Source organism: Shewanella sp. ULN5 (assembly GCF_030731885.1).
Classification (GTDB): Bacteria; Pseudomonadota; Gammaproteobacteria; order Enterobacterales; family Shewanellaceae; genus Shewanella; species Shewanella holmiensis.
On record NZ_JAPJEE010000012.1, the window covers coordinates 77,588 to 135,258 of the forward strand.

General features: G+C 41.7%; 57 protein-coding genes (1 of these 57 cut by a window edge). 36 read left to right on the forward strand and 21 right to left on the reverse strand.

The window, feature by feature from the left end:
* Nucleotides 1-224: 224 nt before the first annotated feature.
* The 11 genes from ORI98_RS12520 to ORI98_RS12570 form a co-directional block, all read right to left on the reverse strand.
* Nucleotides 225-500 (reverse strand): HPr family phosphocarrier protein, encoded by a 276-nt coding sequence (locus ORI98_RS12520; RefSeq protein WP_261298446.1) that lies wholly within the window; start codon nucleotides 498-500, stop codon nucleotides 225-227.
* Between the two features lie 31 nt (nucleotides 501-531).
* Complete coding sequence (gene rapZ, locus ORI98_RS12525; RefSeq protein WP_306135433.1) at nucleotides 532-1,389, reverse strand: RNase adapter RapZ; 858 nt, start codon at nucleotides 1,387-1,389, stop codon at nucleotides 532-534.
* Nucleotides 1,386-1,829 carry a PTS IIA-like nitrogen regulatory protein PtsN gene (gene ptsN, locus ORI98_RS12530; RefSeq protein ID WP_261298448.1) on the reverse strand — a complete coding sequence of 148 codons (444 nt, stop codon included), beginning with the start codon at nucleotides 1,827-1,829 and terminating at the stop codon, nucleotides 1,386-1,388. Before ptsN ends, rapZ begins: the two co-directional genes overlap by 4 nt.
* A 2-nt stretch (nucleotides 1,830-1,831) precedes the next feature.
* Nucleotides 1,832-2,119: a ribosome hibernation promoting factor gene (gene hpf / locus ORI98_RS12535; RefSeq protein WP_306135434.1), complete on the reverse strand. Its 288-nt coding sequence runs from the start codon at nucleotides 2,117-2,119 to the stop codon at nucleotides 1,832-1,834.
* Between the two features lie 26 nt (nucleotides 2,120-2,145).
* Nucleotides 2,146-3,633: an RNA polymerase factor sigma-54 gene (locus ORI98_RS12540; protein ID WP_261298450.1), complete on the reverse strand. Its 1,488-nt coding sequence runs from the start codon at nucleotides 3,631-3,633 to the stop codon at nucleotides 2,146-2,148.
* A 151-nt stretch (nucleotides 3,634-3,784) separates the two neighbouring features.
* Nucleotides 3,785-4,516, reverse strand: a complete 732-nt coding sequence (gene lptB / locus ORI98_RS12545; protein WP_261298451.1) for an LPS export ABC transporter ATP-binding protein — start codon at nucleotides 4,514-4,516, stop codon at nucleotides 3,785-3,787.
* Entirely contained in the window at nucleotides 4,513-5,013 is a 501-nt protein-coding gene (lptA, locus tag ORI98_RS12550) for a lipopolysaccharide transport periplasmic protein LptA (protein WP_261298498.1), read from the reverse strand. The genes lptB and lptA overlap by 4 nt, the downstream gene beginning before the upstream one ends.
* A 73-nt stretch (nucleotides 5,014-5,086) precedes the next feature.
* On the reverse strand, nucleotides 5,087-5,647 hold the full coding sequence (gene lptC / locus ORI98_RS12555; RefSeq protein WP_306135435.1) for an LPS export ABC transporter periplasmic protein LptC: 561 nt from the start codon (nucleotides 5,645-5,647) through the stop codon (nucleotides 5,087-5,089).
* The gene (gene kdsC, locus ORI98_RS12560; protein ID WP_306135436.1) at nucleotides 5,644-6,210 is read right to left on the reverse strand and encodes a 3-deoxy-manno-octulosonate-8-phosphatase KdsC; all 567 of its coding nucleotides are present in this window, start codon (nucleotides 6,208-6,210) and stop codon (nucleotides 5,644-5,646) included. The genes lptC and kdsC overlap by 4 nt, the downstream gene beginning before the upstream one ends.
* A 2-nt stretch (nucleotides 6,211-6,212) precedes the next feature.
* Nucleotides 6,213-7,190 carry a KpsF/GutQ family sugar-phosphate isomerase gene (locus tag ORI98_RS12565; RefSeq protein WP_306135437.1) on the reverse strand — a complete coding sequence of 326 codons (978 nt, stop codon included), beginning with the start codon at nucleotides 7,188-7,190 and terminating at the stop codon, nucleotides 6,213-6,215.
* Between the two features lie 34 nt (nucleotides 7,191-7,224).
* Nucleotides 7,225-8,187 (reverse strand): calcium/sodium antiporter, encoded by a 963-nt coding sequence (locus ORI98_RS12570; RefSeq protein WP_261298455.1) that lies wholly within the window; start codon nucleotides 8,185-8,187, stop codon nucleotides 7,225-7,227.
* A 228-nt stretch (nucleotides 8,188-8,415) separates the two neighbouring features.
* Here ORI98_RS12570 and ORI98_RS12575 point away from each other — a divergent pair, with 228 nt between their 5' ends.
* The 7 genes from ORI98_RS12575 to murA all read left to right on the forward strand — a co-directional run bounded on the left by ORI98_RS12575 (nucleotide 8,416) and on the right by murA (nucleotide 13,088).
* Entirely contained in the window at nucleotides 8,416-9,240 is an 825-nt protein-coding gene (locus ORI98_RS12575; protein ID WP_306135438.1) for an ATP-binding cassette domain-containing protein, read from the forward strand.
* A complete protein-coding gene (gene mlaE, locus ORI98_RS12580; protein ID WP_261298456.1) occupies nucleotides 9,227-10,012 on the forward strand; it encodes a lipid asymmetry maintenance ABC transporter permease subunit MlaE in 786 nt (261 codons plus the stop codon). Before ORI98_RS12575 ends, mlaE begins: the two co-directional genes overlap by 14 nt.
* A gap of 35 nt (nucleotides 10,013-10,047) precedes the next feature.
* The gene (gene mlaD, locus ORI98_RS12585) at nucleotides 10,048-10,521 is read left to right on the forward strand and encodes an outer membrane lipid asymmetry maintenance protein MlaD (RefSeq protein WP_261298457.1); all 474 of its coding nucleotides are present in this window, start codon (nucleotides 10,048-10,050) and stop codon (nucleotides 10,519-10,521) included.
* 10 nt (nucleotides 10,522-10,531) lie between these two features.
* Nucleotides 10,532-11,185: a phospholipid-binding protein MlaC gene (locus tag ORI98_RS12590; protein WP_306135439.1), complete on the forward strand. Its 654-nt coding sequence runs from the start codon at nucleotides 10,532-10,534 to the stop codon at nucleotides 11,183-11,185.
* Entirely contained in the window at nucleotides 11,182-11,493 is a 312-nt protein-coding gene (locus ORI98_RS12595) for a lipid asymmetry maintenance protein MlaB (RefSeq protein WP_261298459.1), read from the forward strand. Before ORI98_RS12590 ends, ORI98_RS12595 begins: the two co-directional genes overlap by 4 nt.
* Nucleotides 11,494-11,564: 71 nt before the next feature.
* Nucleotides 11,565-11,816 carry a BolA family protein gene (locus tag ORI98_RS12600; protein WP_261298460.1) on the forward strand — a complete coding sequence of 84 codons (252 nt, stop codon included), beginning with the start codon at nucleotides 11,565-11,567 and terminating at the stop codon, nucleotides 11,814-11,816.
* Nucleotides 11,817-11,828: 12 nt separating this feature from the next.
* Nucleotides 11,829-13,088 (forward strand): UDP-N-acetylglucosamine 1-carboxyvinyltransferase, encoded by a 1,260-nt coding sequence (gene murA / locus ORI98_RS12605; protein ID WP_306135440.1) that lies wholly within the window; start codon nucleotides 11,829-11,831, stop codon nucleotides 13,086-13,088.
* A gap of 79 nt (nucleotides 13,089-13,167) precedes the next feature.
* On the opposite strand, the gene degS is transcribed toward murA, so the two are convergent.
* Complete coding sequence (gene degS / locus ORI98_RS12610) at nucleotides 13,168-14,244, reverse strand: outer membrane-stress sensor serine endopeptidase DegS (protein ID WP_261298462.1); 1,077 nt, start codon at nucleotides 14,242-14,244, stop codon at nucleotides 13,168-13,170.
* 138 nt (nucleotides 14,245-14,382) lie between these two features.
* Nucleotides 14,383-15,732: a Do family serine endopeptidase DegQ gene (degQ, locus tag ORI98_RS12615; RefSeq protein WP_306135441.1), complete on the reverse strand. Its 1,350-nt coding sequence runs from the start codon at nucleotides 15,730-15,732 to the stop codon at nucleotides 14,383-14,385.
* A gap of 289 nt (nucleotides 15,733-16,021) precedes the next feature.
* On the opposite strand from degQ, the gene zapE reads away from it, so the two are divergent.
* The 8 genes from zapE (at nucleotide 16,022) to rlmB (ending at nucleotide 24,071) form a co-directional block, all read left to right on the forward strand.
* Nucleotides 16,022-17,131, forward strand: coding sequence for a cell division protein ZapE (gene zapE / locus ORI98_RS12620; protein ID WP_261298464.1), 1,110 nt, complete (start codon nucleotides 16,022-16,024; stop codon nucleotides 17,129-17,131).
* Nucleotides 17,132-17,409: 278 nt separating this feature from the next.
* Nucleotides 17,410-17,841 carry a 50S ribosomal protein L13 gene (rplM, locus tag ORI98_RS12625; RefSeq protein WP_188840149.1) on the forward strand — a complete coding sequence of 144 codons (432 nt, stop codon included), beginning with the start codon at nucleotides 17,410-17,412 and terminating at the stop codon, nucleotides 17,839-17,841.
* Nucleotides 17,842-17,856: 15 nt separating this feature from the next.
* Nucleotides 17,857-18,249 (forward strand): 30S ribosomal protein S9, encoded by a 393-nt coding sequence (gene rpsI, locus ORI98_RS12630; protein ID WP_261298465.1) that lies wholly within the window; start codon nucleotides 17,857-17,859, stop codon nucleotides 18,247-18,249.
* 230 nt (nucleotides 18,250-18,479) lie between these two features.
* Entirely contained in the window at nucleotides 18,480-18,668 is a 189-nt protein-coding gene (locus ORI98_RS12635; RefSeq protein WP_306135442.1) for a DUF2065 domain-containing protein, read from the forward strand.
* A gap of 67 nt (nucleotides 18,669-18,735) precedes the next feature.
* Nucleotides 18,736-20,031 (forward strand): adenylosuccinate synthase, encoded by a 1,296-nt coding sequence (locus tag ORI98_RS12640; protein WP_261298467.1) that lies wholly within the window; start codon nucleotides 18,736-18,738, stop codon nucleotides 20,029-20,031.
* Between the two features lie 130 nt (nucleotides 20,032-20,161).
* On the forward strand, nucleotides 20,162-20,794 hold the full coding sequence (locus ORI98_RS12645; RefSeq protein ID WP_306135443.1) for a tetratricopeptide repeat protein: 633 nt from the start codon (nucleotides 20,162-20,164) through the stop codon (nucleotides 20,792-20,794).
* 31 nt (nucleotides 20,795-20,825) lie between these two features.
* Entirely contained in the window at nucleotides 20,826-23,315 is a 2,490-nt protein-coding gene (gene rnr, locus ORI98_RS12650) for a ribonuclease R (RefSeq protein ID WP_306135444.1), read from the forward strand.
* Nucleotides 23,316-24,071 (forward strand): 23S rRNA (guanosine(2251)-2'-O)-methyltransferase RlmB, encoded by a 756-nt coding sequence (gene rlmB / locus ORI98_RS12655; protein WP_306135445.1) that lies wholly within the window; start codon nucleotides 23,316-23,318, stop codon nucleotides 24,069-24,071. It abuts the gene before it with no gap.
* 75 nt (nucleotides 24,072-24,146) lie between these two features.
* On the opposite strand, the gene ORI98_RS12660 is transcribed toward rlmB, so the two are convergent.
* Both ORI98_RS12660 and ORI98_RS12665 read right to left on the reverse strand, forming a co-directional pair.
* Nucleotides 24,147-25,544 (reverse strand): MFS transporter, encoded by a 1,398-nt coding sequence (locus tag ORI98_RS12660; RefSeq protein WP_306135446.1) that lies wholly within the window; start codon nucleotides 25,542-25,544, stop codon nucleotides 24,147-24,149.
* Nucleotides 25,545-25,591: 47 nt separating this feature from the next.
* Nucleotides 25,592-26,335 (reverse strand): YdiY family protein, encoded by a 744-nt coding sequence (locus ORI98_RS12665; RefSeq protein WP_261298472.1) that lies wholly within the window; start codon nucleotides 26,333-26,335, stop codon nucleotides 25,592-25,594.
* A gap of 217 nt (nucleotides 26,336-26,552) precedes the next feature.
* On the opposite strand from ORI98_RS12665, the gene rpsF reads away from it, so the two are divergent.
* The 9 genes from rpsF to ORI98_RS12710 all read left to right on the forward strand — a co-directional run bounded on the left by rpsF (nucleotide 26,553) and on the right by ORI98_RS12710 (nucleotide 36,316).
* Nucleotides 26,553-26,945, forward strand: a complete 393-nt coding sequence (gene rpsF, locus ORI98_RS12670) for a 30S ribosomal protein S6 (RefSeq protein WP_261298473.1) — start codon at nucleotides 26,553-26,555, stop codon at nucleotides 26,943-26,945.
* Nucleotides 26,946-26,954: 9 nt separating this feature from the next.
* On the forward strand, nucleotides 26,955-27,257 hold the full coding sequence (priB, locus tag ORI98_RS12675) for a primosomal replication protein N (RefSeq protein ID WP_261298474.1): 303 nt from the start codon (nucleotides 26,955-26,957) through the stop codon (nucleotides 27,255-27,257).
* Nucleotides 27,258-27,269: 12 nt separating this feature from the next.
* The gene (gene rpsR, locus ORI98_RS12680) at nucleotides 27,270-27,497 is read left to right on the forward strand and encodes a 30S ribosomal protein S18 (protein WP_130598554.1); all 228 of its coding nucleotides are present in this window, start codon (nucleotides 27,270-27,272) and stop codon (nucleotides 27,495-27,497) included.
* 40 nt (nucleotides 27,498-27,537) lie between these two features.
* Nucleotides 27,538-27,990 (forward strand): 50S ribosomal protein L9, encoded by a 453-nt coding sequence (rplI, locus tag ORI98_RS12685; protein ID WP_261298475.1) that lies wholly within the window; start codon nucleotides 27,538-27,540, stop codon nucleotides 27,988-27,990.
* A gap of 370 nt (nucleotides 27,991-28,360) precedes the next feature.
* Nucleotides 28,361-32,041, forward strand: a complete 3,681-nt coding sequence (locus tag ORI98_RS12690) for an ATP-binding protein (protein WP_306135448.1) — start codon at nucleotides 28,361-28,363, stop codon at nucleotides 32,039-32,041.
* Complete coding sequence (locus ORI98_RS12695) at nucleotides 32,041-32,703, forward strand: hypothetical protein (RefSeq protein WP_261298477.1); 663 nt, start codon at nucleotides 32,041-32,043, stop codon at nucleotides 32,701-32,703. Before ORI98_RS12690 ends, ORI98_RS12695 begins: the two co-directional genes overlap by 1 nt.
* Entirely contained in the window at nucleotides 32,700-33,920 is a 1,221-nt protein-coding gene (locus ORI98_RS12700; RefSeq protein ID WP_306135449.1) for a phosphoenolpyruvate carboxylase, read from the forward strand. Before ORI98_RS12695 ends, ORI98_RS12700 begins: the two co-directional genes overlap by 4 nt.
* 3 nt (nucleotides 33,921-33,923) lie before the next feature.
* Nucleotides 33,924-34,820 (forward strand): hypothetical protein, encoded by an 897-nt coding sequence (locus ORI98_RS12705; RefSeq protein ID WP_306135450.1) that lies wholly within the window; start codon nucleotides 33,924-33,926, stop codon nucleotides 34,818-34,820.
* 254 nt (nucleotides 34,821-35,074) lie between these two features.
* Entirely contained in the window at nucleotides 35,075-36,316 is a 1,242-nt protein-coding gene (locus ORI98_RS12710; RefSeq protein WP_261298480.1) for a dicarboxylate/amino acid:cation symporter, read from the forward strand.
* 94 nt (nucleotides 36,317-36,410) lie between these two features.
* Here ORI98_RS12710 and ORI98_RS12715 read toward each other — a convergent pair whose 3' ends face one another.
* On the reverse strand, nucleotides 36,411-37,403 hold the full coding sequence (locus tag ORI98_RS12715; protein ID WP_306135451.1) for a class 1 fructose-bisphosphatase: 993 nt from the start codon (nucleotides 37,401-37,403) through the stop codon (nucleotides 36,411-36,413).
* A 243-nt stretch (nucleotides 37,404-37,646) separates the two neighbouring features.
* Between ORI98_RS12715 and ORI98_RS12720 the strand changes: the two genes are divergently transcribed.
* Both ORI98_RS12720 and ORI98_RS12725 read left to right on the forward strand, forming a co-directional pair.
* Nucleotides 37,647-39,893 carry an alpha/beta fold hydrolase gene (locus tag ORI98_RS12720; protein ID WP_371931162.1) on the forward strand — a complete coding sequence of 749 codons (2,247 nt, stop codon included), beginning with the start codon at nucleotides 37,647-37,649 and terminating at the stop codon, nucleotides 39,891-39,893.
* Nucleotides 39,894-40,163: 270 nt separating this feature from the next.
* Nucleotides 40,164-40,613, forward strand: coding sequence for a hypothetical protein (locus ORI98_RS12725; protein ID WP_306135453.1), 450 nt, complete (start codon nucleotides 40,164-40,166; stop codon nucleotides 40,611-40,613).
* Nucleotides 40,614-41,084: 471 nt separating this feature from the next.
* Here the strand turns inward: ORI98_RS12725 and ygfZ are convergent, their stop codons facing one another.
* Nucleotides 41,085-42,038: a tRNA-modifying protein YgfZ gene (gene ygfZ / locus ORI98_RS12730; RefSeq protein WP_306135454.1), complete on the reverse strand. Its 954-nt coding sequence runs from the start codon at nucleotides 42,036-42,038 to the stop codon at nucleotides 41,085-41,087.
* A 130-nt stretch (nucleotides 42,039-42,168) separates the two neighbouring features.
* Nucleotides 42,169-43,398, reverse strand: a complete 1,230-nt coding sequence (serA, locus tag ORI98_RS12735; protein WP_306135455.1) for a phosphoglycerate dehydrogenase — start codon at nucleotides 43,396-43,398, stop codon at nucleotides 42,169-42,171.
* 269 nt (nucleotides 43,399-43,667) lie between these two features.
* Here serA and ORI98_RS12740 point away from each other — a divergent pair, with 269 nt between their 5' ends.
* Both ORI98_RS12740 and ORI98_RS12745 read left to right on the forward strand, forming a co-directional pair.
* Nucleotides 43,668-44,267: a DUF2238 domain-containing protein gene (locus ORI98_RS12740; protein WP_261298486.1), complete on the forward strand. Its 600-nt coding sequence runs from the start codon at nucleotides 43,668-43,670 to the stop codon at nucleotides 44,265-44,267.
* Nucleotides 44,268-44,572: 305 nt separating this feature from the next.
* Nucleotides 44,573-45,241 carry a response regulator transcription factor gene (locus tag ORI98_RS12745; RefSeq protein ID WP_261298487.1) on the forward strand — a complete coding sequence of 223 codons (669 nt, stop codon included), beginning with the start codon at nucleotides 44,573-44,575 and terminating at the stop codon, nucleotides 45,239-45,241.
* Between the two features lie 65 nt (nucleotides 45,242-45,306).
* Here ORI98_RS12745 and ORI98_RS12750 read toward each other — a convergent pair whose 3' ends face one another.
* Both ORI98_RS12750 and ORI98_RS12755 read right to left on the reverse strand, forming a co-directional pair.
* Nucleotides 45,307-46,794, reverse strand: coding sequence for a curlin (locus tag ORI98_RS12750; RefSeq protein WP_306135456.1), 1,488 nt, complete (start codon nucleotides 46,792-46,794; stop codon nucleotides 45,307-45,309).
* Between the two features lie 14 nt (nucleotides 46,795-46,808).
* Nucleotides 46,809-47,237, reverse strand: a complete 429-nt coding sequence (locus ORI98_RS12755; RefSeq protein WP_306135457.1) for a curlin — start codon at nucleotides 47,235-47,237, stop codon at nucleotides 46,809-46,811.
* A 419-nt stretch (nucleotides 47,238-47,656) separates the two neighbouring features.
* Here ORI98_RS12755 and ORI98_RS12760 point away from each other — a divergent pair, with 419 nt between their 5' ends.
* From ORI98_RS12760 to katB, 4 genes are all read left to right on the forward strand, one after another.
* Entirely contained in the window at nucleotides 47,657-50,167 is a 2,511-nt protein-coding gene (locus ORI98_RS12760) for a S8 family serine peptidase (RefSeq protein WP_261298490.1), read from the forward strand.
* A 309-nt stretch (nucleotides 50,168-50,476) separates the two neighbouring features.
* The gene (locus ORI98_RS12765) at nucleotides 50,477-50,914 is read left to right on the forward strand and encodes a PaaI family thioesterase (RefSeq protein WP_261298491.1); all 438 of its coding nucleotides are present in this window, start codon (nucleotides 50,477-50,479) and stop codon (nucleotides 50,912-50,914) included.
* 56 nt (nucleotides 50,915-50,970) lie between these two features.
* Entirely contained in the window at nucleotides 50,971-51,219 is a 249-nt protein-coding gene (locus ORI98_RS12770) for a YgjV family protein (RefSeq protein ID WP_261298492.1), read from the forward strand.
* Between the two features lie 248 nt (nucleotides 51,220-51,467).
* A complete protein-coding gene (gene katB / locus ORI98_RS12775) occupies nucleotides 51,468-52,931 on the forward strand; it encodes a catalase KatB (RefSeq protein ID WP_306135458.1) in 1,464 nt (487 codons plus the stop codon).
* A gap of 171 nt (nucleotides 52,932-53,102) precedes the next feature.
* Here katB and ORI98_RS12780 read toward each other — a convergent pair whose 3' ends face one another.
* On the reverse strand, nucleotides 53,103-54,164 hold the full coding sequence (locus tag ORI98_RS12780) for an inorganic triphosphatase (RefSeq protein WP_306135459.1): 1,062 nt from the start codon (nucleotides 54,162-54,164) through the stop codon (nucleotides 53,103-53,105).
* 236 nt (nucleotides 54,165-54,400) lie between these two features.
* Here ORI98_RS12780 and ORI98_RS12785 point away from each other — a divergent pair, with 236 nt between their 5' ends.
* From ORI98_RS12785 to putA, 4 genes are all read left to right on the forward strand, one after another.
* Nucleotides 54,401-55,081 carry a TIGR00153 family protein gene (locus ORI98_RS12785; protein WP_188840181.1) on the forward strand — a complete coding sequence of 227 codons (681 nt, stop codon included), beginning with the start codon at nucleotides 54,401-54,403 and terminating at the stop codon, nucleotides 55,079-55,081.
* 24 nt (nucleotides 55,082-55,105) lie between these two features.
* On the forward strand, nucleotides 55,106-56,374 hold the full coding sequence (locus ORI98_RS12790; RefSeq protein WP_306135460.1) for an inorganic phosphate transporter: 1,269 nt from the start codon (nucleotides 55,106-55,108) through the stop codon (nucleotides 56,372-56,374).
* 109 nt (nucleotides 56,375-56,483) lie between these two features.
* A complete protein-coding gene (locus ORI98_RS12795) occupies nucleotides 56,484-57,062 on the forward strand; it encodes a TIGR04211 family SH3 domain-containing protein (RefSeq protein ID WP_306135461.1) in 579 nt (192 codons plus the stop codon).
* A 321-nt stretch (nucleotides 57,063-57,383) separates the two neighbouring features.
* Nucleotides 57,384-57,671: the beginning of a bifunctional proline dehydrogenase/L-glutamate gamma-semialdehyde dehydrogenase PutA gene (gene putA, locus ORI98_RS12800; RefSeq protein ID WP_306135464.1), read on the forward strand. It continues 2,907 nt past the right edge of the window; the window shows 288 of its 3,195 coding nt (coding positions 1-288); its start codon is at nucleotides 57,384-57,386; its stop codon lies beyond the right edge, outside the window.

Sequence of the window (57,671 nt, forward strand, 5' to 3'; positions counted from 1 at the left end):
ACTGTTGGGATTGTTAGTACTGTTGGGATTGTTAGTACTGTTGGGATTGTTAGTACTGTTGGGATTGTGGCAATTGGTATGTCGGTCTGATTGACACCACTAATGATGACAATAGTCGGTTGATTAATTGTTTAAAATAGTCTGAAGATCTAGCAATGTGGCAGCATAGCAGAAGAGAAATCAATAAATGATGATTGTGGATGAGTTAACACCTACCTTTAGGGTTAACAGCCTTCATCGAACTTAGCATTAATTAGCGCACATATTGCATCAAGCGCAGCTTGAGCATCTGGTCCATCAGCGGTGATATCAATTGTTTTACCTAGCCCACTTTCTAACATCAGTAAGCCTAAGACACTGGCTGCACTGGCCGTTTTGCTACCCTGAATCAAGGTGATATTGGCATCAAACTCATTGGCCAGTATCACCAGCTTTGTAGCGGCTCTAGCGTGTAACCCCAATTTATTTGAAATGGTGACTTGTCGTTGTAAAAGGCTCATAACACTGACTCCAATAATCTGCTAAATAACGTTATTTAACCTTATTTGCTAGTTCTCGGTGCCTTGCATGAACCGTATGCTTTTTATCATTCGAGAAACGTTTTGCCAGCTGATCTGCAATATACACAGAACGATGTTGTCCACCGGTACAGCCAATCGCGATGGTTAAGTAGCTGCGATTATTACGCTCAAGATGCGGCATCCAAGTTTCAAATAGATTTTCAATTTGCCAAATAAACTTATTGACTAAAGGCTGGTTGCCAAGGAATTCTTGTACTGGTTTATCGAGCCCTGTATAAGGGCGCAGTTCTACTTCCCAATGAGGATTAGGTAAAAAACGTACATCAAACATGAAGTCTGCTTCGGTTGGCATGCCATGTTTGAAGCCGAATGATTCAAAGTTAATGACTAACTCTTTATCAACACTGCCCATCAATATTTCACGCACTTGATCGCTCAATTCGTAAATGTTTAATGCTGAAGTATCAATATAATGGTCTACCACATTCGCGATAGGTTCTAATAACACCCCTTCTAATTTAATTGCTTCTAGAAGTGATATTTGATTCTTAGATAAAGGGTGTAACCGGCGGGTTTCGCTATAACGTTTAAGTAATACTTTGTCTGAAGAGTTTAAGAAAAAGCTACAGATTTCAGTATCGCTACCTAACTTAGCAAGTTGTTCTTGTAGTACTTTTCCTTGGTCGGCAATATTACGTACGTCGACACTAATCGCTATTTGATCGCGGCTGCCAGTAAGCTGGTCCAATAATGTTCCAATCAATGCCACAGGTAAATTATCGACACAGTAGTAACCAAGGTCTTCTAATACCCTTAGTGCGACAGACTTACCTGAACCAGAGCGGCCCGATACAATAACTAATTTCATGCAGTGATAACCTGATAGAGTTCAGTGGAGTTACTACTTTTACGTAACTGCTTGAGAATAAGTTTATCTGATAGCTTTTCTGCCATCGAAGATAAAGTGCTGAGGTGTTGTTGGCATTGTTCCGCTGGAACTAATAAGGCAAATAACAAATCAACGGGTTGTTTATCTATGGCATCAAATGGAATGGGTTCTTCACATTTAATAAAAATCGCAATGGGGTGTTCGATGGTCGTCAATCGACCATGAGGGATTGCAATGCCAGAGCCTATTCCTGTGCTACCCATTTTTTCTCTGGCCACTAGGCTTTCGAAAATCTCTTGCGAAGAAAGGGATGGGTACTGGGCAGCGACTAAATCGCTGATAAGTTCCAGTACCTTTTTCTTACTGCCCGGTGAGGCACAGGAGGTGCATTCCGGCTGCAGGATGGTACTAAGTTCCATCATTAATGCTTAGATAGTTTCTCTTTGTGTTTAATAACCTGACGATCGAGTTTGTCGATCAGGGCGTCTATTGCATGATACATGTCGGCATGATCAGCAGCTGCAAATACTTCAGCGCCATTTAAGCTGACTTTTGCTTCTGCCTTTTGCTGTTGTTTTTCGACATTTAACACGACATGCACATTATGGATCTGATCGAAATGTCGTTCAAGCTTTGAAAATTTTATCGTGACATATTCGCGTAATGATTCAGTAATTTCAACATGGTGACCTGTTAAATTTATTTGCATATTTATCCTCCAATTGCCTAGGTAGATTATAAACTCTTACGCTGGTTTGAGGGGGGGATCATCATCGCCTCACGGTATTTCGCGATAGTACGACGTGCAACATTAATCCCTTGTTCAGCCAAAAGATCCGCCATTTTACTGTCGCTTAATGGTTTCTTTTGGTTTTCGGCAGCAACCAGTTTTTTTATAAAGGCTCTAATTGCTGTTGATGAGCACTCGCCGCCGTCGTCGGTACTGACGTGGCTAGAGAAAAAGTATTTTAATTCGAATAATCCGCGCGGAGTATGCATGTATTTTTGAGTTGTGACCCTCGAAATAGTTGATTCATGCATCTCTACCGCTTCAGCTATGTCATTCAGTACCATAGGTTTCATGGCTTCTTCACCATACTCAAAAAAACCTTGTTGGAACTGGACAATGCAATTGGACACTTTTAATAAGGTGTCGTTGCGGCTTTCTAAACTTTTAATAAACCATTTAGCTTCTTGCAAGTGACCGCGAATAAATTGGCTGTCAGACTGACTTTTACTGCTTTTTGCCATCGCCGCATATTGCTGGTTTATACCAATTTTGGGCATATTGTCAGGATTTAATTCAACAACCCAACGACCATTCTTTTTCATCACCGAAACATCGGGGATAACATATTCATCATCCTGCGGGGTGATCATCGAACCAGGGCGTGGATTCAAAGATTGAATTAACTCAATAGCCTCACGAAGTTCATCTTCTTTTAACTTGGTTTTACGCATCAATGTGCGAAAGTCTCTGCCTGCAATTAAATCTAAATAATCTTTGATAAGCACTTTTGCGTTATCAATGTGAGGTGTATTGGGATCATATTGCATTAACTGGATCAGCAAACATTCACGGAGATCGCGAGAGGCAACGCCAATAGGATCAAAATGTTGGATACGTTTCAGTACCGCTTCAACTTCATCAAGCTCAACCGATTCGTCTCCCATTGCTTCTAAGATGTCTTCGGTGCTTTGGGTTAAATAACCTGTGTCGTCAATGGCATCGATGATGGCGGTGGCAATGGCTAGGTCGGTATCAGAAAAAGGAGTGAGATTCTTCTGCCATTCAAGGTGTTCGTACAAACCTTCTGAGGTTTCACCTTGAAAAGGCATGTCATCGCTTGGCATGCTGCCCGATCCAGAACTGGCCATCGGAGATGCGGTGTACACTTCATCCCAGGTCGTATCCATAGGCAAATCATCAGACATTTGCTCTTTTGTCATCGATTCTGCTGTATCAACGCTTGAGGTGTCTTTTTCTATTGTTGGCGCGACTAGTTCACTAAAATCAGTTTCTGATTGGTTTTTTTGTTGGTCATTTTTGTTGTTAAATTCTGCAAATTCATCTTCCATTTCAAGCAAAGGGTTTGAGTCTAATGCTTGTTGAATTTCTTGCTGTAACTCCAAAGACGATAACTGCAGCAAACGAATCGCCTGTTGCAGTTGTGGGGTCATAGTCAGATGTTGACCCATTTTAAGTTGGAGTGACGCTTTCATTACTGCTGATCCCTAGAAGATTTCCGTTTGCTACACCGTTTCACACGAGTGTATTTCGCAAATGTTGTTTAAATACATTGTGAAACACCACAATAAAAGCTTACTGAAGTGTTGGTATTTTCAAAGCATCTATCTGTTGTGCTTACATTAACTATAGCTTGAATTGTTCGCCCAAGTATACTGCTCGTACTTGTTGATTGTTGAGTATTTCATCAGGTGTTCCCTCGGCAATGAGATTGCCTTGGCTGACAATATAAGCGCGCTCACAAACATCAAGGGTTTCGCGAACATTGTGGTCAGTAATGAGCACTCCAAGGCCACGACTTTTCAGTTGTTGAATAATTTTTTTAATATCAATAACTGAAATGGGGTCAACACCGGCAAAAGGTTCATCGAGTAAGATAAACTTAGGATTTGCGGCCAATGCACGTGCAATTTCAACTCGACGTCTTTCACCACCAGAAAGGGACATGCCTAAACTGTCTCGAATATGGGTGATATGAAATTCCTCTAAAAGACTTTCCAGCTCTTGAATTCGTTCATCCTGGCTTAATGATTTGCGCGTTTGCAGAACGGCCATAATGTTGTCATGAACGGTTAGCTTTCTAAAAATACTCGCTTCTTGTGGTAAATAGCCGATTCCTTTGCGAGCACGTAAATGCATTGGATCTGCAGTCAAATCATCATTATCAATTAAAATACGACCGTTATCACTTTTGACTAAACCTACCACCATATAAAAGGTGGTGGTTTTTCCGGCGCCATTAGGACCTAACAAGCCGACAATTTGACCGGTTTTTACCGTTAAACTGACACTTTTTACAACTTGACGACTTTTATAGCTTTTAGCTAAATTTTCAGCGGTTAAGGTAATTTGGCTCATTGGTTACCTTGCTTTTTTAACGGAATTTCAGGAAGTTTTTGTTTCGGTACATCTTCGGTTTGGAAGTTTTCAGGCTGAATGATGGTAATAACACGGTCTTCTCCCTTACCGGTACTTTCTGCAATCAGCTCTTGGGCGGTGATATTGTAGCGAATAACATTGCCCGTCACTTTGCTACCGGCCTGATCTAACTTGGCATTGCCAGTTAATAATAAACCTGTCGTGGCTAGGTCGTAGCGGATCTCATTGGCACTGGCGGTGCCTATTCGACCATCATCTAATTCCTGCGAAAACGTTGCGGGATTACCAATAGCAATCAACGTTTTAGTTTGGCCATTTTCAGCTGAAAATGCGCGTAATTCATCGGCATTAATATTAATACTACCTTGGGTGATTTTTACTGGGCCATTAAAAATAATCTGGTTATTTTTAATGTCCGCACGTTGGCTTACCGCGGCAATTTTCAGCTCTTGTTGCAGATCGCCTTCTTTGGCCATGACGTTGTTCGCCAGTGCCGCGATAGCAAATGTTGCAAGAACACTGACCTTACAGAGTGATTTGGATAAAAACTTAATGTGGTTCATATGTTCCTTCTACCTCACTGAGCAAGGTAATTTCTTCTGCATTGAGATCGGCAAATAATCCTAAGCCATTAATTAAAAAACCATTACCTTTAATGATAACCGGATCTTCAGAGCGGCCAATCATGGTTTCTAAATCAAAGGTGACTTGCTGTGTTTCGAGCGATTGTAGCGGCTCTTCAATGTCAATGGCATTGATTATTACATCATTTTGTAAACTGACTTTATTTGTCTGTTGTTCAAGCGTGGCGTTTTTTGCGGTTATTTGCCATTGCGCTTTACCGTTTTGTGGATAAAGTAGCAATACGGGGTCAGTAAATAAAGTCGTATTAGTCATGGAGTAATGCTCCATGTGTGTAGCGCTCATTTTACTGTCGACTAAACCTAGCGTATTAAATTCTGTAGTATGCAGGTCATCAGCGACAAAATCAGGCCGCTCAATACGTGTGTCTACTACCAGTGCCATTTTGTTGCGTTTATCCTGTACCTGCCAGTACAAAGTTAACGCTAAGCCAAAGAATGCACAGATGGCGAGTGTGGTACGATTCATATACTCATACCGTGGGCATTTTCAAATTTGCCTTGGCTTAACAATAGTAAATCTGTGAGTTCACGCAATGCGCCATGACCGCCCTTGATGTGTGTTGTCATGTGGCAATGCATACGAACAAAGGGATGGCCATCAGCAACACAAACCGCTAAACCAACCACTTTCATAACTGGCAAATCAACCATGTCATCACCGATATAAGCGACTTCATCTGCAGCTACGTTATATTGCTTGATTAATGCTTCATACGGGACAAACTTATTATCAACACCTTGATAAATATCTTTTATACCCAGAGCGCTCATGCGGTTTTCGACGATTTGAGATTTACGTCCGGTAATAACGGCTACATTTATTCCACTTGTTAGTGCTGAACGAACACCGTAACCATCGCGGGTGTGAAAAGCTTTGGTTTCTTCACCACTGTTATTCAAATAAATGCGGCCATCAGAAAATACGCCGTCAACATCACAAATCAGCAGTTTAATTTTTTTCGCTCGCTGCCAAATATCATCGCTAATTGGGCCGTAAAAACCTTGATGGCTTGGCGTTTGAATTGTCATGTTTATATTACCCCTGCTTTAACCATATCGAGCATATTTAATGCGCCAATTGGTTGATGTTGTTCATTTACGACAATCAAACCATTGATGTTTTTCTCATCCATAATTTGCAGTGCTTGTGCAGCCAAGATGTTAGCCGGGCTTGTCACGCAGTGTTTGGTCATAACATGTGAAATAGGTGTGGTACGCAAGTTCACTTCAGCGTCAATCACACGACGTAAATCACCATCGGTAAAAATACCGACTAATATATTGTTATCGTCGACAACGGCTGTCATGCCTAAGCCTTTATTGGATATTTCATACAGCGCTTCAGTAATACAGATATCCTGTTTAACCAAGGGTAAGTCGTTGCCCTGATGCATCACATCATTTACTTTAAGCAGTAATTTTCGGCCCAAAGAGCCACCCGGATGGGATAAGGCAAAATCATCACGGGTAAAACCTTTTGCTTGTAATAAGGCTACCGCGAGCGCATCACCCATGACTAAAGTTGCTGTGGTACTTGATGTTGGTGCTAGCCCTAACGGACAAGCTTCTTCTGGCACTTCAATACACAAATGTAATTTGGCTAATTTTGCCATATTGGAGTCAGGTTTACCGGTAACGGCAATAACAGGTACTCCCATACGTTGTATTACTGGCATCAGTGTGAGTATTTCGCTTGATTCACCTGAGTTAGATATGGCCAGAATAATGTCATTTTTTGCCAAAGCCCCTAAATCACCGTGACTGGCTTCCCCAGGATGAACAAAAAATGCGGGTGTGCCAGTACTGGCAAAGGTTGCCGATATTTTATTGCCAATATGACCTGATTTTCCCATGCCCATGACAATGACTTTTCCTTTGCACTGCATGATTAATTCACATGCTTGTTCAAATGCTTCTGAATCAACAAATTGATAAAGATGTTCCAATGCTGCTTTTTCAATATCAATGACCTTGCGGCCCCATTGACGAAATTGAGTTTGGTTTGCCATGTTTGTCTCTCTTGGTAAAGTCCTTTACGCCCCTTTAATGAGCGGTGAAGACAACGTACTGGTACGCAATAAAGGTCAATAATAATAAAATGCCATGCCAACGAGTGAGTTGCTGCTTTGCGCCACTAGATAACACTAATACTGCTAATGCGATACTGGTGGCCAATACCATATAAAAATCTCTGTCGATTGCCGTTGCATCAACTTCACCTGGTGAGATTAGCCCTGGAATAGCGAGTACCGCAAGAATATTAAATAAATTCGAGCCAACTATGTTACCAATAGCTAAATCGTCTTCTTTTTTTAACACTCCGGCAATACATGCGGCAAGTTCAGGTAAACTGGTGCCAACAGCAATAATGGTTAATCCAATCACTAAATCAGATAATCCATAAATCTTTGCAATACCTACCGCACCATCTACCATCCAACCTGCTGATAACGGTAATAAAACCATACCGACGAGTATCCACATGATAGCACGAATTGTAGGGACATCCTTAGGGATCTCGGCATCCATTTCTTCGCCCATAATATCGGTGTCTTTATTGGTCATTGCTTGGTAAATAAACCAGCCCATGACAGACAAAAAGGCCACTAATAATATAATGCCTTCATAGCGGGCCAGCATGCCGTCGTGGATCAGATAACCGGCAAGCACTGTTGCCGCTAGCATCAATGGAATTTCTCGCTTCAGGGTTTTAGAACTTACGCTAATCGCCCCAAGCAAAGCAGTAAGACCAAGAATTAGGGTAATGTTTGCGATGTTAGAACCCAGCACATTACCGACGGCGGTATCATTCATGCCGTCCATTGATGCCGTTGCCGCAACAAACATTTCAGGTGCCGAGCTGCCCATTGCCACAATGGTTAAACCAATCAGCATTGGGGGTAAACCTAGGTTTCTTGCAAAGGCTGATGCCCCGTAAACAAATTTATCGGCACTAAATACCAGTACAGCTAGCCCAGCGCACAGCAACAAAATATTAACTAACATGTTATCCCTTTAATTTTCTAAACCCGTGTATTTTCGCTGCAAATGAGTCAAATTGAAAGCCACAAAAGGATGGAAGTGGTTTGATCATTAGCAAGTTAATCATTTATTAAGATTAAATTCATTTCAGATTAGCGGTTTTTAATCAGAGTAGGTTGTTAGGTAAGCAACATTCACGTAAAATTTAATCTTCATTTACATGCCAGGATGGCTGCTATCTCTTCGAATATCATGTCAGAGACACCGACAGTGCTGCAAAATCCGCTTGTTGAAATCAATCACCTTGCTTTTGGTTGGGGTAAGAAAGTCATTTATGATGACATTTCATTAACGATCCCCAGAGGTAAAGTTACCGCCATAATGGGGCCTAGCGGTATAGGGAAAACCACATTACTTAAGCTAATTGGTGCTCAGTTAACACCTGATAAAGGTGAAGTGCTATTTGACGGTCTGAATATGCACACCTTATCTCGAACTGAGCTATATCAAGTTCGCAAACGTATGAGTATGTTGTTTCAAAGTGGTGCGTTATTTACCGACATGAACGTGTTCGATAACGTGGCGTTTGCTTTGCGTGAGCATTCAGGTTTACCCGAATCGATTATCCGTTCCATTGTATTAATGAAGTTGCAAGCCGTTGGCCTGCGTGGTGCTGCTTTTATGATGCCAAGTGAGTTGTCTGGCGGGATGCAACGCCGCGCGGCATTAGCAAGAGCCATCGCATTAGAGCCTGAAATGGTGTTATATGATGAGCCTTTTGCAGGGCAAGACCCAATATCTATGGGTATGTTAGTTAAATTGATCCGTGAATTATCTGATTCGCTTAAGCTTACTTCTGTGGTGGTGTCTCACGATGTAAAAGAAGTATTGGGTATTGCGGATTATGTTTATGTGATTGCGAATAAAAAAGTGATTGCTGAGGGTACGCCGGAACAATTAAGGGCGTCCGATAACCCGCAATTAATCCAGTTTATTCAAGGTGCGCCAGATGGTCCGGTACCTTTTCATTATCCCGCAGCGGATTATCAACAGGAGTTGTTGAGTGAGTCCAATTAATTTAATTGCTGCTATTGGCCGTTATGCCATTGAGTTAGTAAGCAGTTATGGTAAAGCAGGGCTGATGTTATGGCGCGCTATTGCGCACATTCCCAATCCTAAAAAAGGCGTGCCTCTCGTCATTAAACAAATGTACGTACTGGGTGTGCGTTCAATGGTGATTATTTTAGTGTCGGGCTTATTTATTGGCATGGTTCTGGCCCTTCAAGGTTATAATATTTTAGTCGACTTTGGCACCGAAGACAGTCTCGGCCCTATGGTCGCGCTAAGCTTGCTACGAGAGTTAGGGCCCGTAGTCACAGCGTTGTTGTTTGCTGGGCGTGCCGGTTCTGCTTTAACTGCTGAAATCGGCTTAATGAAATCAACGGAGCAGCTATCAAGTTTAGAGATGATGGCAATTGACCCGCTTAGGCAAATTATTGCGCCTCGTTTTTGGGCTGGTGTGATCAGTATGCCGCTACTGGCGATGATGTTCAGCTTAGTGGGTATTTTCGGTGGCCACCTAGTGGGCGTTGAATGGAAAGGGATCGATACCGGTGCGTTTTGGTCGATATTACAAGCGTCTATTGAGTGGCGTGAAGATATCGTTAATTGCCTGATTAAAAGTACAGTTTTTGGCGTGGTAGTGACCTGGATTGCGTTATATCGCGGCTATGAAGTACAACCTAATCCAGAAGGTATCAGCCGTGCAACGACATCGACGGTAGTGCAAGCCAGTTTAGCTGTCCTCGCTTTGGACTTTTTGCTGACCGCATTAATGTTCGGAAATTAAGATAAATTCATTAACTATTTAAGTGGTTTAAGCGTATGTTGACACGGAAGATTGAGTTATTAGTAGGTCTGTTTTTGTTGTCAGGGGTATTGGCATTTTGTGTATTGGTTTTCAATGTTGCCAATGTAAAGGTGGATACCAAAGATAACCACTACACCTTAGTGGCCGAGTTTAATAATATTGGCGGTTTAAAAGTACGCGCCCCAGTTAAAGTGGGCGGTGTAGTAGTCGGGCGAGTGGCTGATATCACCTTAGATGATCGCAAACTTGTACCAATCGTGACCTTAACAATGGATAAGCGTTACGACCATTTCCCTGAAACCAGTAGCCTTTCAATTTTAACTTCTGGTTTATTGGGTGAGCAGTTTATTGGTTTAACCCCTGGCTTTGTCGATGATGACATTGAAATGCTGGGTAACGGTGATCGAGTTGAAGATACCCGTGGAGCGTTAATTTTAGAGGACCTTATTGGTCAATTGTTATATAGCATGTCTTCCAAAGATAAATAGGAGCGGTTCTATGCAAGCATTTTTAGTTCGTATTGTTAGCGCTGTGATATTGCTGGCCAGTACACAAGTTTGGGCTGAAGAAATTAACAACAAAGATCCATATGAGTTAATCAAACAAGTTGCTAACCAAACTTTCGATCGATTTAAACGCGATAAAGCCATTATTGATGAAGATCTTAGCCATTTGAAAGTGATCGTGGCTGAAGAACTTATGCCTTATGTTGACTACAAATATGCTGCTTATAAAGTGATGGGGCAGTATTTGCGCGAAACCACTGATGATCAACGTGCGCGTTTTGTTGAAGCATTTAAAGGTTATTTAATTGGCACCTATGCCCAAGCCTTAACGGAGTACACTGATCAAACAGTTGCCTTCGATCCCGCTCAAGATTTTAGCCAAGAAAAAATGGTAGATATCAGTGTGCAAATCATCGAACAAGGCCGCCCACCCATTAAAATTCAATTTAAAGCCCGTCGTCTTAAAGATGATTCTTGGAAAGCCTTTGATTTAGTCGCCGAGGGCGTAAGTTTGTTAGCCTCGAAGCAATCAGAAATATCCAATCTTATCCGCCAAGAAGGTATTGAAGCTGTCATCACCATGCTACATGATAAAACTAAGCAGAAGATTGATCGCAAGGTTGAGCAAGAGGCAAAAGCAGCGTGATTGAATTCGAGCAACAAGGTAACACTTGCTTGGTCAAAGGTCGGTTAACCCAAGATGAGGTTATTGAATTATGGCCAAATCGACATCAACTGTTTACTGAATCTACTCAAGTGGTAGACTTGTCCGCTTTGACTTATGTTGATAGTGCAGGTGTTGCTATGCTGCTTGCACTTAAAGGGTTGAATATATCCGAGACTAACACAGCATCAACGCAGTATTCTCGCACGCTTATTCACCCTGCATCTCAATTACAAAAAATGATTGAGTTGTACGATTTAGACACTTTTTTTGCTGAGAATTCTCGTTAATCGTCTTAGCATTTTGTTAACTCTTCACGGTATCCTGACCATATAGGGTATTGAAATAAAGGTATATATTCATGGATTGCAAGGTTATTGAGCAAATTCTATCGGAAGCATTAGAGCTTACTGAAGTGCATGCTACGTCGGATGGAAGTCACTATAAAGTGGTGGCCGTTGGTGAATGTTTTGAAGGCATGAGCCGAGTCAAACAACAGCAAGCCATTTATGGTCCGTTAGCAGAAAATATTGCCAGTGGCGAGTTACACGCATTAACTATTAAGACATTTACGCCGACCCAGTGGAAGCGTGAAAAACTTTTCAATATGTAATTAGAGAGCCAAGTGGATAAATTAACCATAAAAGCAAGCCAGCCATTGTCTGGCAGTGTAGTTATTTCAGGTGCTAAAAATGCCGCCCTACCCATTTTGATGGCGGGTGTATTAGCTGAAACCGATTTTGTGCTATCTAATGTGCCTCATTTACGTGATGTCAGCACCAGCTGTAAGTTATTACGTTGTTTGGGAGCGGATGTTGATGAGCTGGGCCAAGGTAAAGTGCGGATCTCAACCACTAACCTGAATGAGTTTTGCGCGCCATATGACTTGGTGAAAACCATGCGTGCATCCATATTGATTTTAGGCCCATTACTTGCCCGTTACGGTACTGCAGATGTGTCATTGCCAGGTGGATGTGCTATCGGTGCTCGTCCAGTTAACCTTCATCTTCATGGCCTTGAGTTAATGGGCGCAAAGATTGAAGTTAAAGAAGGCTATATTAAGGCGCGTGTTGACGGCCGTTTAAAAGGTGCTCATATCTTTATGGATATGGTCAGCGTTGGCGCGACTGAAAACTTGCTTATGGCTGCTGCACTAGCAGACGGCACTACTGTTATCGAAAATGCTGCGCGCGAGCCTGAAGTATCTGATCTTGCACATTGTCTAGTGGCAATGGGTGCAAAAATTAGCGGTATTGGTTCAGCAACATTAACCATTGAAGGGGTCGAACGCCTTCAAGGTTGTGAATACCGTGTTATGCCAGATCGTATTGAAACAGGATCATTTTTAGTGGCCGCTGCGGTTACCCGTGGACATATTCGTTGCGAATCAGCCGATCCCGCGTCTCTTGAAGCCGTGCTTTCAAAGCTAGAAGATGCCGGTGCTAAAGTGACAACGGGTAAAGATTGGATTGAACTGGATATGCAAGGTAAACGCCCTAAAGCCGTGAATATTAAAACGGCGCCATATCCAGCGTTTCCTACCGATATGCAAGCTCAATTTTGTGTGCTTAACGCACTTGCTGAAGGGACTGGTCGTGTGACTGAAACAATTTTTGAAAATCGTTTTATGCATGTTCCAGAGCTTATTCGTATGGGCGCTAACATGGCCCTTGAAGGTAATACTTGTATTATTGAAGGAATTGAATCGTTAAACGGTGCGCAAGTGATGGCAACTGACTTACGGGCTTCTGCCAGTCTAGTTATTGCTGGCTTAATGGCTGAAGGTACGACAACGGTTGACCGTATCTATCATCTTGATCGCGGTTATGAGCATATTGAAGCGAAGTTTAAAGGATTGGGCGGCGAAGTTATCCGCGTGTCTTAATTAGAAAATGAGTCGCTATTAGTATTAAAAAAGCCATCAAAAGATAATTTTGATGGCTTTTTTATCAGATACAGTTGGCTTATTGTTCGAAAGAATTTTTCTCAACAACGAATACAGGTATTTGCTGTTTTTGTCCCTGGCGAATAACGGTTAATATAACTTTGGTACCTGGCGGGGTTTCAGCAATTTTATCCATCAACATTTCAACACCGGGTATTTCATCATCACCATAGGCAATAATCACATCTCTAGGCTGAATTTCTGCATTCGCTGCAGGTCCATCAGGATCAATACCTGTAACAAACACGCCTTTTAAATCAGGTAAATTCAGAATTTGAGCAACCACTGGGGTTAATGGCTCACCTGAAATGCCAATCGCGCCACGAATAACACGACCATCGGCAATCAGTTTGTCCATAATACTATGTGCTAGCTTAATGGGGATTGCAAAGCTGATGCCATTGCCACTATTATCTCCACCCACTTTAAATGCTGCGGTATTGATACCAATTAACTCCCCACCAGTATCAATTAATGCGCCACCAGAGTTACCTGCATTGATGGCTGCATCCGTTTGTAAAAAATCCAGATAACCGGAGCTTAAACCACTGCGACCCGTTGCACTAATAATCCCTTGGGTGATTGTTTGGCCTAAGTTATACGGGTTACCAATCGCCAGCACCACATCACCCACTAAAGCTGGATTGGTTAAGTTAATTGGCACAACAGGTAAGTTATCACCTTCAATTTTTAACACGGCTAAATCAGTTTCAGGATCGCTACCAACAACTTCGGAGGTAAATCTACGTCCATCTTGTAATGCAATGACAATTTCATCAGCGCGCTTGATTACATGGTAGTTGGTAAGAATATATCCTTGTGGGCTCATGATCACACCAGACCCTAAGCCCTGCAGTGAGCTAGAGTTAAGTGGAGAGCGTTGATCTATACTTAAACTGTAAATATTGACAACCGCAGGGGCGGCACGGCGTACTGCTTTTGCAAATGATAATTCATTATTTGCACGGGTATTTTGCGAGAAACCACTCTTGAACGGACTGCCTTCAAAAGACGTTGCAATTAAAAAAACGGCAGCCATGATTAAACCAAACAAAGTGGCCTTGCCTAAGTAAATGCAAATGTCTTTAAAATTCATAGTCTGCTTGGTGTGGGGAAATTAGGCTTGATAGTAGCATAGGATAAATAATTAAGCATCGAGGATGATGGCTCGATGCTTAATTTACTGAATGCTAACATTGGGTTAAGTTGCCTTATTTCACATAAGGCATCAATCTTAACGAAGTATCAGATAGCTTAAATTATTATCACGTAATATTTTAAGGGCTACAGAGCCTTGCTGTTTTTCCAGTAATCCTTTGAAGGCTTTCAAATCTTTAATCGGCGTGCGGTTAATACCGACAATGAAATCACCTTTTTGTAAGCCTGACATAGCCGCCGGAGAACCTTGGGCAACGTCTGTTATTTCAACACCTTTACTACCAGTTTGCAGCGTCGCACCCTGAAGCATAGGGTGTAATGCCCCCGCAGCGGCTTCAACAGATTCGGCTTTGCCTAGGGTTGCTTTGATATTTTTGTTATCACCATCACGAATGATACCAAAATCGACTTTGACGCCAGCCCCCATCGTAGCAACTTTTGCACGCAGTTCTTGGAAGGATTTTATTTTACGGCCATTAACGCTAATAATAATGTCGCCCGCTTTAATCCCCGCTTTTGCTGCAGCACTATCAGGCACAACTTCATTTACAAAAGCACCATGTTGGGTTTCTAATCCAAAGGCTTTTGCCAGCTCTTTATCTAAATCGCGACCAGCAACGCCAAGCACTCCGCGTCTTACTTCACCATGTTCGATAATCTGGCTAACAAGGCTATTAACCATATTGGCTGGAATGGCAAAACCGATCCCTACGTTACCGCCATTTGGCGCCACAATTGCGGTATTGATCCCCATTAGTTCACCATTGAGGTTGACCAACGCTCCGCCAGAGTTACCACTGTTAATAGAAGCATCGGTTTGAATGAAGTTTTCTAGCATTTCAATGCCTAAACCACTGCGACCTAGTGCACTGACAATACCGGAAGTCACTGTTTGACCTAATCCAAATGGATTACCAATCGCCACGGCAAAATCGCCAACGCGGACTTCATCAGAATCAGTTTGTTTGATTGCCGTTAGATTTTTTGCCTCAATTTGTAATAAGGCAATGTCTGATTCTTTATCTGCACCAATTAACTTGGCTTCGACTTCGCGGCCATCACTTAAACCAATTTGAATATCATCAGCACCGTTAATGACGTGATTGTTCGTTACGATGTAACCTTTTTCGGCATCAATAATAACGCCTGAGCCTAAGCCTCTAAAGGGTCTTTCTTTTACTTGTTCTTGTGGAGCATTGGGTCCAAAGAAGTAGCGAAATACATCAGGTACTTGCTGCTTAGAAACCTGAGTGCCTGACACCGCGACAGATACTACAGCAGGTGTGGTGCGTTCTAACATGGGCGCTAAACTTGGTAACGTTTGACCGTCGACCGACATGGGAATGGCTGCGTGAGATGCAACAGGCATCATGGTTAAAGAAGCGGTTAATAAGGCAGCTGAAAGTAAGCTAAGTTTCGTTTTCATTAATTATGGCTCCTGAGGATTCAAGCTAATGATAAAAATATGGTGCTTGAATTCATTAAATAAAAGTTAAATATCGTTAATCAAAAAATTGAGAGAAGCAGGTTTCATAAACCCGTGTCCAACTAGAATGTAGATAAATAAAGTAATCGATTAGTTACTGAGATACGTATGTGTTTCATTAGTTCATTAACTATTAACAAAGGTTAATTTAATCGGTTTTAGCGGTTACTTGCTGGTTAACTTTAATGCTATTATGCGGCATATCTATTGATGTAGTGAGTTTATAGTAGTGACACAGTTAACCCCTTGGCAGCATTACCAACAAGACCTCAGTCGTGATGACTTTTCCCATGATCCCGCGCAAGAACAAGCCGTTAAGTCATTGCAGCGTGTATATGACGAACTCATTACAGCTGAAAAGCCGGTTTCAGGTTTATCGAAAATGCTATCTGTATTTGCAAAAAAGCCTGCAAACTTAGTCACAGGTTTGTATTTGTGGGGCGGAGTAGGGCGAGGTAAAACCTACTTAATGGATACCTTCTATGATGCCTTACCAGGAGACAAAAAACTCAGAGCGCATTTTCATCGTTTTATGCATCAATTGCATCATGATTTAGGTGAGTTAAAAGGGGTACAAGATCCGTTACTCACAATTGCCAATAGAATGGCAAAACAATACAAGGTAATTTGCTTTGACGAGTTTTTTGTTTCTGACATTACCGATGCAATGTTATTAGGCACTCTGTTCCAGGCTTTATTTAAAGAGGGCGTCGCGCTGGTTGCAACCTCAAATATTATTCCCGATGAGTTATATAAAAATGGCCTACAACGTGCGCGTTTTTTGCCAGCTATTGCATTAATTAATCAGCATTGTGAAATTTTGAATGTGGATTCGGGAATTGATTATCGTTTAAGAACCCTAGAACAAGCTGAAATTTATCACTTTCCACTTGATGAACAAGCCGATTTGAATTTACAAACTTATTTCAAGCAGCTGGCGCCGGAGTCGGAAGTGTTTACCGCCGCGATTGAAGTCGATGGACGTGCTATTGCGATCCGAAAGCAATCTCAAGGGGTATTATTGGCTAACTTTAGAGACTTGTGTGATGGGCCTCGTTCTCAGCGAGACTATATGGAGATAGCGAGGTTATATCATACCGTTTTACTCAGTGGTCTAGAGCAAATGGGCGATCAACTCACAGGTGATGATATTGCTAGGCGTTTCTTGGCAATGGTGGATGAGTTTTACGAGCGCAATGTTAAATTAATCATCTCAGCACAAGTCCCATTGGAAGAAATATACACCCAAGGATTGCTGAATTTTGAATTTAGACGATGTCGCTCAAGATTAATTGAAATGCAATCGCATGATTATTTAGCACTAGAACATTTACCCTAAAGTTAGCTGGCAGTAATGCTGTGAGTATTTTGTATATAAAATACTCACAAAATTGCCGATAAAACGATCAAAATATTTATCGATTTTAATAAAAAGCAGGTGATTTTTGAGGATTCTTTGCGTATAATCCGCCACCTGCCCTCGTTACTCCGCCGAATTGGGCGGAAGTTTTAAGCCAATATTCATGCTCGAAGGGGCAAGAATCGGTTCATTTTGTGTTAATTGCGACCGCAATTGGCATGTGAGACAGAATATTAAACATTGGGTTTTTGTAAAAAATGAAGACTACATTTACTGCTACACCAGAAACAGTCACACGTGACTGGTTCGTCGTTGATGCCGAAGGTAAGACTTTAGGTCGTATCGCTACTGAAATTGCTACTCGTTTACGCGGTAAGCATAAGCCAGAGTATACTCCTCATGTTGACACTGGTGATTACATCATCGTTATTAACGCTGAGAAAGTTACTGTTACTGGTAACAAAGCTGCGGGCAAGATTTATTACTCGCACACTGGTTTCATCGGTGGCATTAAGCAGATTTCTTTTGAGAAGCTGCAAGCTCATAAGCCTGAGATGATTATCGAGAAAGCTGTTAAGGGTATGTTGCCAAAAGGTCCTTTGGGCCGTGCTATGTTCCGTAAACTTAAAGTTTACGCTGGCACTGAGCATAACCATGCCGCACAACAACCACAAGTTCTTGATATCTAAAACGGGAGTAAGCTAATGTCTGCAACTCAGTACTACGGCACTGGCCGTCGTAAAACATCTACTGCTCGCGTATTCGCTAAAGCAGGTAGTGGTGCAATCGTTGTTAACCAACGTCCACTAGATGTATATTTTGGTCGTGAAACTGCTCGTATGGTTGTTCGTCAACCTTTAGAGTTAGTTGAAATGACTGATAAACTTGACATCTATGTAACTGTTAAAGGCGGTGGAACCACTGGCCAAGCAGGTGCAATTCGTCACGGTATTACTCGTGCGTTAATGCAACTTGATGAAACATTACGTCCTGCTCTACGTACCGCTGGTTTTGTTACCCGTGATGCACGTAAAGTTGAACGTAAGAAAGTTGGTCTACGTAAAGCACGTCGTAAGCCACAGTTCTCAAAACGTTAATACGTTTTTGGAATGCAAAAAACCCAGCTTATGCTGGGTTTTTTATTGCCTAGCACTTTATGATTAATAGGGATTATTGATCTTTGTGGGTGGAATTTTATGCGAGGTAGAAACGAATTAAGCGCGATCAGTAGAGTACAACCTAGCAATCTTAGCCATATTCACTGTAAAAACGACCTTGATAGGTCAAAAGACCCTAATAAACTTGACTAAATTTGGGATAAAAACAAATGACACTACAGCTATTTGTGACAGCAATTGCCTTAGTATTAATCCTTGAGGGCCTCGGACCGTTACTCTTTCCACAAAAATGGAAAAAATATTTATTTGAGCTTTCTGGGCAAAACCAAAATGTTCTCAGACGCTTAGGTGGATCTTTAGTCACAGCGGGTGTCATTTTGTTGATTATTTTTCAATAAAAAACTTGCCTATAACCCCCTAAAATCTGTTAAAATTCCACTTTATACCACAACCTTGCAGCAAATAATGGGCAAAAACGTAGTCGTACTCGGCACTCAATGGGGTGACGAAGGCAAAGGTAAGATTGTCGACCTTTTAACAGAACAGGCAAAATTCGTAGTTCGTTACCAAGGCGGCCATAATGCCGGTCATACCTTGGTTATCGATGGTGCAAAAACAGTTCTTCATCTTATTCCGTCAGGGATTCTACGTGATAACGTAAAATGTTTGATCGGTAATGGTGTTGTATTAGCTCCAGATGCGTTGATGAAAGAAATCAACATGCTGAAAGAGCGAGGCGTACCTGTCGAAGAGCGTTTACTTATTTCAGAAGCATGTCCGCTTATCTTACCTTTCCATTGTGCACTTGATATTGCTCGCGAAAAAGCGCGCGGTAATAAAGCTATTGGCACAACAGGTCGTGGTATTGGTCCTGCATACGAAGACAAGATTTCACGTCGTGGTCTTCGTGTTGGTGATTTATTCAATGCAGAGCTTTTTGCAACTAAGCTGCAAGAAGTCATGAAGTATCATAACTTCATGTTGACTGAATATTATCAAGCAGAAGCGGTTGATTACCAAACAACACTAGACGATGCATTAGCAATTGCTGATTATCTGAAGAGCATGTGTGTTGACGTTACAGAGCTATTAGATACTGCCCGTAAAGCTGGTGAGCCAATTCTATTTGAAGGTGCTCAAGGTACATTATTGGATATCGACCACGGTACATATCCATTTGTAACTTCTTCTAATACGACTGCCGGTGGCGTTGCGACAGGTTCTGGTTTTGGTCCTCGTCATATTGATTATGTATTAGGTATCATGAAAGCTTACACGACTCGTGTAGGTGCTGGTCCTTTCCCAACTGAATTAGCCAATGAAATTGGTGATTACATTGGTGAGAAAGGTCAGGAGTTTGGTGCTACTACAGGTCGTAAGCGTCGTCCAGGTTGGTTAGATGCAGTGGCAATGCGCCGTGCAGTTCAAATCAACAGCGTAAGCGGTTTCTGTTTAACTAAGCTTGACGTATTAGATGGTTTAGAAGAAGTGAAAATCTGTGTTGGTTACCAATACCCAGATGGCACTGTGTCTAAAATAACGCCATTAGCCGCAGAAGGTTATGAGCAAGTTACGCCTATCTATGAAAGTATGCCAGGTTGGAAAGAAACAACCTACGGTGCTACGTCAGTTGAGCAACTCCCTGTTGCAGCAATTAACTACATCAAGCGTATTGAAGAGCTCTTAGAAACACCAATTGATATTATCTCTACCGGTCCAGACCGTAATGAGACAATGATTCTAGTTAATCCATTTAACTAAAATCAATATCAAAAAGGCCGCGTTAAGCGGCCTTTTTAATGAAACACGTTTACAAAGTATTGCTGAACGACTTAAGAAACCCATGGCTCGGCCGATGAATTAACTAATTACACTGTCATCGAGAATTGTTATGTTACGGCTTTCATTACTGCTTATATTAATACTATTACTCGGTTCATCTGTTCAAGTTGCAAAGGCTGAATCTGGCGCCTTTGACATATACAGTGATGAACAACTTATTAAGCTTATCCGCAGTAATCAATATCTACAACGGGTTAAAGTTGATGAATGTCAGTTAGTTCAAGATATTGAAGCGAGAGCGGAAGTATTACAACAGCCTCTATATCAGTTTTTATGGGGCGAAATGCTAAATCACGGCGTATGTGTCAAAGTACATCCTGCTCGGGGTATAGCCATGTTACAAACCGCTGCAGAACAAGGCAGCGCAGAGGCGATGCTTAAGTTAGCTGACTATTATTACCAAGGTAAATTAGTCGTAAAAGATCGCAATCGCTCAGTGCAATACACATTACCCGCAGCAGCACACGGTGATGTTGGTGCACGTATGATGTTAGTCAAACTGTTTGCCGAAGGTTATGGCAGCCCACAAGATTATGAAATGGGTTATCATTGGTTGTATAACAGTATTTTTGATGATGAAAGTCAGCAAAAAAAAGCGACAGCATTATTACAACAACTTGCTGTGAAAATGCCCACAAGTATTGTTGAAAGGGCTCAACAGCAACAACTTTATATGCAATAAGGCATTTATATGCCAATGATTTGGAAATTGAATGATCAACGATCCTCATTTTGAGAGAGAGCAAGACAAGTACGACAATCCCATTCCTAGCCGTGAGTATATTTTAGAATACTTGCGCGCTCAAAAGTCACCTGTTACCCGTGACAAAATCGCAGAAGCATTAAACATTACCGCAGAAGAGCCATTAGAAGCCCTGCGTCGTCGTTTACGTGCAATGGAACGTGATGGTCAATTGGTATTTACCCGCGGACAGAGCTATGGCTTACCCGAAAAAATGGATTTACTTTCCGGCACAATTATCGGTCACCGTGATGGGTTTGGCTTTTTAAAGCTTGAAGAAGGCGGTGACGATTTATTTATTAATAATCGTGACATGCTGATGTATTTTCACGGGGATAAAGTATTGGCTCAAAAAGCCGGTACCGATCGCCGTGGACGTCGTGAGGCGCGTATTGTACGTTTAGTGCAAGAACGAAGTGCCGCACTAGTGGGCCGTTATCATGTTGATGGTGGAATGGCATTTGTGATTGCCGATGACCGCCGTATTACCCAAGAAATTTTAATTGCCAATGAAGATAAAAACGGTGCTCGCGCTGGTGATGTCGTGGTGGTTGAATTAACCAGAAGACCCGGCCGCTTTGTAAAAGCTGCGGGTAAAGTGACAGAAGTGCTAGGTAAAACCATGGCTCCGGGCATGGAAATTGAAATAGCATTGCGTAATTACGATCTTCCCCATACCTGGTCTGCAGTCATTGAGAAAAAACTTAAGCGCATTCCTGATGAAGTACCTGATTCAGATAAACAAGGTCGAGTTGATTTGCGCCATTTGCCATTAGTGACTATTGATGGTGAAGATGCACGTGATTTTGACGATGCTGTCTATGCGGAGAAAAAACCGGGTGGTGGTTGGCGTTTATGGGTTGCGATTGCTGATGTAAGTCATTATGTGCGTACCGATTCGGCATTGGATACCGAAGCTCGTGAACGCGGAAATTCTGTTTATTTTCCGTCACAAGTGATTCCAATGTTGCCAGAGAAAATATCTAATGGCCTGTGTTCATTAAATCCCCATGTCGATCGACTTTGTATGGTGGCTGAAATGACCATTGCTGCCAGTGGCAAGCTATCTGGGTACAAGTTTTATCCAGCGGTAATGCACTCGCATGCGCGCTTTACCTATACCCAAGTTGCCGACATGCTTGAGGGTGGAGTGATAGCGCCTGAGCATGAAGCATTGTTCCCGCATTTACAGTGCTTACAATCTTTGTATTTAACCTTAGATGACCGCAGAGCTGAGCGTGGTGCGATAGCGTTTGAAACCCTAGAAACCCAGTTTATTTTCAATGAACAACGCAAGATTGATAAAATCGTGCCAAGAGGCCGTAATCAGGCGCATAAAATCATCGAAGAATGTATGATTTTAGCAAACGTAGCCTCTGCTAAATTTGTTAAAAAGCACAAAGGTGAAGTGTTATACCGCGTTCATGAAGCGCCATCAGAACAAAAACTGGCTAACTTTAAAGAGTTCTTGTCGGAGCGTGGATTATCAATGGACGGTGGGTTAGAGCCTACCCCGTCTGATTACCAAAATATCATGCTTAAAATTGCCGACAGACCGGACTCTGAGCTCATTCAGGTTATGTTGTTACGTTCAATGCGCCAAGCTATCTACAGCCCTGATAATGATGGTCATTTTGGTCTAGCATTAGAAGAATACTCGCATTTTACCTCGCCGATCCGTCGTTATCCCGATCTGATACTTCATCGTGTCATTAAATATTTATTGGCGAATGAACAAGGTGAAGTTAAAGATAAATGGACGCAAGATGGCGGCTTTAAGTACAGTCTTGAAGAACTTGATGCCTTAGGTGAAGAGTGCTCTATGACTGAGCGCCGAGCAGATGAAGCCACTAGAGATGTAAGCGATTGGCTAAAATGTGAATACATGCAGGATCATGTCGGTGATGATTTTGATGCCGTGATTGCCTCAGTCACTAACTTTGGTTTGTTCGTGCGTTTAAATGACCTCTTTATTGATGGTTTGGTGCATATCTCTAGTTTAGCCAGTGATTATTATCAATTTGATCAGATGCGCCAGCGCCTCGTCGGTGAGAATACTCGTCAAGTCTACCAGGTAGGCGATGAGGTGAGTGTTAAAGTTGCTGCTGTCAATTTAGATGATCGTCAAATTGATTTGATCATGATTGGCGATAACAGTAAAGGCAAAGGTAAACGCCGTACCAGCGCGAAACCGTTAACTGCTCGTGAGCGTGTCAATTTAGAAGGTGCCAAATTAGCTCGTGGTACTAAAGATGCAGAAACACCGTCAAAAGGGCGAGCGAAGAAGGCCTCTGCAGATAAAAAACGTACTCCGGCGGCTAAAGGAACGGCTAAAAAAACTGCGGTTAAAAAGCCACGTGTAAAGAAAACTGGCCCGAAAAAAGCGACGGCTAAGTCATCAAATAATAGCGAGTCTGCCGCCAAAGCAGGCAGTGCAAAACGCAGTAAGAGAAAAAGCTAAATGAAAAAACAAGATATTATGTTTGGTATTCACGCCGTTGAAGCCTTATTAAAAAATAGCCCTGAACGTGTCATTGAACTGTGGTTATTACAAGGGCGTGATGATGAACGTTTAGCCCCAATTGTTGAGGCGGCTCAGGCTGCTGGTCTTAAGTCTCAGCGTGCAGCACGAAAAGTCTTAGACGAAAAAGCGGAAAGCACTCAGCATCAAGGTGTTGTTGCGCGTGTTACAGCGGCCAAAGTGCTTGCTGAAAATGAGCTAGACAGCTTACTGAATAAGCTTAATGCCGATGATAAAGTGCCCTTCTTTTTAATCTTAGATGGTGTAACCGATCCGCATAATTTAGGAGCCTGTTTACGTAATGCCGATGCGGCTGGTGTGCATGGCGTCATTGTACCTAAGGATAATTCGGTTGGCTTAACATCTGTTGTTAGCAAAGTTGCCTGTGGCGCGGCTGAAATTGTGCCATTATTCCAAGTGACTAATTTGGCTCGCACTATGCGTCATATTCAAGAAAAAGGAGTATGGATTGTGGGTACAGCCGGTGAAGCCGATAGCAATGTTTATCAGGCTGACTTGAAAGGCGCATTAGCCATTGCGATGGGAGCTGAAGGCAAAGGTTTGCGTCGTCTGACGCGTGAAAGTTGTGATTCGTTAATCTCAATTCCAATGGCTGGCAGTGTTTCAAGCTTGAATGTTTCGGTGGCAACTGGAGTATGTTTGTTTGAAGCCGTGCGTCAGCGTTTAGCTAACTAACCATAACTATGCGTACAAAAAAGCGAGCATCAGCTCGCTTTTTTGGGTCTATTGAAGCTAGATTTAGGCTTTAGGCTATTTATCGGTTGATTTAGTCGATGAATCTAATGGCTGCGCCACACTTTCCTCATCGTTATCAATATCAGTCACTTGAGTATAGTCAGGCTCGTCTTCTAGGGCGTCTTCTTTTCCTACCATATCAAATGCGTCATCTTCGGGGTTTATCATCTGGTTTTGTACTGATTGGACATTTACCCTAGGGTCAAAAGATGCCGCTAACGGTGATGACACTAAATCGCCCCCGGCCATCACATAATCGTTGCTAGAACCTTGTTCAGCTTTTTGCTTGTTATTGATAAACAATAAACGTATCACTAAAGTAAAAGCACAAATACTCATAAAGCCGTAAAGCATGTCATTGCCAATTTGTTGCATCAGTGCTGAAGCAATCAAAGGACCAATGCTTGCACCGAACCCGAAGGTGACCAAAATGGTTGCAGACAACCCTACACGTTCATGCTGTTCTACCCGCGAGTTTGCTAAGGCGGTTGCTAAAGGATAAAGGGTAAAAGCCAGTACACCAAAAATAGCTGTTAACACTAAAGAGATTTGGGCGTCAAAGGGGACTAACGCAATAATTAATACTAAGGTGCCCAATAACCCACAGTTAATGCGAATGAGGCGACTGCGAGGCATTAAATCAGAAAGCTTACCCATCGGCCATTGTGCAAGTAAACCAGCAAAAATGGTGCAGGTCATATAAAGCGCTACAGATTGAGGTTCAATCCCCTGGGCTGTTGCATAAGCAGGTGCAAGACCATAGAAACATCCCACAATCATGCTACCTAACGCTATGGTTGTTAGCGCTTGCGGTGCGCGCTTCCAGTAGTGCTTCATGTTAAGCGGTGCAGGTGTGAGAGGTTCTGGGTGAATACGACGAGTGATGGCGATGGGTACAATACAAAGAGCAAAACAAATGGCGATAAGTAGCAGAGGTTCTAGGCCAAGATCGGGATATAAACTAATTGCGCCTTGTCCCGCCATTAACGCTAAATACGAGACTATCATGTAACTGGCAAATACGGTGCCGCGCTGGCTAGGTTCAGATTGTTCGTTAAGCCAGCTTTCAAGTACCATATACTGGCACATCATGCCCATGCCGACTAATACACGTAATACTAGCCAAATGGTGAGATCTTCAATTAGGGCATGTCCTAATGCCGATGCAGTGACAATACCTGCACACGCTACAAATGCCCGAATATGGCCAACCTGTGCAATTAATTTATGTCCTACTTTTGAGCCACACACCAAGCCAATATAGTAGGCGGACATCATGCCTCCCACCCATATTTGTGGGACTTCCATCGTTGCGAGTTTCAATCCTAAGTAGGTAGTAAGTAGACCGGCGGCAAGCACCATCATGAAAGTGGTGCTGTATAACGAGGTGAAACTACGTAGTGGACTGGTCATCACACTGCCTCTATTGGTTTAGTTATCACTCAGTAGAAAGTGGTTCTTTACTGGAACGTGTACAGTAAGTTAAACGTGGTAACGGTGTCGGTTTTCTGGCTATCTTCAGGTACATCTGAAGTATATTTGATGTTAACCCCAATTTTAAATGCCCAATCTTGAATAAAGGTATTTCGGTAATTCATGTCTAGAGTTAAGGTATTATTATCACGGCCGGTTTCAGCGGTGACATCGGCATTTAAACTGGTATATTCTTGTAATTTGATTGAGTACTTGGCCGCAGAACGAACAATAATATCTTCGTTTGACACTGGGTTTGGTTCAGCAACAGAATCGGTTGGTAGGTCATATCGATAACCGGGACCTAATTCTAAACTCAGCTTAGTTTTATTATTGTTAATCAAATCAAAACCATAACCGCTAGAGATAGTGTAAATCTCGGTGTAGGAGCCGTATTCATCCCAAGTGAATTCACCACGACCGAATACATAACCGCGTTCTAATTTGTAGTTCGACTGTAAATACACTTCATATTTTTCGGCTGTCGCCTCTGTACCGTCGGCAGCGTAGTAAGCTTTAAAGGTGCCTTCTTGCTTAGTCTTTAGCGTGTCATAGGTAAGGTAAGTGCGGCCATTAAAGTTTTTGGTTTCATTGTTACCACTATTAAGTTGTAAACCCGCTTCGATTTCAGCATTAAAATCATTTTCTGGCTCTTGGTAATCGGGTGGTACCAATGCCCATGCAGAAGGGGACAAGGCAAGTAAACAGCAGATGGATAGCGCTTTTTTCATGAGGATCACTAATTATTTTTTATTTGACATAAGCTAAATTCAACTGGGGCTTATGATACCTGTATTCAATAACGCAGGAAAGAATACTTTATTACTTGAGTTTGGGTAAGAGTTTCTGTAATATCGCGCGCTCAAATCAGTCACTTTAATTCGTTCCTTGCCTCAAACTTGGTCTGACTGAGCCAAAACGAGGCTACTTAACCGTAAGGAGCAATAAATGCGTCATTATGAAATCGTATTTATGGTTCACCCAGATCAAAGTGAACAAGTCCCAGGTATGATTGAGCGTTACACCGGTGTTATCACCGCTGCAAACGGTTCAGTTACACGTTTAGAAGATTGGGGCCGCCGTCAATTGGCTTACCCGATTCAAGACCTACATAAAGCTCACTATGTTCTTATGAACGTAGAAGCAACTGCAGAGTCTATCGAAGAGTTAGAAACAGCTTTCCGTTTCAACGACGCTGTTCTGCGTAACATGGTAATGCGCACTAAAGTTGCCGTTACTGAAGCTTCTCCTATGGCAAAAGCAAGAGACGAGCGTGATTCACGTCGTTCACCTTCTGATGACCGTTTAGAAGAAGAAAGCGCTGAAGAAAACGCTGAATAATTTCTTTCTGTGAATAATCACTTAACTTTGTTTGGAACCATAACGCGTTCAAAACAAATGAGTAGCCCAAGCGGGATCAATCATACGATTATTACGCTAGAGCATAAGTCACAGAAGTATGATGCAGATTTATTACGAAACGTATACTGCCTTATACAAGTGGTGTTGAGTGGTCCACGCTTTAATAGCGTAGCAGATAAATTAAAAGCAGGTGTGCACGTTGAAGTAGAAGGGTTTCTTTCACTCCAACAAGGACGAAATGGTCAAAACCGTTTAGTACTGCATGCTGAAAATGTCGAATTGAAAACTTAGGAGACTGTCAACATGGCACGTTATTTCCGTCGTCGCAAGTTCTGTCGCTTCACATCTGAAGGCGTAACAGAAATTGATTACAAAGATATTGTAACATTAAAGAACTACATCACTGAAAGCGGCAAGATTGTTCCTAGCCGTATCACTGGTACTAGTGCTAAATATCAACGCCAACTAGCTCGCGCTATCAAGCGTGCTCGTTATCTTTCTCTACTGCCATACACTGATTTACATCAGTAATTGCAGTATTAATTCTTAATCGAATATAGAGGATTAGATAATGAACGTTATTCTGCTAGATAAAGTTGCAAACTTAGGTAGCCTAGGCGACCAAGTTTCTGTTAAAGCTGGTTATGCTCGTAACTTCCTTTTACCATACGGTAAAGCGGTTGTAGCAAACGCAGCAAACACTGAAGTATTTGAAGCTCGTCGTGCTGAATTAGAAGCTAAATTAGCTGCTGACTTAGCTACAGCGACTGCACGTGCTGAAAAATTAGCTGCATTAGAATCAGTTGTTATTGCTTCTAAAGCAGGTGATGAAGGTAAATTGTTCGGTTCAGTTGGCAACCGTGACATCGCTGATGCAGTAACTGCAGCTGGCGTTGAACTTGCTAAATCTGAAGTACGTTTACCTTTAGGTGCTTTACGCACTACTGGTGACTTCGAAGTTGAAGTACAAGTTCACACTGAAGTTAAAGCTATCGTTAAGATTTCTGTTGTTGCAGAAGCTTAATTATTGCTAGCGCTTTAAAAAAACACCGCCATTTGGCGGTGTTTTTTTATGGGCGAAATTAAATTGCGGCTATGTTTAGGTTTGTGTCCTGCTTAGGGCGAAATTCTGAATCCTCGTTACCTGTTTAACATCTTTTCGTTGTTTTATGTCTCCATTGAATGGTGATTTTTTGCCAATTTTGCATTGACTGCTACTTTGTTAACCTCCATCTAGAATGAATTTGCAGTATGATCTAATGCTGTAATGTCATTGCCATACATTGCGGTTTAATTTACCTTAAAGCCCATCTCTTACTTTATGTTTTGCGTTAACCTAAGCGGCTTTAGCTAAAGTGAATTGAATCGCTGGTTTTGTTTTATAAAGGACTCTCATGCCAAGTTTGATTAGAATCGTGCTTATTAATACTCACCTTCCTGGTGTAGTTGAATTAGCGTTAAACGGCCATACCAATATTTGTGGTACCAACGCCTCAGGTAAAACCACTTTACAACGTCTTGTTCCGGTTTTTTATGGTGAATACCCAAGTCGGGTAGTGCCATCAACCCGCGACAGTTTTGAACGATGGTATTTGCCGCACGATTCAAGTTACATCATTTATGAATATCAAAAAGATGATGGGTTACTTTATCAAGCCGTATTAGCCTCGGCAGGCGATGGCAAAGGTGTGAATTATCGATTTATTGCCCGTGGTTTTGAGCTTGAGGATTATGTTAAGAATCGTAATGGCGATACTATCATCTGTCATACCATGAGAGAATTGGGTATAGAGGCTAAACGCCAAGGTGTTGCCCATACTAATTTATTAAACACCCGTGAATTTAGAGCCATTATCCAAAATGATCGCAGTCTGTTAAACACGGGTGGCAATCGAAATGAGCTACGAACTTATGCTCGTCAATTTTCTTTGTGTGACAGTGAACACTCCCTACGTCACATCGAAAAATTAGCTAAAGCGGTGCACTCCAAAGAAGGCAAGATGGAGACGGTTAAGTCAATGATCGCCGCGATTTTGGAAGAAGATGGTGTTAACCCGCCTAGCTCTCGACTTAACCCACAAAGAGTGGAGTCTTGGATCCGCGAAAGCCAACTTGTGCAAGGTTTTGAGCAAATTCGGCCAGAATTTGAAAAGCTTGAACAAGAGTTTAACCAATTATTAAGTGCTGAATTACGATTATCGAGTTTATCCCGAGGTTATCGTCATGATGAAACCTTAGAAGCCGATCGCCAAGATGCTAATCAAACATTAGCGAAAGAGTTAAACCTTAAACTCAAAATGTTAGATGAAGAGTGGAAAGATATTCGTGATGAGTTGCATGAAGAGATCTCATCAGCAAAAGGCGATTCGCAAAAGTTTGAACATGAATTAGATGTCATTGAAGAACAACATGGTGCATTTTTAGATGCCGATATCGATCAAGCAAAAGCGGATCTAGATAGTTTGCCAAGCTGGCGTCAGGACATCGAAAATCTAAATGAACGCCATAAATTACAAACTGAAAAACATCAGGATATTGAAGCGGCTTTTAATGCTAGACGCTCAAAAATTGCCGAACAATTACACCGCGAGCTAGAAAGTTTACATAAAGAGCAAGATAACCAGCGTGAAACCCGTGATGCGCAGCGTGAGCTAGCAAATGATGACTTAGCTAAGTTAGAGGCATTTTGGCGCGAGCAAAGCGATGCAGGTAAAGCTAAATTTAGCGAGCAAGAATACCAGCTAAAATTAACCGCAGCCCAATTAAAGCATCAGGTTGATAGTGTTTCATATACTGAAGATGAAAAGCTGCGTTTAGCTATTTTTGATGAGCGCATTACCCTTGCCGATGAAGAACAAGAAAGCTGCAACCAAAAGGTAGAACGTCTTACTATTGAAGAACGTAAGCAAAGAGCTAAGCGCGATCAAGCTAATGAGTCATTGCGCATTGCTAGCATACGGGTGAATGAGCGTGAACAAGTTAAAGATGAAATACATCATATGTTGTTTCCGCAATCTCACACTTTGCTTGAGTTTTTACGAAAAGAAGCCCAAGGCTGGGAGCAATCTTTTGGTAAAGTGATCGCCCCAGAGTTATTGCATCGAACCGATTTACACCCTAGTTTAGCGAATCAGGAAAGTGATGCGCTGTTTGGGGTTCGTATTGATTTAAAGGCGATTGATGTACCTGAATATGCTCAGTCTGAACAAGACTTACGCATCCGTTTAGCTAAAGCTGAAGAGGCTCTTAAAAGTGCCCTGGAACTGCAAGCTGAGCATGAAGATCAACTCGTTGCCATGAATGATGCGTTAGATAAACTCAATCGAGAGCTCACGTTTGCGCGAACTGCTTATAAAAATAGCCGTGAAGATTTACGTCGATTGTTTGATGAAAAACGCAGTGAACAGCAACGCATTGATCAGGCCGTCACAGACCGTAAAGCCGAGTCAAGTAAGCGCTTGGTGCAGTTGGATAATGAACTTAAACAGCTTAAAAACCAACATTTAGAATGGCTTAGTGAGCAAAAGTCACAAGCACTTGAAGCGCGCATGGAAAAAAATGCCTACTGGCAAGAAGTAGTCGGCGCGATTGATAATCAATTAGGCCAAATTAAAGCCAATATTGAACAACGTCGCAGCAATGCTAAAACCGAACAAAAAGCTTGTGAAACCTGGTACAAAAATGAACTAAAATCCCGTGGTGTTGATGAAGATGCCATTTTAGCGCTTAAGCGAGAAATTCGAGATTTAGAAAGTAAAATCAGCACTGCCGAGCAACGCCGCAGTGATGTATTACGCTATGACGATTGGTATCAACATACTTGGTTGGTGAGAAAGCCTAAACTGCAAACTCAATTGGCCGATGTCAAACGTGCGGCATTAGCACTTGAGCAGCAATTAAAAAATAAAACTCAAGATATTAAGCATCGCCGAACTGAGCTAGAAACTCAACGTAAAGCGTCCGATGCCGCGCAGGTTGAGGCTTCTGAAAACCTCACTAAATTGCGTGCTGTCATGCGTAAGCTGGCAGATTTAAAGCTACCAGCTAATAACGAAGAAGCCAGTGGTGGTATAGGTGAGCGTTTACGCCAGGGTGAGGATTTATTATTAAAACGGGATTACTTACTTGGTTCAGTGAAACAATACATTGAGCATTTTGATAGCGTAATTGCCAGTAAATCAGGTTCAAGTCTTGCTGAGTTTTGGGAGCGTGCGCGCGAAGAATCCAGTTTTGTAAATGACAAAGGCATTCGCCTACTTGACTACCGTAAACTAGTACCGCAGTTAGAGCAGTTATTGAACGTGATGGTGCCGCAATCGTTAATGGCCATTCGTGAACAAGGGCGTATTTTTGGCGTCGATTTAACCGCATTTTATGATGTGCTGGCAGACATCGATCGCCGCATTGCTTCACAAAGTGCTCGTATCACCCGTGAAGTAGGCGAAGAGTTATTCCTAGATGGCGTTTCTGAATCTGCGGTACGTATTCGTTCGCGGATCAGCGAATTAGAGTTCTGGCCAGAGCTTGAAGTGTTTGTTAAAGCCTTTAAAGCTTGGAAAGCGGACAACTTCAGCACACTGCCTGATGAGCATTACACCAATAGTATGCGCCGAGCGTTAGATATTATTGGCCGGGCGGCATTAACCGGAGGGATCGCCAAGCTATTAGAAATTGAGCTGCGCCTTAAAGAGGGCAATAGTGATTTGATTATCCGCACCGATCGCCAGTTAAATGAATCATCAAGCCATGGTATGGCTTACTTAATTTTATGTAAGTTCTTACTGGCATTTACCCGATTATTACGCGGTAAAGCCGATGTCACCATTCATTGGCCGATTGACGAGCTAGGTACTTTGCATCACACCAACGTGAAGAAGATATTTGATGCCTGTGAAAACAACAATATCAGTGTGCTAGGGGCATTTCCTAATCCGGAATCTGAAGTGCTTAATTTGTTTGCTAACCGCTATATCATCAACAAGCAAACTAAAAAATTACAGGTTGTTAAACCTAAAGCCAACCCATTGGCCGAACGTTTAAACCAGCATAACGCTAAAACAGAGGAGTTAGCATAATGTCGAGTGAAGTTTATGATAACGATACTGTATTAGTGGGCGCAGGGGCCATTATCGAGCAATTGCTGCGTGGTGAGTTTATTTGTCGTGTCACCAATGAAGAAGGTTGGCGTGCGCTAAAAAATAACAGCACTCGTGAACGGGTTGAAACCTACTTGAACCAAATTAATCGCACTATCGCCAGTGCAGGTGAAGGCGAAGTGTTTTTCTGCGGTTATCAGCAATTGGGTGAGGCCGAACGTAAGGTTGTTTCTAGCCAATTTAAAGAAATTTGTTCTGCGCTTATCCCCTTAGTGGAATGGTTAGTGTTAGTGCAAGAGGCCAGCGGTCAGGATGCGCCATTAAGTGAAGGGGCGCCTATTCGCTTAACTGAGTTACAGGCTCGTATTGAAGATACACCAGCTTTTAGCGAACAGCTAACAAAACTAAGTCATTATCGTTTATTTGGCTCAAGCAGCAGTAATGTAGATGGGCAAATTAAATTGGTGTTTAAGCGCTTAGTTGAACTGGGGTACTTAACCAAGCCTAATGCAGAGAAGCAAATTTATATTGCCACAGGTAAGCTCGATTATTTGTATGAAGTGATCCGTTTTATTGATGAAACCGAAGGACTCAGTCTTGAGGCTCAAGCAGAAACAGCCACTCAGCGGGAGTTAATATGAGTAGCAACTTGCATCAAGCGGGGGTAAAGCTACTTAAGCAATTGGGTCGACATGCTGATGTGATCATGGATGCTTATCTTGCTGGCTCGGTGAGTGAGTCAAGCCACGATCCTGCGGTGATTGAAAAGCTTAAAAAAAGTGGTTTACTGTGGCGTCCAGAACCCGATCAAGCATTACGCTTAAAGCGATCTGTGCGTGCATTGCTAGAAGAAGGCTTAAGTGATGAGCGTAATCGTCAAATCGACTCTAACGTCGGCTCGGCGCTTGCTACAATTAAAACCTTAGCCGATCACTATAAAGAAGCGCGTTATAATGTTGATTATAGTGCGGCAGAAGCATACTTAGCCGACTTAAGTGAACACGTTTACAGCTTTACCGACAGTTTACGATATTCCATTCGTGTATTGTGGGGGCGAATTAATAACGAGTTTGGTTATGTGGGTACTGTGAATGCCAAAATTCGCGAGAACGAATTAGCCCAAAGCCAGGTCACTGAATTATTAAATGGGCTGGAAATGTTCCAGTTTAGTGAACTAGGTGAAATTGCTGGCGATATACGCGAGCTGCGCCGTTTATTAATGACTAGTCTGCAAGATACCTTAAGCTACTGTACTCAAGAGTTGAGTGTGGTTCAGGGCAGGTTGTTAGAGTTACTGGGTCGCTTTAGACAAATTCAAGGCCGTACACGTTTATTAAAAGGCTGGTTACTGCACACTGATTTACATCCTGACTATCAGCCCGAAAACCATGTGGCCCATAACAAAATCCCCGCATTATTTAATTATGCCGAGGCCATTTTAAAGCCTGCTCACGTTGATATCAGCAATCCTCACCATGAGTTTGAATTGCTGCAAATGGTGGCACAAATTAAAGCCATTAGCCGTGATGAACGAATTGTTGTGCCGCGTGATACTCATGTCACCTTTGAAATGAGTGAAACCGAGGATTTTGATATTCCAGACAACCCACTAAAAGTGGCCGTGGATGAATATTTCTGCGCCATTATTGATTCAGGGTTACGCCAATCCGCACTTGAGTACTTGCAACAACAGCAACTCGATTGGGATAGTGAAAGCTGGCTTTATCAGGTTATTGGTGGTTACGAAGCGCTACCTATGGAACACAAACAATATTTTGAATTGGAACCGATAGGTAAGCCTCACCCTGTTTACACCGGTAACTTTATTGTCACTGATGTTGAACTCTGGTTGGCCTAGCTTATGGCTAAGCTGAGCAAGACACAGTTTAATGCAATACAAACCGTGGTGATTAACCGATCGCCACGGACTAAGTTCACCCTAAATTGGCAGAACATATTTGATCTATTCGCCATCGGTGAGCCTGATGGTGCAAATAAATACCTGTCTTTCAGTGGTAAAGACCACGATTTACTGCGTGAAATGGCACAGCTTGATACTGGCTTTGATGTGCAGAATGTCAATTTTAATCAACCAAGAAATACATTGGCTACTCAGGGTAAAAAAGAGAAGTACGCTAATATCCGTCCTGATGCTAATTATGTTTTAGTTCATCTCCCCCAAGATTGTTACTCACCCTTAGCCGAGCAATATAGTCTAAGAATGACGGTTGAGCAGGCTGTCACTATTTGCGCAGATGCTCAGTTACAGCATCTTATTGTGGTAGAAAATCTAGACAGCTTTGATGACATCACTCAGTTTTCATTGGATGAGAGCCTCGCCAGCGTGTTTGAGCAGGCTATGGTGGTGTATCGAGGTAGCGGGGCGCATTCACCAGCAGGCTGTAAACGTTTATTGGCTGAAATTGCACGGCATGAAGTACTACAAACTAGGATTAAAGTTGGCGCGTTTACCGACTTAGACCCCGCAGGCATTCAAATTGCCCATTTATTGCAAGGCTGTGGTTATCTCATTGCGCCAGTATTGGCTGATGATGCTATTCAGTCGTTACTGAAGTTCAATGATGCAGACGACTTTGACAAGCAATGGCGCCAGCAACGCTATCTCAACAAAGCCGAGTTACATCAATGGCATAATTTAGCAAACTGCTTGCAACAATATCGTATCAGCATCAAACAGCAACATATGTTAGCTCATAAACTTCCACTAACATTAATGCCTCTTCATTCGTCTTTTTAGTTGTCGTTGTGACGTTTAATTGAACCTAAGTAAATGATTATGCTGTAGGGTCTTGATTAACATAGTCATATTATCTTGTTATATTTTTTAGCGATTAAAAATCAATGGTTTAATTACTATTTCAGTATTTTTCGTGGCTAAATGGGATATTTTATTCGATGATGCATTGAAATCTGACTTTTGATGGCTCAGTATCTTGGCACTAAAACAACAAGCCTGAGTGAATAAAAGGCAATAACAGGATAAACAAGCAAATGATGAAGTCGTTATCAGCTCGTATTTTTGCGGGACTTTTTTTGGGGGTTATTTTAGGCAGCATTGTACAATTTGCCTTAGCCGATGTGACATTTTTCTCTGACACATTGGTTAATATTGCTAGCGGCATTGGCACAATGTTCGTCAATATGATCATGATGCTAGTGGTACCTTTGGTGTTCGTGAGTATTGTATGCGGTGTGTGTGAGCTGCAGGATTTAAAAAGTTTTGGCCGTTTAGGGGGCAAAACCTTCGGTTTTTACATTATCAATACTGTTGTGGCTATCTTAGCTGCCTTTGCCGTTGCTATGCTTATCGAACCTGGCAAAGGGGTGGATATGACTAGCAGTGATACTGCGGTGATAACGGCCACCGAATTACCCAATCTGGTTAGTCTCATAGTTAGCATTGTGCCTAATAATCCATTCTCCGCCTTTACCTCTGGCAATATGCTTCAGGTGATTTTTATGGCTTTGCTATTGGGCGGCGTGATGAAGTCTATGGGATCTGTGGTCGATGGGGCGGTGAAGGGATTTCAAACTGCCAATAAAATTATGATGCGGTTAATTTCAGTGGTCATGAGCCTTGCTCCTATTGGTGTTTTTGCGCTGATGTTTAAGCTAGCTGCCACGTTAGCACCGGAAACCTTTGTCAGTGTTGTCGAGTATTTGGTTCTGATTTTAGGGTTGCTACTACTGTGGATTTTTGTGGTTTACCCTTATTCAGTCAGTTTATTTACCCAAGTATCGGCTAAAACTTTCCGTGAAAAAACCCAAGAGCAAATTCTATTTTCACTGTCTACAGCATCATCAAATGCTACCATCCCAGTCACCATGCGTACCTTGACTGATAAGCTTGGCGTGAGCAAAGCCGTAGCGGGTTTTGGTGTACCGTTAGGGGCAACCATGAACATGGGTGGGGTGTCAATTTACATTACCATCGCTATTTTCTTCGTGGCTAACGCATTTGGTGTACCGATCAGCGGCGATCAAATTCCTGCATTATTGTTCAGTGTGTTTTTATTGTCTGTTGGCGCAGGAGGTGTGCCTGGTGGTGGTATGGTGATGATTGGTGTGTTAATTCATCAAATGGGTTTACCCGTTGAAGCGTTTGCCATTGTGGCGGCACTAGACCGCATCATCGATATGGTACTGACTTCTTGTAATGTGGTGGGCGACACCGCGGTATTAACCATTGTTGATCAAACCGAAGCGCCACATCGAATTGACAAAAGCGCCTAATGGCATGATTTTATTAATTGGCTTTTATTTTTGAATAAAAAACCGCTAATAAATAGCGGTTTTTTGTTAATTAAAGCAGACTACATCGATACAATTAATCGATAGTTGGCTCTTCACTGTAATCCAGTCCATGGTAACTTAAGCACATATCCACTTCATTACGGCTGCCTAAAATGACGGCAACCCGTTGGTGAATTTCAGTTGGTTGAATATCCATAATGGTTTCATAACCGGTAGAAGCTTTGCCGCCAGCTTGCTCGACTAAAAATGCCATAGGATTGGCTTCATACATCAAGCGTAACTTGAACGGTTTTGCGGGATTTTTGTTGTCAGTAGGGTAAGTGAAAATACCACCGCGGCATAAAACACGATGCACGTCACCCACCATAGCGGCTATCCAACGCATATTGAATGATTGCTCGCGAGGGCCAATTTTACCCAGCAGTAAATCAGCAATGTAAGTTTGCATTGCGGCTTCCCAAAAACGCTGATTGGACATGTTAATGGCAAACTCTGCGGTATCAGGCGTAATGACTACTTTGTCATTGGTCAATAAAAACTCGCCACGGTCAGGATCTAAAGTATAAAACTGTGTTCCTTTACCTGTGGTTAATGCCATCATGGTTGATGGGCCATATAACACATAACCCGCAGCAACTTGCTGACGACCTGCTTGTAAAAAACTTTGTTCGTTCAATTCACCATCTGTTGCTGGTAATACTGAAAAAATCGTCCCCACAAGTGAATTGATATCAATGTTTGATGAGCCATCTAGCGGGTCAAAACACACCAGGTATTCACCTTGCTTACTCACTTCTACGACATAGTCTTCTTCTTCAGACGCTAAACCGCGAACGTTACCGTCTGCTTTTAAAGCATCTTTAAGCATATCGTTGGTGATGACATCCAGTTTCTTTTGAGTTTCACCTTGTACGTTTTCTTGCTCTGTTGCACCTAATACGCCAGCTAGTGCGCCATGACGTACCGCACCACTAATTGCTTTAGAGGTATTAGCCAAGGTTAATAGTAATGCCGTAAGCGAGCTATTTACTGCTTGTGATGTAAGGGTTTGTGCCAAAGTCTGCATGGTTATTCCTATGACAAGTTTTGAGGTTAAGGTCGTTGATTTTTAGAATAATATAATTGCGGCTGATCATACCCTACAATGGCGCTAATTTCAGCGCCTGATGCGGCATTTTCGTTTTAAGATTAATTCAGGCAAAATGTCAGGATAAATAAATTCAGGAAAATAATAATGACCCCTACTTGGAAGCAACACGCTTATGCCGCTTTTTATGCGCTGCCTTTGTTGTTCACTCCCCCTGCACTTATGGCCACACAAATGACCTTAGTAAATTCAGCATCAACTGCCAATAATTCTCCCTTTAATACCACTTTACCTCTTAAGGGATTAGCGGGAGGAAATCAGCCATTAACCATTGAACGTATTCATGCTTCACCTGCATTGGCAGGCGCAAGCCCAAGAGGGTTAAGTTTATCGCCAGATGGTAAAAGGGTAACTTATCTTGCCGGCAGAGACAGCGATCAAAGTTTTTATGACTTATGGCAAATGGACATTGCTAGCGGAAAACGCAGTCGCTTAATCGATGCCGATAAATTAGTGGCAGGTGAGCTGTCGGACGAAGAAAAAGCCCGCCGCGAACGTCAGCGTATTTATGGTCAGGGCATTATGGAATACTTTTGGGCTGATGATAGTCAATCCATTTTAATTCCTGCTTCGGGTCAGTTGTATTTATTCGATGTTAACACCGCCGCTGTCAATTTACTGGATACGGGTGAAGGGTTTGTCACTGATGCTCGCTTATCGCCAAAAGCGAATTATGTGTCGTTTGTGCGCGATCAAAACCTGTTTATCTTACAGTTAGCCACCAAACAACTCACCGCATTAACCCAAGATGGCAAAGGACCGATCAAAAATGCCATGGCAGAGTTTGTGGCTCAAGAAGAAATGGATCGCATGACGGGCTATTGGTGGTCGCCAGATGAGTCACATATTGCCTTTACCCGTATTGATGAGTCGGGTGTTGAGCTGGTGACTCGCAATGAAATCTATGCCGATGGCATTAAACTTACCGAGCAACGCTATCCTTATGCAGGTAAGCCTAACGTAGTGATTGAGCTTGGCGTCGTCAATGTCGCAGATAAACAGACGCGCTGGATTGATTTAGGAAAAGATAAAGATATCTATTTACCGCGCGTTAAATGGTTACCAGACAGCCAGCATTTGTCATTTCAATGGCAAAGCCGTGATCAGCAAGCGCTAGATTTACGCGTAGTGGATATTAATAAGCTTACTAAAATTGACACACTGGTAACAGAACGAAGCAAGGCTTGGGTTAACTTACATCATGATTTGCACTTTTTGAAGCAGCAGCCCGCTTTGGTTTGGGCATCTGAGCGTGATGGTTTTAATCACCTTTACTTGTTTGATTTAACCGGTAAATTAGTGCGCCAGTTGACACAAGGAGAATGGGTGGTCGACAGTGTTGAGTACATTGATGAACAACAAGGTTGGTTATATTTTTCTGGCCGAAAAGACAGCGTGGTTGAGCGTCATTTATATCGAGTCAACTTAGTAACGGGTAGCGAAAGCATTGAACGCATTAGCCAACGTTCAGGTATGCATGACAGTGTGTTCGCGGAAAACAAACCTGTTTACTTAGATTACTTCAGCAGTTTACAACAGCCACCGCAAATCAGTTTGCATGATCAAAACGGTAAAAATCTTGCTTGGGTTGATCAAAATGAAGTTAACTCCTCACACCCTCTGCATGATTTTGCTGGTAAGTGGCAAATGCCTGAGTTTGGTCATATTAAAGCGGATGATGGCCAAACACTGCAATACCGTTTATTTAAGCCCACACCCTTTGATAGCAATAAACAATATCCTGTAGTAGTGCGAGTATATGGTGGCCCACATGCTCAATTGGTGGTGAATGCTTGGAGCGAGGCTGACTACTTTACTCAGTATTTATTGCAGCAAGGTTATGCGGTGTTCCAATTAGATAACCGTGGCTCAGCCCATCGCGGCACAAAGTTCGAATATGTGATTTACCAAAACATGGGTGATGCAGAGGTACGCGATCAAAAAGCGGGTGTAGATTATCTGCGTAGTTTGCCGTTTATTGATGACGATAATGTGGCGATTTATGGTCACAGTTATGGTGGTTACATGGCATTAATGAGTCAATTTAAGGCCCCTGACTACTTTAAAGCCGCAATATCGGGCGCACCTGTTACCGATTGGCGTTTATATGATAGCCATTATACCGAGCGTTACATGGGCAATCCTGACACCAATAAGCAGGGTTATGATGCTGCGAGTGTTTTACCTTATGTGGCAAATTATCAGTCTGGTTTATTGATGTATCACGGTATGGCGGATGACAATGTGTTGTTTGAAAACAGTACTCGAGTATATAAAGCGCTTCAGGATGAAGGTAAGTTGTTTCAAATGATCGATTACCCAGGGTCAAAGCATTCTATGCGAGGTGAAAAAGTACGTAATCATTTGTACAAATCGCTAGCGGCTTTTTTGGATAGTCAATTGAAGTAACATAAATGTTGAGGCTGAGCAAAAACCGAATGACTTAACTCATTCGGTTTTTTTATGTGCATTTTTAATGTGGTAGATGTTGCAAAGGATGAAGGTGGGTTAAGTTAATACAATGCAAACATAAATTTGTAGAATGAGTTAACTGACATTATGCTGATGATTGGAGCGGATATCTGTTTACAGTGTTGAGATTTAACGTTTACTCAATATTGCGAATATGATTACTATTGTGGCTTTATACTTAATTTGTAAAATATTGAGGTATGCATTGTGGTTTCAGGGAAGAATACATTTTTAATTTTGGGTGCAATTTCCAGCGCATCAGCTGCTTTAGCTCATTTAGGTTGTATCATTTTTGGTGGTAGTTGGTATCGTTTTTTGGGTGCTGGTGAGCAAATGGCTAAGATGGCTGAAAAGGGGGATTGGTATCCAACTGCGGTGACATCTTTTATTGTGTTAGTCTTAACTATCTGGTCTTTATATGGTTTGTCTGGCGCTAAAGTGATTCCTAAGTTGCCTTTTTTAAGGTTTGGATTACTGATTATCTCTTTTGTTTATTTAATTCGCGGTGTTGCATTTGTTGTGATAATGCCGATGTTTCCCGAAAATAGTCTGACGTTTTGGGCTGTTAGTTCAAGTATTTGTTTCGGTATCGGTGTGTTCTATTTTGTGGGCACTATTCAAAATTGGTCAAGGTTAAAGGCCAATGCAAATGTCTAAATCAAAAATCGAACGCAGAGGCCCCTAATTTTGCTAGTGATGTGTCCACTTTGTTTGCTAGTGGGTTATCTGCTTACATAATGAGTGATATAGAACTGCCTTATGTGTACTTTATTGATTCATTTGATATTGTACAAATATTAACAAGTGCAGGGGTGTTTTGTTTATTTTTCTATCCATTTAGCCAGTTTGTTCGTTGGCTATATTCAGACTCAAAAACAGAGATTAAGTCTAATTTATAACATTCACGCACAGAACCTTCCAGAATGTATCGTTAAGCCCATTTAACGCTAATTAGTGTAAATGCGGTGTTAATGGCTCTAGGTAAGGTAAATTAACCTAAAATATAGTTGGCTTTTTCTGATTTAAAAAGCGACTTATATCAGCAAAGTGTCAATTACACTTTATCTAATCAAGTCGCTAATTCACGCTCAACGCCAAAGTTCTGCGAGTTGTATTAAACCATTCAGCCTAATTTTCTAACGAATAAGGCAGTGCCTGCACTGATAAACTAGATTGTTCATCACCAGCAATACGCAAAGTCGCATCCGCTTCAGTGTCATTGGCTAACACAGCGGTTAGCAGCACTTGATCACCTTGTTGGACAAACTCAATAATATTACCCACTTTACGAAAGCCATCTTCAAGCGCAATCTCAATGGCCGAGTCAATCGTCAACATTTGATTGGTGTTGCCAGCCAAAATATACAAGGCGCGCTTGTTACCACCGCGATACTTCATACGGGCGATAGTTTCTTGCCCCATGTAGCAACCTTTGGTAAAGCTAATGCCATTAATGGCTTGAACATTACACATTTGCGGCACATATTGGCTAGAGTGTGCTGCTGGTATATTAGGGTAACCCGCTTTAATTTCTTGAGCTTGCCAAGCTGTTGCATCAAACACAGGTTGATCTTGGCAAAGTGCCTGCGCTTTATCTGCCGACAACATCACGATATAGCGATTGTTATCTTTTAGTACCACGCCGCCATCAACCTGTGTGAGCTCTGCATCAATGTTGCCAAAGTGCTTTTCAACAAACCTGCTAGCTTCATTACCTGCAATACCGATGAGTTGCCAATTAGCTGATACATCAGCTAATTCAGCTTTGCTGAAAACGGCATATTTCTTTAACTGGGGTAATCCAACCGCTAACGTGTCAGTTGGCATCATCATATAAAGGGCTTCATTGATGCTAAATGTACGAAAGCTAGCAATCATTTTACCCTTAGGATCACAATGGGCACCCCAGCGCCATTGATCAGCATTTAGTGAGACAATTTCTGTGGTAACTTGACCATTAATGAAACTACGAGCTTGCTCTCCGGTCACTTCAATTAATCCTAAGTGATTTAGGTTAGCTAGCATCAGTGAGGGAGTTTCTTGGGTGAGGGCCCAATCGGGTTTAATTATTGAAAGGCTCATACGATTTCCTGTGAAACAGCAACATAATGCCAGCAGTGTAGCCCAAACTCTGATCACTCAAAAGGGGATAGATATAAAAACGGCTACCTAAGTAGCCGTTTTATGAACATTGTGAGCTAAGTTTTCGATTTTAAAACAATACGCGGGTACGAATAGTCCCGTCAATTTGCTTCAGTTCGACTAATGCTTCTTCAGCTTGGTCTGAATCGACTTCCATTACCACATAACCAATCTCTGCTGTCGTTTGCAGGTATTGAGCGGCAATGTTAATGCCTTTTGCTGAGAAAGCTTGGTTAATTTTAATCAACACACCAGGACGGTTGTGGTGAATGTGTAATAAGCGTGAGGCGCCAGCATGTTGTGCTAGTGATACTTCAGGGAAGTTAACGGCAGATACCGTTGAACCATTATCTGAGTATTTAGCCAGTTTCCCTGCCACTTCAATACCAATGTTTTCCTGAGCTTCTGCTGTACTGCCACCAATATGAGGTGTCAGTAACACATTGTCTAAACCACGTAATGGGCTAACAAACTCGTCATCATTTGATTTTGGCTCAACGGGGAATACATCAATAGCTGCGCCAGCAATGTGCTCAGACTTAACCGCTTCAGCAAGGGCTTCAATGTCTACCACTGTGCCGCGTGACGCATTGATGAAGAAACTACCTTGACGCATTTGGCTGAACTCTTTAGCACCGAACATATCTTTAGTTTGTGGAGTTTCAGGTACGTGTAAACTGACCACATCTGCCGTAGCTAAAAGCGTTTCTAAACTGTGTACTTGAGAAGCATTACCAAGCGGTAATTTATCTTCAATATCGAAGAAAATCACTCGCATACCAAGTGTTTCAGCTAAGATACCTAACTGAGTACCTATGTGACCATAACCTATCACACCCAGTGTTTTACCGCGCACTTCGACACTGCCATTGGCACTTTTTAGCCAGCCACCACGGTGACATTGAGCATTACGCTGCGGAATGCCGCGCATTAGCATGATGATTTCACCAATCACTAATTCAGCGACGCTGCGAGTGTTAGAAAACGGCGCGTTAAAAACTGGTACACCGAGTTTTTCGGCAGCGGCTAAATCCACTTGATTTGTGCCAATACAAAAACAGCCAATAGCAACCAGTTTTTCAGCTTGGTTAAGCACTTCAGCAGTTAATTGAGTACGAGAGCGTAACCCTACAAAATGTGCATCTTTGATAGATTCAAGCAATTGGCTCTCATCTAATGAGGCTTTGTGATACTCAATGTTGGTATAGCCTGCTCTTTCTAGTACATCTACCGCACTTTGGTGGACGCCCTCCAACAGCAGGATTTTTATCTTATCCTTGTCAAGCGAATGTTTCGCCATGATATGGGTACCCTCTAATGTGTAATTGCTGATTTTAGTACCTAAAGTACTTATGCTTATGATATCAGTTAGTTTACTATTGATATCAGCTCCCAAGCGACGTCAAATTACCTACTTTTGTTAAAGTAGGTGAGGTCTGTTCTACTTTGGGAAAATATGCGACTTCCAACGCATAGCCAAAGTAGCACTTTTTTTGCACATTGTGGAGGGCTAGATGGCTAAAGTTAATATTCTAATTTTAGAACAATATCGAATAAGAGGAATTTACATTGCATAATAAAATTATATGGATAGTCATTTATGCTGCGGTATTGCTTTGGTCGGTTAGTGATCCTAAAGATATGTTCACTTGGTGGTTAGAAGCGATACCCGCACTTCTTGCTGTGGTACTTTTGTTGGCAACGCGTAATCGTTTTCAATTTACCTCACTGGCTTACTGGTTGATCCTTGCTCACTGTATCGTGTTGTTTGTTGGAGCGAGGTACACTTATGCAGAAGTCCCTTTATTTGATTGGCTTGCACAAGTGATGGGCAGCGAGCGTAATAACTATGATAAAGTCGGTCATTTTGCCCAGGGATTTGTGCCAGTAATCCTTGCAAGAGAAATCATGTTACGTAATGGTGTGTTAAAGGTAGGCGCATGGTGTCAGTTTTTGTCTGTGTGTTTTGTGCTTGCATTCTCTGCTTTTTATGAGCTTATAGAGTGGTGGGTTGCAGCCGCAACCGGTGAAGATGCAGAAGCCTTTTTAGGCACGCAAGGTTATGTATGGGATACTCAATCTGATATGTTTTTAGCATTAATTGGCGGCATTTGTGGATTACTGTTGTTAACTCGTCTGCATAATCGCCAAATGAGTCGTATAAAGTAAACCGTATGAAGGCGGTAAAAATGAATTTTCGTCAGTCAAAATGCTTATTCATACTTTTTACTGATCAAAAACACCTACTCTCTAGTTGCTTTCTACTATGGTTGTTGCTCAATTTACAATGTTTACACCTATTGTCTTCATCTTGGGCAATTGTATCTGGCATTGTTACATTCTTTGGGTATAAAATAAATTTAGGACGATGTTTGAGTGCTAATGCTTTAGCCTATTAAATATTCATGAAGTTGAAACCAACGTATGATAAATAGTGTGCTTGAACGTAATAAAACTTTTCAGGGAGAAGAGTAATGAGCTCAACTACGTATGAGTTGGTGTTTTTACATCAATTGTCTGCCCCATGCCATTTAGCTATTCTTGCTGAGTCTATTGGATTGAAGACCCGCATTGTTAAGCATGCTGGTGAATTAGAATTAGAAAAAAAATCCAATAGCTTTTATCTGGTCGCCCAAAAAGGAGCGGCGCTAGATAATAAAGGCATCCCTTTACTTGTCTCTCGTATTGTTAACCATGTACCGGTCGCTTTGTATCAAGTGGAGCGGGGCTCATTAGACCAAGAGTCGGCTTTGCTTTTAGGTGTGCGTGGACTATTGTATGCCGATCAACGAATGGATTTAATGTTAACGGGTTTACGTAAAATGGTATCAGATGAACTTTGGTACGACAGGCCTTTAATCAGCAAGATGTTTAGACGACTGGTACAAAAGCTCGATAATAACAACGAAATTCCTGAAGATACTGTCGCAATGCTACAAATGCTTACCAATAGAGAAAGAACTATTATTCAATTGGTTTCCAGTGGTGCGCGTAACAAAGAAATTGCCCATCGTTTATGCATCAGTGAACACACAGTTAAAGCGCATATTTCGTCTATTTTCCGTAAAACCCAATCTCGAAATCGGGTCGAATTATTACGTTGGGCACAAACGTATCAAACTCATTTTGAGTTAGTCAATTAATTACGAATTAAACAGGTTAAAAAAGGGAGCAATAGCTCCCTTTTGGTTTATATCGTGAGTGTTATTTAGTTTTGAATAACAGTCGCACTATTGAAGTCACCGACTTGCGTCACACTAATTGTATTGTCTGCACCTGATTGTGAACCAGTTACGATGTTATCGTTGCCCGTTTGAGATACGATAAAGCTATTATTGTCACCTGTAATGGCAAATGCACCATCCATTTCACCGCCAACCCAGTTACCATCACCTGATTGCATGATATCAACGAGATTTTCGTTACCAGCAACAAGTAAATCAACCAAGTTTAAGTCACCAGACTGGGTCACATCTATTTGAGTATTTGATTCACCTATAACTGAAACTAATGCTTCATTGCTATTACCATCTTGTTCAACATCAACTTCATTATCGCTGCCTATGGTTTCAACTAATGCAAAGTTCATATCGCCTTCTTGGTCAATTTCGATATCATTATCATCGCCAAGTGAGAGTGCAAAAATTGTATTATCGTTACCATCTGATAGTAAATTAAAATCGTTGTCATTACCGTAAGTCACAAATCCGGCATAGTTAGCATTGCCTTCTTGGTCAAGATCGACATCATTATCATCGCCCAAGACTTCAAATTCAGCCTGGTTAACATCACCTTCTTGCTCTATATCGATATTGTTATCATTACCTTCAACGACAGCAATCAAAGTGTCGCCAACTGAATTCGATTGGCCTTCTTGGTCAATTTCAACATCATTGTCATCACCAGTAGTAAACTCTAAAACAGCAACGTTTCCATCACCTTCTTGTTCAATACTAATATCATTATCTGAACCTTCAAGTGCGTAAATAAAGCCTGTGTTCAAATTTCCAATTTGTTCAATGTCGACGGTATTGTTGTCACCAGCTATACCGCGAACACCTGCAATATTACTGCTGCCTTCTTGGTATGTCGTAACATCGTTGTTGTTACCAATATTAGGCGTAAAATCCAGGGCGATTAAACCGGCTTGGTTTCCATTACCTAATTGAGTGATGTCACCATCATTATCATTTCCTTGAACTCGGAAAACAGCAAAGTTATCGTCACCCACTTGTGAAACGGTGGCAGTGTTTGCGTCGCCAATCAGTTCAATATTGCTTTCGTTAAGACCACCGCTTTGCTCAACATTCACCATATTGACATTGCCAACAACCTCTACATCACTTTGGTTAAGGAAGCCATCTTGAGTTACGATTGTCGAGTTCTCATTTCCTTCTAATGCAACATTAGAAATATGCCAGTCATCAGTTTGAGTCACTTCGACGTCATTTTCATCACCAGTTGATGTCACGTAAGATTCTAGCCATACACCATTTTGAGAAATGGTCGCGGTTTGATCATTACCAGTTTGGTTGGCGATTGATTGATTTAAAATACCCGTTTGTTCTGATTTTACATCTTGGCCAACACCTGCTTGCATAATTGAGATATTGCTGACTTCACTAGCAAAAGCTGTTGAAGATAAGCCTGCAGTAATGGCTAATGCTAATAACGTTTTAGTTGCTTGCGATTTCATGTGACGCTCCCTGTTTAATATTGCGTTATTGTGATTGCAGCACCATCTGCAATCTGTTCAATTGAAAAATTTGCACTTCCTAGTTGACTTAATTGTGCTTGATTATCATTTCCTGTTTGGATTATCGAAGCATTATTTTGCTCGCCTGCTTGTAACAGCTCTATTTCATTATTCACGCCATATTGCGCAATGTGTGCCTGATTGTTGTCCCCAAGCTGCAATACAGAGGCGTGATTTAACTCTCCATCTTGCAAAATGCTTGCTTGGTTTAACATGCCGAGTTGGATGATATTAATCATGTCTCCACGATTATTATTCTCTAACAAGGTTTGCAATGTGATAGGTAAATCAGCATCAAAAAGAGGATCTTTTTTACCTTCATGTGCATAGGCCGACATTGCAAAGCTGGACAGCAGGAGAGTGATGGATAACGTTTTTTTCATCGAAATCAGCATGAACACTCCTTTGCATTACGTGAAACGTAGCGGCGATGACTCACTAGAACGAGTCAAATGACCCGACCAACTTACGGACTCTGCACACGCATATCAATTAAACGAATGGGTATTTATTTTTAAGAATAATTTAGAGTTTCAAAGATGATTTTTTTAATTTTATTTATCAATTACAGTTACTTAGAGTTTGTTTTGTTGGTGGGTAGCTCTTATGGGTTAGGTCAATTAGGTTAGTAGTTAAGTTGTATTTTTCTAACTCATACTTTCCAAATAACCTTGCATGTGGCAACAATCTTGGTGCAAAAATATTGCCGGATAAATCGTGTACCCTGAGTCTATAGAGACATTTGTTAACGTATTTAGCTTTACCGGTTCTGGAATCAATAAGGACGATAGGAAACCAGTATATGTCGATTAAAATAACACCCGTTGCTTTAGCTATCGCATCAGCAATGGCAATGACATCTGCAGTGCCAGTGATGGCTAAGCAAGCAGTAACTTACCAGCAAGATACGATCTTGGTTGTCTATAAAGACAACGCAACAAAATTTGAGCGTTCAACAGCCCAAAAGTTGGTTGGTGCAACGATTAAAGATGTTAACGCTGATGGTGTAGATGATAAATTCAGTCATTTACTCAACGGAAAATTAGCTCGGTTAAGTTTAAAAAATGGTGCTGACATTCAAAAAGCGATCAAAATGATCAGCAAGCATCCCGCGGTTAAATATGCCGAGCCTAACTATATTGTTCGGGCAATAGGGGTGCCGGATGACCCAAGTTTTGTTGACCTTTGGGGGTTACATAACACAGGTCAAAGCGGTGGTGTATCGGGAGCCGATATTGATGCTGTGGCGGCATGGGATATTTCTACAGGTGACAGTAATGTTGTAGTTGGTGTGATTGATACTGGTGTGGATTATAACCATCCAGATTTACAAGCCAACATGTGGGTCAACCCAGGCGAAATAGCAGGAAACGGCATTGATGATGATGGTAATGGTGTTATCGATGATATTCACGGTTATAACGCAAATGCGAATAATGGTGACCCAATGGACGGTAATGGCCATGGAACACATGTGTCAGGCACTATTGGGGCTAAAGGGAATAATGGGGTCGGTGTAGTTGGTGTCAATTGGGATGTCAGTATTATTGGTTGTCAGTTCTTGGATGAAAATGGCTCAGGTTCAACCGCTGGTGCAATTGCATGTATTGACTACATGACTAACCTAAAACTAAATCATGGTATTGATGTTAAAGCGACTAATAACTCTTGGGGCGGTGGCGGTTTCAGTCAGGCATTAAAAGATGCTATCGAGAGTGCTGGAGATGCAGGTATTTTATTTGTCGCTGCCGCAGGTAACGACGCATATGATAACGACGTCACTCCAAGTTACCCAGCAAGTTATGATTCAGATGCCGTTATGGCCATTGCCAGTACCGATCGTAATGACAATATGTCAAGTTTCTCTCAGTGGGGGCCAACCAGTGTCGATATGGGGGCTCCAGGGTCGGCTATTTTATCTACCGTTCCAGGAGGTGGTTATGATACCTATTCTGGCACATCTATGGCTACGCCGCATGTAACAGGTGCTGCAGCATTAGTGTGGTCGCTTAATCCAGATCTTACTCCAATCGAAATGAAAGAGTTACTTATGGTGTCGGGTGATGCTAATGCCGCTTTAACTGGGCTTACCGTTGCTGGAACTCGATTAAATGTAGCTTCTGCACTAGATGCTGCTAACCCAGCTCCAGGATTTCGTTTCACCGTTTCCCCAGCTTCACAACAAGTTGAAGCAGGCAGTGCCGTTAGCTATGACTTTAACCTAGGCAGCATTGCAGGATGGGATGCAACAGTAGCATTAACTGTTGATGTTACTCCTAGCTTAAATGGTGTGAGTTTATCAAGTAATAGTGTTGGTGCAGGTGATGATTTTAGTGTTGATGTTAGCACTGACTCAAATGCAGCATGGGGTGATTATGTTATCACTGTCACAGGTGATGATGGTGCCTCTGTTAAAACTAAATCTGTAGCTTTAGCCGTTTATCCACAAGGGTTAACTGACTTCCCATATAGAAATGACAATGCGGTCGCGATTCCGGATAATGATTCTGCTGGTATTTCGAGCACGATTAATGTACCAGATGATATCGCTGTATTTGGTTTAACAGCAAGTGTTGACATTTCTCATACTTGGATCGGTGATTTAGTGGTCACTTTAACTTCACCAACGGGTACTGAATCAGTTTTACATAACCGCGAAGGTGGCAGTGCAGATGATATTGTTAAATCTTGGGATTTAAGTGCTTTCAATGGTGAAATGGCCATGGGTGATTGGACATTATCCGTGTCTGACAATGTTGGGGCTGATGTCGGGACATTAAACAACTGGGGATTAACAATATCAGGACTAGGCGATGCAGCTCCTGCGGCACCTATAGCTGGTTTTGATTATGTTGTTGATGGCTTGAATGTTACATTCACAGATACAAGTTCAGATGCTAATGATGATATTACCACTTACGCTTGGGACTTTGGTGATGGCTCAACTTCTGCGGATGTCAGTCCAACTTATACTTATTCTGCAGCAGGTGTTTACTCAGTTAGCTTAACAGTAACGGATGCAGAAGGTAATGAAAATGCCATTAGTACTGATGTCGAAGTGTTTGAGCATGTTATTGAAGCGGACGTGATTCGAACTATGGTGTCAAGACGTGGCAGTGCGTTAGTTGATCTAACCTGGAATGGTGCATTAGGTGAAAGTGTGGATATTTATCGTGATGGTGAGATGATTGCCACTACAGATAATGATGGACGCTACCGTGATCGCTTTAGTGTATCAGCAAGTTCAGTCACTTATAAAATCTGTCAAACATCTAGTACTTTGTGCTCAGATCCATTAGTAGCGCAGTTTTAATTCATTGATTTAATATCAGTGTTTTTCAAAGGGAGCTAAGTGCTCCCTTTTTGCTTTTCTATATCTAACGCATGTTACTAAGTTCATTTTGCAAATTAATGATGTTGATCAACCAGTATAGATTTCACCGTGATCATCGCTCGGGTCCTAGATATATGTAATCAACCTTATTATTAAAATTATTATGAGTGTCAAATTGAGTTGCAAAGAACCTTTTTGGTCATAATGCCCGTTACACTATTTTTAGCAGTTTCTTCTTACTTCATCTCACAGTACACTGGAAGCATAATTGTTAACTGGATGTATTCAATGAGTATTTGGTTTAGAGAAGTCACACTGGAAGATTGTGAGCGCTTAGACGCAGGGATGAACGGTAAAGGCACCCTTATGCGAACGCTGGGCATTAAGATCACCGAAATAGGTGATGATTATATGAAAGCAACTATGCCAGCGGATCCCAGTGTGCATAATCCATTAGGCATTGTCCATGGTGGCGCAAATGTGGCATTAGCAGAAACCGTAGCGAGTTATGCTGCTAACTTTGTTGTCGATTTCACTAAATTCTATTGTGTAGGCCAAGAGATAAACGCTAATCACTTAAAAGCTTCACGTAATGGCACTTTAACAGCAACGGCTAGACCCGTTCATATTGGCAAGCGAAGCTCGGTATGGGAAATTTTAGTGCATAACAGTGCTAATGATTTGTGTTGTATTTCACGGATGACTGCGGCGGTTGTTGAACGTTAATTTTTGCGTATTGGAATAAGCTATACTCAATCAATGAACGTTTTTTTGGAGTAACTATGGATACCGCAACAATTTGGGAATGGGTGGGATATCTTGCCTCTGTTGTAGTTGCCATTTCTTTAATGATGGCTAATATCAAAAAACTTCGCTGGTGGAATTTAGTCGGTGCAGTTTTGTTTGTTGCTTATGGCCTAGCTATTGATGCTATTCCTGTGGCATTAGTCAATTTTTTCATTGTGTTAATTGATGCTTATTATTTAGTGAAATTATATCGCGATCCAATCGTGGAACCGCCTTCAAAATAACCTCATTATTTTACCCAAACGCCGAAGCATGCTTCGGCTTTTTATTACACTTCAAATCGATTTTTACTTTAAATCATCAAATCCTGATTACTTTAGACGATTGCTATTATCGTTTTTAATCGCTTTTTATGTTTGCCTGATTGCTCTATTATCGCTTTATACGATAACGATAGCCGAGGTAAGCAACATGGCAACCGTTTATGACTTAATTGAACAATGGTTACTTGCAAGTAATTAGGAGAGAAAATATGAACAATTCACATTTTTTAACAAGCCAAAATGGCGCACCCATAGCAGATGATCAAAACTCGCTTTCTGCCGGTGAAAGAGGCCCTTTGTTACTTCAGGATTGGCATCTTATCGAAAAGCTAGCCCACTTTAATCGTGAGCGCATTCCTGAGCGTGTGGTTCATGCAAAAGGTACTGGTGTATATGGTACTTTTACACTGACTAAAGATTTAAGTGAATATACGATTGCAGATCATTTTAACGGTGTGGGTAAGCAAACTGAAACTTTCGTGCGCTTCTCTACCGTAGGCGGCGAAATGGGATCAGCAGATGCAGAACGCGATCCTCGCGGTTTTGGCTTACGTTTTTATACCGCTCGCGGTAATCATGACATTGTGGGTAATAACACCCCGACATTCTTTTTACGCGATGGGATAAAGTTTCCAGATTTTATTCATACCCAAAAGCGTCATCCGCAAACTAATTTAAAAGATCCACAGGCCATGTGGGATTTTTGGGCACAAAACCCAGAAGCGATGCATCAAGTGACGATTTTAATGTCAGATCGTGGTATCCCTGCGAATTACCGTCAAATGCACGGTTATGGCTCACACACATTTTCACTTTGGAATGCCAAAGGCGAACGTTTTTGGGTGAAGTTTCATTTTAAATCGCAGCAAGGTGTGGTCAATTTAACCAATGAACAGGCTGATAAGTTAAAAGGAATTGATCCTGACTCTTCACAACGTGACATGGTGATTGCTATTACCGATAAAAACTTTCCTAAATGGACGGTAAACGTGCAAATTATGCCTGAAGCTGAGGCAAATACTTATCACATCAACCCGTTTGATTTAACCAAAGTGTGGCCACATGCTGATTATCCACTGATTGAAATTGGTGAGCTTGAGCTTAATCGTATGCCAAATAACTATTTTGCAGAAGTTGAGCAGGTCGCACTAGCACCCAGTAATTTAGTGCCTGGCGTAGGAGCATCACCGGATAAAATGTTACAAGCACGGTTATTTTCTTATGCTGATGCACAGCGTTACCGTATTGGCACAAATTACAATCAGCTGCCGGTGAATTGTCCACATGCCGCTAAAGCAAACCATCACCAACGTGCAGGTGCAATGGCGGGAACTCATTGTCCTTATCAAGGTAGCCAAACGGGCGGCGATGCCAGTGCGAATTATGGTCCCAATACTGCAGCGGACTCATTACAAGAAGCGGCTCAATTTGCTGAGCCGCCACTGCGTTTAGATGGCGAAGCTGCTCGTTATAGCCGCTATAATCAAGATGATTTCAGTCAAGCGGGTAATTTATACCGCATGTTTTCAGAAGATGAAAAGCAACGTTTGGTAGCGACCATTAGTGGCTCTTTAAGCCAGGCCAGCTTAGATGTGCAACAAAAAATGCTTGCTCATTTTAGTCAGGCTGATGTTGATTATAGCCAACGTATTGCTAAAGCATTAGGACTATAACTTGGCTAGCTATCAATTTTAGCTTGAAATCAATGATTATCGTTGACCGTTAAATATTCACAAAATCACTGTCATTGAGCTTATAAACAAAGGGACTGATTAATTATCAGTCCCTTGTTGTTTGATATTGTTAAATGACATTTTGTTATTGCTAGTCAGCTAGTCAGCTAGTCAGCTAGTCAGATAAGCCAATAAAACTAATTGAAATTTGCCATATCCTATATCGCGCCAAAATGGCTCAATGCTCAATAATTCTTTAGGTGACGCAGAATTTTGATGAAATGAAGCCACTTTTTTAGGTAGTATTTTAATAAAAGCCGCTATCTGGCTATCGAGTAGTAACCTTGCTTTTAACTTTTTATCGTTAAAAGCTAGGCTTTGCAATATCCCAATACAATGTATTAATTGGTTAAAAAACTTAGCATATTCAGCATTTTTTTCTAATTGAAATATCGGAGGGGTCTGTTCACTAGCCTCCCTTATGTTGTTGCTTAAGTGTTCCAAATAACGCTCGAGTTCAAGCCAATGATTTAACGCTATCTTTAGAAGTGGTTTTAAATTTTGAGTTGGCGATGCTATGGCGTCGTTTAATCGATTCGGCCAGTCCGTTTTGAATTGATAAGGCACTTTACCTGATAATAAGTAACCGGCTAATGCCTTGCTTTCCACTGCCAATCTCAATGGTATCAGGTTGGCAATTTGCAATGCCAACTCGATTAAATCTTCAGTTTGGCCTGTAATTAATTCAAGCTCTAATTCATTAATCAATTTTGTTTTTTGCGCTGCAATCACTTCGCCTTTATCTAATGCGATTTCAATCGTGCAACTATTGGACTTCATCAACCAGGTTTCGCGGCTAAAGTTGGTCTCAAAAATACCCTTTAATGTGTTATTTAAGGCATGTAAATCTGTATTGTTTGGCCAAATATGTTGAGGAAATAATAATAGGTTAGGTGTTTTTTCTGCAGTTGTTACATTAAATTCAGGCCTGCTATGAAGCCCAGATCCAACATTGCCAGCCGTTTTAATCGTTTGTTCCTGATGGTTTTTTGAACCCCTAATTCTTAATCCCATATCCCATTGCGCCAATTGAAGCGTGCTGGTATCGAAATAATGATTAAATAGTAAATCACTTTTACCGTAAGTTGAATGGGGGAAGTTATTAAGTGTTTTTACTAGTGAATCATAATCTTGTAAGGCAACAAATAGTTTAAGCTCAGTTTCAGTGTGCATTGACTTCTAGCTCGTCTTGTAATCAAATGTTCATAAATGCGTCATATTTAGTTCATGGTGTCACATTTCTGTAATAATAATCCCTTAGGATTGCGTCGCTCAGATCAATTATACTCTGAGCTGCAAGAGTAAATCGCAGTAGTGAGAAATTGAAACTACACTGTTTCTTTATGTGGACGCTTGAGGTAACATGCGCCCGCTTTTCCAAGTTGGAATTAATTAAATAGGTAACGGCAATGCCAGTAAACTCTATTTTAGGTGTGTTTGCAAAATCACCTTTAAAGCCTTTAGAACAGCATATAGATAAAGTTCATGAATGTGCTGTTCTCCTTGTTCCTTTCTTCGATGCCACTGTGGCAGGCGATTGGGATGAAGCTGTTAAAATTCGCAAACAAATTAGCATGCTAGAAAAAGAAGCTGATTCGTTAAAGCGAGAAATCCGCTTAACTTTGCCTGGTGGTTTGTTTATGCCAGTTGAGCGTACTGACTTGCTTGAGTTATTAACTCAACAAGACAAAATCGCTAACAAGGCAAAAGATATTTCTGGCCGCATGATCGGCCGTCAATTAGTTATTCCTCAACCAGTTCAAGAAGCATTCAATGCTTACCTTAAGCGTTGTCTTGATGCTGTAACTCTAGCAAAACAAGCAATTAATGAGCTTGATGACTTACTCGAAACAGGGTTTCGTGGTCGTGAAGTCGACTTAGTTGCGAAAATGATCAACGAGTTGGATAGTATTGAAGAAGATTCTGATGATCTTCAAATCCAAGTTCGTCGTCAACTGTATGCTGTTGAATCTGAATTGAATCCAGTTGATGTCATGTTCTTATATAAAGTTATCGAGTGGGTGGGTGGTTTAGCAGATCTTGCTGAGCGTGTAGGTTCCCGTCTAGAGCTAATGTTAGCTCGTAACTAATCACAAGGTTATCAAGGAAACGACATGGTTGATGTATTAGTCACCAACGGCCCGATGCTTATCGGTATTGCGGCTGCATTTGGATTTTTGATGGCATGGGGTATTGGCGCAAATGACGTCGCTAATGCTATGGGAACCTCAGTAGGTTCTAACGCCATTACGATTAAACAAGCGATCATCATCGCGATGATATTTGAGTTTTCTGGTGCTTTCTTAGCAGGTGGAGAAGTCACCAGTACAATTCGAAACGGTATTATTGATGCTGCTTACTTTACTGATGTGCCAGAATATTTAGTTTTCGGCATGATTGGTTCGCTACTTGCTGCGGGTATTTGGTTAGTGGTTGCTTCGGCATTAGGCTGGCCTGTATCTACAACTCATTCAATTATTGGTGCAATTATTGGTTTTGCGGCAGTTGGAGTGAGTGTTGATTCTGTTGAGTGGGGCAAGGTAGTTGGTATTGTTGGATCTTGGGTTGTAACGCCAGCTATTTCAGGCTTTATCGCTTATACCATTTTCCAAAGTGTCCAAAAACTGATTTTCAATACAGATGATCCTTTAGGCAATGCTAAACGTTATGTGCCTTTCTATATGGCATTAGCAGGATTTGTTATGTCATTAGTGACCATCACTAAAGGCTTAAAGCACGTTGGATTGCATTTCTCTACACTTGAAGCTTATTTACTTGCAGGTGTCATTGCTTTTGCTGTGGGCGTGTTTGGTAAAGTTGCTATTTCGCGTTTGAAAATGAGCGAGAAAGCAGACCGTCAAACCCAGTTTGGTAACGTAGAAAAAGTGTTCGCAATATTGATGGTAGTTACCGCATGTTGTATGGCTTTCGCACACGGTTCAAATGATGTCGCAAACGCAATTGGTCCTTTAGCTGCTGTCGTATCAGTTGTTGAAAGCGGTGGCGTAATTGGCTCAAAATCTGTGCTTGCATGGTGGATTTTACCGCTTGGCGCTGTGGGTATCGTTTTAGGTTTAGCCTTATTCGGTAAGCGTGTAATGCAGACTATCGGTAAAAACATTACTCACTTAACCCCAAGCCGTGGTTTTGCTGCAGAGCTTGCTGCTGCATCAACCGTTGTTATTGCTTCCGGTACGGGCTTACCTATCTCTACTACACAAACATTAGTGGGTGCGGTATTGGGTGTTGGTATGGCGCGTGGTATTGCAGCAATTAATATCGGTGTGGTACGTAATATTGTTGTGTCATGGGTCGTGACATTGCCAGCCGGTGCAGGCCTATCAATTATTTTCTTCTACATAATTAAAGATATTTTTAGTTAAGAACTGAAGTTAATTGTGGTTTAAGAAGGAAGTCTTATGACTTCCTTCTTGCATTCATGGGATTAAATAAATAGCATGGCTGCTAGTCGATAGCGTTAGGGAAAAGATTGTGTTGAGAGTCATTCATTTTTTTGCATTAATATTGTTGTCTATGGGCGCACATGCTCAAGCATCGACACATTATGTTTCAGATGATGTATTCACCTATATTCATGGTGGTCCAGGTACTGAATTTCGTATTATCGGTAGCGTCGAAGCGGGTCAGCCGATCACATTCAACGGTAAAACTGAAGGTGATTATTCTCAAATTATTGATAACAAAAACCGTGAAGGTTGGATCCGCAGTGATTTTGTTACCGATAAGCCAAGTTTTAGAACGCGTTTTCCTGAGATGGAAAAAGAGCTAATTCAAGTCAATGAGCAATTAAATAGTATTTCATTGAATACAGATAATGCAGCACAAGACCTTGAACTGGCTAATCAAAAAGTCACTGAGTTGCAAGCGGCATTAAAAACTGCGTTAACTGAACGTGACACAGCCAGAGCCAAAGTGAATAATGATAAAGATGAGCAGCAATTTAAAATGTGGCAACAAGGCGGCATTATTGCTGGTATTGGCGCCTTAATCGGTATTATTTTAGTTTACCTCCCTCGTCCTCAGCGCCGTAAAAATAGTCGCTGGATGTAGTCGCTAGATTGCTTTTTTTACCTTATTTTCAAATAAGTAAGCCAACACCTAATGTGTTGGCTTCTTTGCTTTAAGATTCAACTAAATCACTGACTTTAAACACATTGCTGTTTATCGTATTTCAGTGTTGTAGACATCTGATATAAACAAGTACACCTTCTGCTACACTTTATGCGATTTTCAGCCTATTTATCGACTATTCGACAGTGTTCTTGATCACATTTTGACTGTATACTCCGCCGCGTCGTACATTGTATACAAAATAAAACATTTCAATGTACATTACACAACTTGGTTTTTACCCTCCTTCAACTGACCATGATGGAAGCGATTATGATGTTCAAAGCGAGTGAAGTACTGGGCGGTCGCTATGACAATGCCACTCTCGACGAGTTATTTAAAGCCGTCACCGATAATTATATTGTTGATGAAGAGCAATATTTAGCGGAGTTAATTACGCTAGTGCCTTCGTCAGATGAAGAAATTCAAAAGGTGACTAGCAGAGCCCATCAATTGGTAAGTAAAGTACGCCAATTTGAAAAGAAAGGCTTGATGGTAGGCATTGATGCTTTTTTGCAGCAGTACAGCTTAGAAACCCAAGAAGGTATT

Coding starts and splice junctions, on each gene's coding strand:
- ORI98_RS12520 (WP_261298446.1), bottom strand. CDS start 500: ATGAGCCTTTTACAACGACAAGTCACCATTTCAAATAAATTGGGGTTA.
- rapZ (WP_306135433.1), bottom strand. CDS start 1,389: ATGAAATTAGTTATTGTATCGGGCCGCTCTGGTTCAGGTAAGTCTGTC.
- ptsN (WP_261298448.1), bottom strand. CDS start 1,829: ATGGAACTTAGTACCATCCTGCAGCCGGAATGCACCTCCTGTGCCTCA.
- hpf (WP_306135434.1), bottom strand. CDS start 2,119: ATGCAAATAAATTTAACAGGTCACCATGTTGAAATTACTGAATCATTA.
- ORI98_RS12540 (WP_261298450.1), bottom strand. CDS start 3,633: ATGAAAGCGTCACTCCAACTTAAAATGGGTCAACATCTGACTATGACC.
- lptB (WP_261298451.1), bottom strand. CDS start 4,516: ATGAGCCAAATTACCTTAACCGCTGAAAATTTAGCTAAAAGCTATAAA.
- lptA (WP_261298498.1), bottom strand. CDS start 5,013: ATGGCCAAAGAAGGCGATCTGCAACAAGAGCTGAAAATTGCCGCGGTA.
- lptC (WP_306135435.1), bottom strand. CDS start 5,647: ATGAATCGTACCACACTCGCCATCTGTGCATTCTTTGGCTTAGCGTTA.
- kdsC (WP_306135436.1), bottom strand. CDS start 6,210: ATGACAATTCAAACGCCAAGCCATCAAGGTTTTTACGGCCCAATTAGC.
- ORI98_RS12565 (WP_306135437.1), bottom strand. CDS start 7,190: ATGGCAAACCAAACTCAATTTCGTCAATGGGGCCGCAAGGTCATTGAT.
- ORI98_RS12570 (WP_261298455.1), bottom strand. CDS start 8,187: ATGTTAGTTAATATTTTGTTGCTGTGCGCTGGGCTAGCTGTACTGGTA.
- ORI98_RS12575 (WP_306135438.1), top strand. CDS start 8,416: ATGTCAGAGACACCGACAGTGCTGCAAAATCCGCTTGTTGAAATCAAT.
- mlaD (WP_261298457.1), top strand. CDS start 10,048: ATGTTGACACGGAAGATTGAGTTATTAGTAGGTCTGTTTTTGTTGTCA.
- ORI98_RS12590 (WP_306135439.1), top strand. CDS start 10,532: ATGCAAGCATTTTTAGTTCGTATTGTTAGCGCTGTGATATTGCTGGCC.
- ORI98_RS12600 (WP_261298460.1), top strand. CDS start 11,565: ATGGATTGCAAGGTTATTGAGCAAATTCTATCGGAAGCATTAGAGCTT.
- degS (WP_261298462.1), bottom strand. CDS start 14,244: ATGAATTTTAAAGACATTTGCATTTACTTAGGCAAGGCCACTTTGTTT.
- degQ (WP_306135441.1), bottom strand. CDS start 15,732: ATGAAAACGAAACTTAGCTTACTTTCAGCTGCCTTATTAACCGCTTCT.
- rplM (WP_188840149.1), top strand. CDS start 17,410: ATGAAGACTACATTTACTGCTACACCAGAAACAGTCACACGTGACTGG.
- rpsI (WP_261298465.1), top strand. CDS start 17,857: ATGTCTGCAACTCAGTACTACGGCACTGGCCGTCGTAAAACATCTACT.
- ORI98_RS12635 (WP_306135442.1), top strand. CDS start 18,480: ATGACACTACAGCTATTTGTGACAGCAATTGCCTTAGTATTAATCCTT.
- ORI98_RS12640 (WP_261298467.1), top strand. CDS start 18,736: ATGGGCAAAAACGTAGTCGTACTCGGCACTCAATGGGGTGACGAAGGC.
- ORI98_RS12645 (WP_306135443.1), top strand. CDS start 20,162: ATGTTACGGCTTTCATTACTGCTTATATTAATACTATTACTCGGTTCA.
- rnr (WP_306135444.1), top strand. CDS start 20,826: ATGATCAACGATCCTCATTTTGAGAGAGAGCAAGACAAGTACGACAAT.
- rlmB (WP_306135445.1), top strand. CDS start 23,316: ATGAAAAAACAAGATATTATGTTTGGTATTCACGCCGTTGAAGCCTTA.
- ORI98_RS12660 (WP_306135446.1), bottom strand. CDS start 25,544: ATGACCAGTCCACTACGTAGTTTCACCTCGTTATACAGCACCACTTTC.
- ORI98_RS12665 (WP_261298472.1), bottom strand. CDS start 26,335: ATGAAAAAAGCGCTATCCATCTGCTGTTTACTTGCCTTGTCCCCTTCT.
- rpsF (WP_261298473.1), top strand. CDS start 26,553: ATGCGTCATTATGAAATCGTATTTATGGTTCACCCAGATCAAAGTGAA.
- rpsR (WP_130598554.1), top strand. CDS start 27,270: ATGGCACGTTATTTCCGTCGTCGCAAGTTCTGTCGCTTCACATCTGAA.
- rplI (WP_261298475.1), top strand. CDS start 27,538: ATGAACGTTATTCTGCTAGATAAAGTTGCAAACTTAGGTAGCCTAGGC.
- ORI98_RS12690 (WP_306135448.1), top strand. CDS start 28,361: ATGCCAAGTTTGATTAGAATCGTGCTTATTAATACTCACCTTCCTGGT.
- ORI98_RS12695 (WP_261298477.1), top strand. CDS start 32,041: ATGTCGAGTGAAGTTTATGATAACGATACTGTATTAGTGGGCGCAGGG.
- ORI98_RS12700 (WP_306135449.1), top strand. CDS start 32,700: ATGAGTAGCAACTTGCATCAAGCGGGGGTAAAGCTACTTAAGCAATTG.
- ORI98_RS12705 (WP_306135450.1), top strand. CDS start 33,924: ATGGCTAAGCTGAGCAAGACACAGTTTAATGCAATACAAACCGTGGTG.
- ORI98_RS12710 (WP_261298480.1), top strand. CDS start 35,075: ATGATGAAGTCGTTATCAGCTCGTATTTTTGCGGGACTTTTTTTGGGG.
- ORI98_RS12715 (WP_306135451.1), bottom strand. CDS start 37,403: ATGCAGACTTTGGCACAAACCCTTACATCACAAGCAGTAAATAGCTCG.
- ORI98_RS12720 (WP_371931162.1), top strand. CDS start 37,647: ATGGCCACACAAATGACCTTAGTAAATTCAGCATCAACTGCCAATAAT.
- ygfZ (WP_306135454.1), bottom strand. CDS start 42,038: ATGAGCCTTTCAATAATTAAACCCGATTGGGCCCTCACCCAAGAAACT.
- serA (WP_306135455.1), bottom strand. CDS start 43,398: ATGGCGAAACATTCGCTTGACAAGGATAAGATAAAAATCCTGCTGTTG.
- ORI98_RS12745 (WP_261298487.1), top strand. CDS start 44,573: ATGAGCTCAACTACGTATGAGTTGGTGTTTTTACATCAATTGTCTGCC.
- ORI98_RS12750 (WP_306135456.1), bottom strand. CDS start 46,794: ATGAAATCGCAAGCAACTAAAACGTTATTAGCATTAGCCATTACTGCA.
- ORI98_RS12755 (WP_306135457.1), bottom strand. CDS start 47,237: ATGAAAAAAACGTTATCCATCACTCTCCTGCTGTCCAGCTTTGCAATG.
- ORI98_RS12760 (WP_261298490.1), top strand. CDS start 47,657: ATGTCGATTAAAATAACACCCGTTGCTTTAGCTATCGCATCAGCAATG.
- ORI98_RS12765 (WP_261298491.1), top strand. CDS start 50,477: ATGAGTATTTGGTTTAGAGAAGTCACACTGGAAGATTGTGAGCGCTTA.
- ORI98_RS12770 (WP_261298492.1), top strand. CDS start 50,971: ATGGATACCGCAACAATTTGGGAATGGGTGGGATATCTTGCCTCTGTT.
- katB (WP_306135458.1), top strand. CDS start 51,468: ATGAACAATTCACATTTTTTAACAAGCCAAAATGGCGCACCCATAGCA.
- ORI98_RS12780 (WP_306135459.1), bottom strand. CDS start 54,164: ATGCACACTGAAACTGAGCTTAAACTATTTGTTGCCTTACAAGATTAT.
- ORI98_RS12785 (WP_188840181.1), top strand. CDS start 54,401: ATGCCAGTAAACTCTATTTTAGGTGTGTTTGCAAAATCACCTTTAAAG.
- ORI98_RS12790 (WP_306135460.1), top strand. CDS start 55,106: ATGGTTGATGTATTAGTCACCAACGGCCCGATGCTTATCGGTATTGCG.